This is a genomic window from Terribacillus sp. JSM ZJ617 (genome assembly GCF_044383785.1).
Classification (GTDB): domain Bacteria; phylum Bacillota; class Bacilli; order Bacillales; family Amphibacillaceae; genus Terribacillus.
Genome location: NZ_JBISEQ010000007.1, coordinates 1 through 57,671 on the forward strand (window position 1 = coordinate 1; position 57,671 = coordinate 57,671).

Annotated in this window: 55 protein-coding genes and 1 pseudogene (1 of these 56 running past the window's edge); 44 read left to right on the forward strand and 12 right to left on the reverse strand. The window is 40.8% G+C overall.

The annotated features are described in order from the left end of the window. The first annotated feature begins 435 nt into the window (after positions 1-435). Entirely contained in the window at positions 436-1,338 is a 903-nt protein-coding gene (locus ACH6C1_RS17545; protein WP_374079411.1) for a 3-hydroxyacyl-CoA dehydrogenase, read from the forward strand. A gap of 47 nt (positions 1,339-1,385) precedes the next feature. Here the strand turns inward: ACH6C1_RS17545 and ACH6C1_RS17550 are convergent, their stop codons facing one another. Further along, complete coding sequence (locus tag ACH6C1_RS17550) at positions 1,386-2,285, reverse strand: LysR family transcriptional regulator (RefSeq protein ID WP_095218812.1); 900 nt, start codon at positions 2,283-2,285, stop codon at positions 1,386-1,388. Between the two features lie 549 nt (positions 2,286-2,834). Here ACH6C1_RS17550 and ACH6C1_RS17555 point away from each other — a divergent pair. From ACH6C1_RS17555 to ACH6C1_RS17585, 7 genes are all read left to right on the forward strand, one after another. Next, a complete protein-coding gene (locus ACH6C1_RS17555) occupies positions 2,835-3,389 on the forward strand; it encodes a TetR/AcrR family transcriptional regulator (protein WP_374079414.1) in 555 nt (184 codons plus the stop codon). Positions 3,390-3,483: 94 nt separating this feature from the next. Continuing rightward, a complete protein-coding gene (locus ACH6C1_RS17560; protein WP_374079417.1) occupies positions 3,484-4,608 on the forward strand; it encodes an MFS transporter in 1,125 nt (374 codons plus the stop codon). 390 nt (positions 4,609-4,998) lie between these two features. After that, on the forward strand, positions 4,999-5,676 hold the full coding sequence (locus ACH6C1_RS17565; RefSeq protein WP_374079420.1) for an N-acetylmannosamine-6-phosphate 2-epimerase: 678 nt from the start codon (positions 4,999-5,001) through the stop codon (positions 5,674-5,676). Between the two features lie 283 nt (positions 5,677-5,959). Further along, positions 5,960-6,943, forward strand: coding sequence for a tRNA dihydrouridine synthase (locus tag ACH6C1_RS17570; RefSeq protein WP_095218808.1), 984 nt, complete (start codon positions 5,960-5,962; stop codon positions 6,941-6,943). 1,076 nt (positions 6,944-8,019) lie between these two features. After that, the gene (locus tag ACH6C1_RS17575; protein WP_095271011.1) at positions 8,020-8,367 is read left to right on the forward strand and encodes an SdpI family protein; all 348 of its coding nucleotides are present in this window, start codon (positions 8,020-8,022) and stop codon (positions 8,365-8,367) included. Positions 8,368-8,517: 150 nt separating this feature from the next. After that, positions 8,518-9,180 (forward strand): hypothetical protein, encoded by a 663-nt coding sequence (locus ACH6C1_RS17580; RefSeq protein ID WP_374079424.1) that lies wholly within the window; start codon positions 8,518-8,520, stop codon positions 9,178-9,180. A gap of 79 nt (positions 9,181-9,259) precedes the next feature. Beyond that, positions 9,260-9,490, forward strand: coding sequence for a YczI family protein (locus tag ACH6C1_RS17585; protein WP_095271024.1), 231 nt, complete (start codon positions 9,260-9,262; stop codon positions 9,488-9,490). 246 nt (positions 9,491-9,736) lie between these two features. Here the strand turns inward: ACH6C1_RS17585 and ACH6C1_RS17590 are convergent, their stop codons facing one another. Together ACH6C1_RS17590 and ACH6C1_RS17595 are read right to left on the reverse strand one after the other, a co-directional pair. Further along, positions 9,737-11,047 (reverse strand): MATE family efflux transporter, encoded by a 1,311-nt coding sequence (locus ACH6C1_RS17590; protein ID WP_374079427.1) that lies wholly within the window; start codon positions 11,045-11,047, stop codon positions 9,737-9,739. A 262-nt stretch (positions 11,048-11,309) separates the two neighbouring features. Next, entirely contained in the window at positions 11,310-11,543 is a 234-nt protein-coding gene (locus ACH6C1_RS17595) for a hypothetical protein (RefSeq protein WP_374079429.1), read from the reverse strand. Between the two features lie 627 nt (positions 11,544-12,170). On the opposite strand from ACH6C1_RS17595, the gene ACH6C1_RS17600 reads away from it, so the two are divergent. Together ACH6C1_RS17600 and rlmD are read left to right on the forward strand one after the other, a co-directional pair. Next, positions 12,171-13,697, forward strand: coding sequence for an AbgT family transporter (locus ACH6C1_RS17600; RefSeq protein WP_095218799.1), 1,527 nt, complete (start codon positions 12,171-12,173; stop codon positions 13,695-13,697). Positions 13,698-13,898: 201 nt separating this feature from the next. Next, positions 13,899-15,302, forward strand: coding sequence for a 23S rRNA (uracil(1939)-C(5))-methyltransferase RlmD (gene rlmD, locus ACH6C1_RS17605; RefSeq protein ID WP_374079431.1), 1,404 nt, complete (start codon positions 13,899-13,901; stop codon positions 15,300-15,302). Between the two features lie 46 nt (positions 15,303-15,348). On the opposite strand, the gene ACH6C1_RS17610 is transcribed toward rlmD, so the two are convergent. Next, entirely contained in the window at positions 15,349-16,239 is an 891-nt protein-coding gene (locus ACH6C1_RS17610; protein WP_374079434.1) for a glycine betaine ABC transporter substrate-binding protein, read from the reverse strand. A gap of 494 nt (positions 16,240-16,733) precedes the next feature. Here ACH6C1_RS17610 and ACH6C1_RS17615 point away from each other — a divergent pair, with 494 nt between their 5' ends. Genes ACH6C1_RS17615 through ACH6C1_RS17625 form a run of 3 tightly spaced genes read left to right on the forward strand, consistent with a single transcriptional unit; the run spans position 16,734 to position 19,515 of the window. Beyond that, positions 16,734-17,345, forward strand: coding sequence for a hypothetical protein (locus tag ACH6C1_RS17615; RefSeq protein ID WP_374079437.1), 612 nt, complete (start codon positions 16,734-16,736; stop codon positions 17,343-17,345). A gap of 7 nt (positions 17,346-17,352) precedes the next feature. Beyond that, the gene (locus ACH6C1_RS17620) at positions 17,353-19,182 is read left to right on the forward strand and encodes a DUF6792 domain-containing protein (protein WP_374079439.1); all 1,830 of its coding nucleotides are present in this window, start codon (positions 17,353-17,355) and stop codon (positions 19,180-19,182) included. Further along, positions 19,183-19,515, forward strand: a complete 333-nt coding sequence (locus ACH6C1_RS17625) for a hypothetical protein (protein ID WP_374079442.1) — start codon at positions 19,183-19,185, stop codon at positions 19,513-19,515. It begins immediately after the preceding gene. Positions 19,516-19,565: 50 nt separating this feature from the next. On the opposite strand, the gene ACH6C1_RS17630 is transcribed toward ACH6C1_RS17625, so the two are convergent. Continuing rightward, on the reverse strand, positions 19,566-20,447 hold the full coding sequence (locus ACH6C1_RS17630) for a WD40/YVTN/BNR-like repeat-containing protein (protein WP_374079444.1): 882 nt from the start codon (positions 20,445-20,447) through the stop codon (positions 19,566-19,568). Between the two features lie 170 nt (positions 20,448-20,617). On the opposite strand from ACH6C1_RS17630, the gene ACH6C1_RS17635 reads away from it, so the two are divergent. Further along, positions 20,618-21,658 carry an SDR family oxidoreductase gene (locus ACH6C1_RS17635; RefSeq protein WP_374079447.1) on the forward strand — a complete coding sequence of 347 codons (1,041 nt, stop codon included), beginning with the start codon at positions 20,618-20,620 and terminating at the stop codon, positions 21,656-21,658. A 174-nt stretch (positions 21,659-21,832) separates the two neighbouring features. Further along, a complete protein-coding gene (sstT, locus tag ACH6C1_RS17640) occupies positions 21,833-23,083 on the forward strand; it encodes a serine/threonine transporter SstT (RefSeq protein WP_374079450.1) in 1,251 nt (416 codons plus the stop codon). 783 nt (positions 23,084-23,866) lie between these two features. Here sstT and ACH6C1_RS17645 read toward each other — a convergent pair. Continuing rightward, positions 23,867-24,754: a LysR family transcriptional regulator gene (locus tag ACH6C1_RS17645; protein ID WP_374079453.1), complete on the reverse strand. Its 888-nt coding sequence runs from the start codon at positions 24,752-24,754 to the stop codon at positions 23,867-23,869. 135 nt (positions 24,755-24,889) lie between these two features. On the opposite strand from ACH6C1_RS17645, the gene fumC reads away from it, so the two are divergent. Continuing rightward, on the forward strand, positions 24,890-26,278 hold the full coding sequence (fumC, locus tag ACH6C1_RS17650) for a class II fumarate hydratase (RefSeq protein WP_374079455.1): 1,389 nt from the start codon (positions 24,890-24,892) through the stop codon (positions 26,276-26,278). 59 nt (positions 26,279-26,337) lie between these two features. Here fumC and ACH6C1_RS17655 read toward each other — a convergent pair whose 3' ends face one another. Continuing rightward, positions 26,338-26,682, reverse strand: a complete 345-nt coding sequence (locus ACH6C1_RS17655; protein WP_374079458.1) for an ABC transporter — start codon at positions 26,680-26,682, stop codon at positions 26,338-26,340. Between the two features lie 13 nt (positions 26,683-26,695). After that, positions 26,696-27,403 (reverse strand): GntR family transcriptional regulator, encoded by a 708-nt coding sequence (locus tag ACH6C1_RS17660; RefSeq protein WP_374079460.1) that lies wholly within the window; start codon positions 27,401-27,403, stop codon positions 26,696-26,698. A gap of 167 nt (positions 27,404-27,570) precedes the next feature. Between ACH6C1_RS17660 and ACH6C1_RS17665 the strand changes: the two genes are divergently transcribed. Both ACH6C1_RS17665 and bglA read left to right on the forward strand, forming a co-directional pair. Continuing rightward, entirely contained in the window at positions 27,571-29,469 is a 1,899-nt protein-coding gene (locus ACH6C1_RS17665) for a beta-glucoside-specific PTS transporter subunit IIABC (protein WP_095218786.1), read from the forward strand. Between the two features lie 12 nt (positions 29,470-29,481). Beyond that, positions 29,482-30,921, forward strand: a complete 1,440-nt coding sequence (gene bglA, locus ACH6C1_RS17670; protein ID WP_374079463.1) for a 6-phospho-beta-glucosidase BglA — start codon at positions 29,482-29,484, stop codon at positions 30,919-30,921. A gap of 74 nt (positions 30,922-30,995) precedes the next feature. Here bglA and ACH6C1_RS17675 read toward each other — a convergent pair whose 3' ends face one another. Continuing rightward, entirely contained in the window at positions 30,996-32,498 is a 1,503-nt protein-coding gene (locus ACH6C1_RS17675; RefSeq protein WP_374079465.1) for a glycine betaine uptake BCCT transporter, read from the reverse strand. 421 nt (positions 32,499-32,919) lie between these two features. Here ACH6C1_RS17675 and ACH6C1_RS17680 point away from each other — a divergent pair, with 421 nt between their 5' ends. The 6 genes from ACH6C1_RS17680 (at position 32,920) to ACH6C1_RS17705 (ending at position 39,581) form a co-directional block, all read left to right on the forward strand. After that, positions 32,920-33,474 (forward strand): TetR/AcrR family transcriptional regulator, encoded by a 555-nt coding sequence (locus ACH6C1_RS17680; protein WP_095218783.1) that lies wholly within the window; start codon positions 32,920-32,922, stop codon positions 33,472-33,474. Between the two features lie 494 nt (positions 33,475-33,968). Beyond that, positions 33,969-36,029 carry a BglG family transcription antiterminator gene (locus ACH6C1_RS17685; protein ID WP_374079468.1) on the forward strand — a complete coding sequence of 687 codons (2,061 nt, stop codon included), beginning with the start codon at positions 33,969-33,971 and terminating at the stop codon, positions 36,027-36,029. A 17-nt stretch (positions 36,030-36,046) separates the two neighbouring features. Then, the gene (locus ACH6C1_RS17690; protein ID WP_095230717.1) at positions 36,047-36,331 is read left to right on the forward strand and encodes a PTS sugar transporter subunit IIB; all 285 of its coding nucleotides are present in this window, start codon (positions 36,047-36,049) and stop codon (positions 36,329-36,331) included. Positions 36,332-36,352: 21 nt separating this feature from the next. Next, the gene (locus ACH6C1_RS17695) at positions 36,353-37,729 is read left to right on the forward strand and encodes a PTS ascorbate transporter subunit IIC (RefSeq protein WP_095218780.1); all 1,377 of its coding nucleotides are present in this window, start codon (positions 36,353-36,355) and stop codon (positions 37,727-37,729) included. A 29-nt stretch (positions 37,730-37,758) separates the two neighbouring features. Next, a complete protein-coding gene (locus tag ACH6C1_RS17700; RefSeq protein WP_374079472.1) occupies positions 37,759-38,607 on the forward strand; it encodes a transketolase in 849 nt (282 codons plus the stop codon). Then, positions 38,604-39,581, forward strand: coding sequence for a transketolase family protein (locus ACH6C1_RS17705; RefSeq protein ID WP_374079475.1), 978 nt, complete (start codon positions 38,604-38,606; stop codon positions 39,579-39,581). Before ACH6C1_RS17700 ends, ACH6C1_RS17705 begins: the two co-directional genes overlap by 4 nt. A 53-nt stretch (positions 39,582-39,634) precedes the next feature. Here ACH6C1_RS17705 and ACH6C1_RS17710 read toward each other — a convergent pair whose 3' ends face one another. Next, complete coding sequence (locus ACH6C1_RS17710; protein WP_374079477.1) at positions 39,635-40,408, reverse strand: class I SAM-dependent methyltransferase; 774 nt, start codon at positions 40,406-40,408, stop codon at positions 39,635-39,637. A 32-nt stretch (positions 40,409-40,440) separates the two neighbouring features. Here ACH6C1_RS17710 and ACH6C1_RS17715 point away from each other — a divergent pair, with 32 nt between their 5' ends. From ACH6C1_RS17715 to ACH6C1_RS17725, 3 genes are read left to right on the forward strand one after another with little or no spacing between them, the layout of a single operon-like run. After that, positions 40,441-41,385, forward strand: a complete 945-nt coding sequence (locus tag ACH6C1_RS17715) for an alpha/beta fold hydrolase (protein WP_374079479.1) — start codon at positions 40,441-40,443, stop codon at positions 41,383-41,385. Further along, positions 41,382-41,519 carry a GNAT family protein gene (locus ACH6C1_RS17720; RefSeq protein WP_176466403.1) on the forward strand — a complete coding sequence of 46 codons (138 nt, stop codon included), beginning with the start codon at positions 41,382-41,384 and terminating at the stop codon, positions 41,517-41,519. The genes ACH6C1_RS17715 and ACH6C1_RS17720 overlap by 4 nt, the downstream gene beginning before the upstream one ends. A 56-nt stretch (positions 41,520-41,575) precedes the next feature. Next, the gene (locus tag ACH6C1_RS17725) at positions 41,576-42,097 is read left to right on the forward strand and encodes a GNAT family N-acetyltransferase (RefSeq protein WP_374079482.1); all 522 of its coding nucleotides are present in this window, start codon (positions 41,576-41,578) and stop codon (positions 42,095-42,097) included. Here the strand turns inward: ACH6C1_RS17725 and ACH6C1_RS17730 are convergent. Next, complete coding sequence (locus ACH6C1_RS17730; protein ID WP_374079485.1) at positions 42,085-42,483, reverse strand: hypothetical protein; 399 nt, start codon at positions 42,481-42,483, stop codon at positions 42,085-42,087. The two genes, ACH6C1_RS17725 and ACH6C1_RS17730, sit on opposite strands and share 13 nt — an antisense overlap. Positions 42,484-42,540: 57 nt before the next feature. Between ACH6C1_RS17730 and ACH6C1_RS17735 the strand changes: the two genes are divergently transcribed. The 13 genes from ACH6C1_RS17735 to ACH6C1_RS17795 all read left to right on the forward strand — a co-directional run bounded on the left by ACH6C1_RS17735 (position 42,541) and on the right by ACH6C1_RS17795 (position 54,234). Beyond that, positions 42,541-43,296 (forward strand): AAA family ATPase, encoded by a 756-nt coding sequence (locus ACH6C1_RS17735; RefSeq protein ID WP_374079488.1) that lies wholly within the window; start codon positions 42,541-42,543, stop codon positions 43,294-43,296. A gap of 14 nt (positions 43,297-43,310) precedes the next feature. Continuing rightward, entirely contained in the window at positions 43,311-43,694 is a 384-nt protein-coding gene (locus ACH6C1_RS17740) for a VOC family protein (RefSeq protein ID WP_374079490.1), read from the forward strand. A 39-nt stretch (positions 43,695-43,733) separates the two neighbouring features. Beyond that, the gene (locus ACH6C1_RS17745; RefSeq protein ID WP_374079492.1) at positions 43,734-44,330 is read left to right on the forward strand and encodes a YdeI/OmpD-associated family protein; all 597 of its coding nucleotides are present in this window, start codon (positions 43,734-43,736) and stop codon (positions 44,328-44,330) included. A 58-nt stretch (positions 44,331-44,388) separates the two neighbouring features. Beyond that, positions 44,389-44,829, forward strand: a complete 441-nt coding sequence (locus ACH6C1_RS17750; RefSeq protein WP_374079495.1) for a GNAT family N-acetyltransferase — start codon at positions 44,389-44,391, stop codon at positions 44,827-44,829. A 12-nt stretch (positions 44,830-44,841) separates the two neighbouring features. Next, a complete protein-coding gene (locus ACH6C1_RS17755; protein WP_374079498.1) occupies positions 44,842-45,540 on the forward strand; it encodes a type 1 glutamine amidotransferase in 699 nt (232 codons plus the stop codon). Next, positions 45,530-45,850, forward strand: a complete 321-nt coding sequence (locus ACH6C1_RS17760; RefSeq protein ID WP_374079500.1) for a hypothetical protein — start codon at positions 45,530-45,532, stop codon at positions 45,848-45,850. Before ACH6C1_RS17755 ends, ACH6C1_RS17760 begins: the two co-directional genes overlap by 11 nt. Positions 45,851-46,039: 189 nt before the next feature. Beyond that, entirely contained in the window at positions 46,040-47,404 is a 1,365-nt protein-coding gene (locus ACH6C1_RS17765; protein ID WP_095271105.1) for an extracellular solute-binding protein, read from the forward strand. 72 nt (positions 47,405-47,476) lie between these two features. After that, the gene (locus ACH6C1_RS17770) at positions 47,477-48,334 is read left to right on the forward strand and encodes a carbohydrate ABC transporter permease (protein ID WP_374079503.1); all 858 of its coding nucleotides are present in this window, start codon (positions 47,477-47,479) and stop codon (positions 48,332-48,334) included. Between the two features lie 16 nt (positions 48,335-48,350). Beyond that, a complete protein-coding gene (locus tag ACH6C1_RS17775; RefSeq protein ID WP_038558611.1) occupies positions 48,351-49,175 on the forward strand; it encodes a carbohydrate ABC transporter permease in 825 nt (274 codons plus the stop codon). A gap of 12 nt (positions 49,176-49,187) precedes the next feature. After that, a complete protein-coding gene (locus tag ACH6C1_RS17780) occupies positions 49,188-52,319 on the forward strand; it encodes an alpha-mannosidase (RefSeq protein WP_374079506.1) in 3,132 nt (1,043 codons plus the stop codon). Positions 52,320-52,388: 69 nt separating this feature from the next. Beyond that, positions 52,389-52,832 (forward strand): NUDIX domain-containing protein, encoded by a 444-nt coding sequence (locus ACH6C1_RS17785; RefSeq protein ID WP_374079508.1) that lies wholly within the window; start codon positions 52,389-52,391, stop codon positions 52,830-52,832. 96 nt (positions 52,833-52,928) lie between these two features. Then, complete coding sequence (locus ACH6C1_RS17790; RefSeq protein ID WP_374079510.1) at positions 52,929-53,345, forward strand: helix-turn-helix domain-containing protein; 417 nt, start codon at positions 52,929-52,931, stop codon at positions 53,343-53,345. 142 nt (positions 53,346-53,487) lie between these two features. Continuing rightward, entirely contained in the window at positions 53,488-54,234 is a 747-nt protein-coding gene (locus ACH6C1_RS17795) for a class I SAM-dependent methyltransferase (protein WP_095218764.1), read from the forward strand. Here the strand turns inward: ACH6C1_RS17795 and pabB are convergent. Further along, the gene (gene pabB, locus ACH6C1_RS17800) at positions 54,231-55,964 is read right to left on the reverse strand and encodes an aminodeoxychorismate synthase component I (RefSeq protein ID WP_374079512.1); all 1,734 of its coding nucleotides are present in this window, start codon (positions 55,962-55,964) and stop codon (positions 54,231-54,233) included. The two genes, ACH6C1_RS17795 and pabB, sit on opposite strands and share 4 nt — an antisense overlap. A gap of 137 nt (positions 55,965-56,101) precedes the next feature. Between pabB and ACH6C1_RS17805 the strand changes: the two genes are divergently transcribed. The 4 genes and pseudogenes from ACH6C1_RS17805 to ACH6C1_RS17820 all read left to right on the forward strand — a co-directional run. Next, positions 56,102-56,284: a hypothetical protein gene (locus tag ACH6C1_RS17805; protein ID WP_095271119.1), complete on the forward strand. Its 183-nt coding sequence runs from the start codon at positions 56,102-56,104 to the stop codon at positions 56,282-56,284. A gap of 254 nt (positions 56,285-56,538) precedes the next feature. Then, the gene (locus ACH6C1_RS17810; RefSeq protein WP_095218760.1) at positions 56,539-57,009 is read left to right on the forward strand and encodes a GNAT family N-acetyltransferase; all 471 of its coding nucleotides are present in this window, start codon (positions 56,539-56,541) and stop codon (positions 57,007-57,009) included. A gap of 19 nt (positions 57,010-57,028) precedes the next feature. After that, on the forward strand, positions 57,029-57,520 hold the full coding sequence (locus tag ACH6C1_RS17815; protein WP_374079516.1) for a GNAT family N-acetyltransferase: 492 nt from the start codon (positions 57,029-57,031) through the stop codon (positions 57,518-57,520). Further along, positions 57,517-57,671 (forward strand): annotated as a pseudogene (locus ACH6C1_RS17820) (GNAT family N-acetyltransferase) (its annotated part continues 349 nt past the right edge of the window); the annotation flags it as partial. The gene ACH6C1_RS17815 and the pseudogene ACH6C1_RS17820, both read left to right, overlap by 4 nt.

The following is a 57,671-nucleotide window of genomic DNA, read 5'->3' on the forward strand; positions in this document are numbered from 1 at the left end:
GATAAAAAAAGCAGACGAAAATCAATAAAAGATGAACGTCTGCGAATACCCCCGAATCCCGCACTCTAGACTGGGCACATTGAGTGTGTGGCGGAGATTGAGTTGAAGGTGTCTAACTAAAAAAACGTTTCCCAGTTAAAAATAAACTTTTCCTAATAAGACCTAGATTTCGGTAAGATATACAATTCCGATTTCTGGGTCTTTTTCATGTGCAGCACGTGTTCTTACTCATTTTTCTCTAGTTTTCCTTTCCTCAACAAATTCGGAAATCCGGAGATCTATATTATCACACTATCTTCAAACTGTGATATTTAGATTAAATAAAAATTAAGTAAGATTAAATTTTATTAACTTTATTTTATATTAAATGTATTTTACAATAAAGATGTAGTAATTAATTGTTTAATTTATCGTACAAAGGGATGGTAAAGAATCATGGAATTCAAACATATTACAATAGCGGGCAGTGGGGTTTTAGGAAGTCAAATCGCTTTTCAAACTGCATTTAATGGTTTTCATGTAACAGTATACGATATTAATGATGTAGCATTACAATCAGCTAAAGACAAAATAAACATATTGAAAGGGCGTTATCAAGAGGATTTACAGGCTAGTAAAGAGCAAGTAGATTCTGCATCTGACCGCATCTCTTACTATAGCGACCTGGCAAAGGCAGTTGCTGATGCAGATTTGCTGATAGAAGCAATACCAGAGATAGTGACGATTAAAACAGAGTTTTATGAGAAGCTAAATCAAGTTGCACCAGATAAGACTGTTTTTGCATCAAACTCATCAACATTGATGCCAAGTCAGTTTGCTGGAGCGACAGGACGTCCTGAAAAATTCCTGGCACTTCATTTTGCTAATGAAATTTGGATTAATAATACAGCCGAAATTATGAAGCATCCAGGCACAGATATGAATGTGTTTGACCAAGTAGTTGAGTTTGCGAAAGCAATTGGAATGGTAGCATTGCCTCTTCATAAAGAGCAGCCAGGATATATTTTGAATTCATTGCTTGTTCCTCTTCTAGATGCAGCAGAGCTATTGCTATCAAGAGAGGTTGCAGATGTGGAGACGATCGATAAAACATGGATGATTGCTACAGGAGCTCCGAAAGGTCCATTTGCAATATTGGATGTTGTCGGAATCAAAACATCTTATAATATTGTGAAGGCTAAAGCGGACGCAACAGGAAATTCAGAATTTAAGCAACTCGCAGATTTACTGAAAACAGAGTATGTTGATAAAGGAAAACTTGGAGTTGCTACAGGAGAAGGCTTCTATAAATATCCTAATCCTCGATTTATGGACCCTGATTTCTTGGGGAATCAATAAAAAAGTAAATCCTCCTGTCATAATGGCAGGAGGATTCTTTTTAAAGTCTATTTTAAGTCTTGCAAAAGATGCTCGGTAAACTGGTCTACCATTTCCGGACATTTTTCATTTTTTCTCGTCACTCGCCATAAATAATTGGAAAGGGTAAAGTACTCATTAATCGAAATCGTCACCACTTCATCTCTTAAATGTGCCGGCAATGCTTGGATAATATAATCATTCGTTATCGTGATAGCATTCCTTTGCAGCACCATTTGTAAAAGGACATCTCCATTATTTGTCGTTAATGCAATCCTATTTCTCAAGTTATCTGGAAACAAATCTTCAGCTATTTTCTTTAAGTAAGGGTCATTGTACAATACGATTGATTCATTCATTTCGTTTATGATTTGGTCAAGGGAGATTTTATTGTTGAATCGTAGTAAGGAGCTCTTATTAACGGCAAGCACCACTTCAACCCTTTTAATCGGTTCCCATTCCAATGCAACATCATGATTGTTTGACCCTAGTGAAACAAACCCCATATCTGCATGGCCATTTTTTACTTGTTCCAGCACAGCAGCCGTATCTTCCTCCACTACTTGCACATTTACATAAGGATAGCTTTCTCGGAATTCGAGGGTATTGTTAATGATTTGGGACACTAATCCAGGAATTGTAGCAATGACAATATTACCATACTGGTTGTTTTTTGATACTGCAATATCATTTTTAAGCCTGTCGATTGTTTTCAAGACAGAAACAGCATACTGGATGACCTTTTTTCCTTCAGCGGTTGGAACTACTCCTTTGCGTGAGCGTGTGAAAAGCAGTACGTCTAATTCAGTTTCTAACTGGGTTATGGAGAGACTGATTGCTGGGACAGTCATCATGTTCTTTTTAGCAACCTCAGTAAAGGAGCCTAACTCTCCGACATCTACTAAATATTGAAGCTGGGTTATATTCATGTTTTGTCACCTTAAATAGTTTTAAGTTAGTTTTAGTTTGTAAAAGTTATTTTATCAAAAAAGAGGGGAGATATGATATGTAAATAAAGATAAAAGTATAGTGGGCGAGGAATTTAAAGGAGGTTTAATAGGAGCAATAAGGTATGCTCAAAAGCAACATCGGTCAGCGGTTTCTAAAAAAGAAAGCTTTTATACATAAGTGCTAATTTTGGGTAATCGTTTCCTTAGTCCTCATTTACATTCTCACGGAAGGGAAACTAAAAAGCAAAGAGGACGAAATTATTGATTAATGAGACTTGCTACAGTGCGGGTCTTTTTTCATTTCAATTATAAATCTTAATATTACAAAGTGCTTATCATAATTTTTATCTACTATGTCTAACTAAAATAAACTCTTCCCAGTAAAAATAAACTTTTCCTAATAAGACCTGGATTTCGGTAAAATAAACAATTCCGATTTCCGGGTCTTTTTTTCGCTGCAGTTTCTTGCGATAAGAGAAACGGTATGATAATTTTATAATGAACGTTCAATATAAAAGAGGGTGTCATATGAGAAAGTCACAGAAAAAAGAAGCTATATTGAATACGGCAGAAAAGTTATTTTATCAGAATGGTTTTCATGCAATTGGTGTTAAATCAATATTGGATCAAGCTGGAGTCGCACCGATGACTATGTATTATCATTTCGAATCAAAGGAAGAATTAATTAAAGAAGTATTAGCCCGAAGAGAACATCAATATTTTGAATTAGTAGGAGATAAGCTTAACAAAGGTGATGGTATTCATACTTACGTAAAGTCGTTGATTCAAGCTCATATAAACTGGTTAGAAGCAGAAGGTACAAATGGTTGTTTGTTTTTAAGAGCAAAGCAGGAATATGAAGGTGTAAACGAGGGAATTGCCTCCTTAAGCAGAGAGCATAAAAAAACACTTGTTAACAAAATTGAAAATGATATGAAGGCATTTGATGTTCCAAAATCCTTGGGTATGCAAATCATGATTATTTTAGAGGGTTTAACATCCATGACCCAAATACAGGAATTAGATGAAATAAAAGAAGCAGCAGAACGTTTAATGAAAGGTATGCAGGTTTCTGATAAATGAATTTGAATAGGAAGATCAATGTAGTGCATTGTTTCCTATTTTTTTTACACAATTATTATAATGAACGTTATATATAAAATAAGAGGTGATAGATATGTTTGAAAATAAATTGATTGTTGTTGGGTTACCAATGATTGCTGTGACATATGGTTTATCTCGATTCAGTTATGGGCTGATGCTTCCATATATTAATGAAACAATGAATATGGCACAATCCACTAGCGGGGTCATTTCGTCTTTGTCTTATATCGCATACTGTATAGCAATCGTTTTGGCAATGGTATTTTCGAACAGAGTATCACCGAGGTCTATTCTTATTGTTGCAGGATTCTCATCCACTATTGGTTTGGGGATTATATCTGTATCGGGTAATCCTGGAGTATTAGGTTTAGGTATATTTCTGGCCGGGCTAAGTACAGGTTTTTCTTCACCACCGTACGCTGATATTATTGATGAAAACGTAGAAATAAAATTACAGAATCAGACTAATTCATGGATAAACTCTGGTACGAGTATTGGAACAGCTTTAACTGGAGTTATTGCAATTATAATGACAGATAGTTGGAGAGAAACGTACTTAATATTTATGGTCATTGCCATAGTAGTATTATTCGCTAATTACAAAGTGCTGCCTAAAAAACAAAATCAAACTTTAAATAAAAACGTAAAATCAGGTTTCTCAAAAGAAGAGTGGAGAAGAGCCATACCATTAATTCTGGCATCTCTATTGTTAGGAATCTCCTGTTCGGCCTATTGGACATTTTCAAGAGATTTTATGTTACAGAATGAGAGTGTTCCTGATTACCTCGGAGAGTGGCTATGGGTGATTATTGGAGTTGCAGGGTTATTAGGAGGAACTGCAGGTGCATGTATCAATAAGTTTGGTTTAATGCCTGCATACAGGATTTCTGTGATAGCACTTTCAACCTCGTCTCTGCTATTAGGGACATTTACAGATTACATTATGATAGGGTTTCTATCACCAGCCCTTTTTGGTAGCTCATATATTTTTATGACCGGTGTGTTAATAGTATGGGGAATTTCCGTGTTTAAGTCCAACCCATCATTTGGACTAGGTATACCCTTTTTAATACTGGCACTTGGTCAAGCAATAGGATCAATTTTCTCCGGGGTCATTGCAGATCTATTAAGCTATAATGTTCTATTTATAGGTGCTTCTATAATTGGGTATCTAGCTTTAATATTTAAAAGAACATGAAGTTAGATTTGAAATTGCACCCTCTGTTATGGGTGTGTCAGTTGAATAGTTTAATCAATTAGAATATCTACTGAACTAACATGTAGTGTGAGATCCTTTTCTTCTATATATCTTCATCCTACTATGTCTAATTAAAAATAAACTCCTCCTAGTGAAAATAACTTCAGACCTGAATTTTGGTAAATAAACAATTTCGATATCCGGGTCTTTTTTGTGCAAAGACTTTGTCTTTCCTAGCTTGATTTTATCCTGTCTAGTAATAGTTTATTATGGATATTGAGAGTAAAGAGAAAGTGGTGCTAACATGGTCTTGTATAAAATAGCTTAATTATCTATTTAGTGCCGAGCTGTATTGTAATTACTATATTCACAATCAGGAGGAAAGACAAAATGCTAAACGAAGTTAAACACAATTTAATCGTATCCTGTCAGGCTTTACCAGAAGAACCCCTACATAGTTCATATATCATGTCAAAAATGGCATTAGCTGCAAAGCAAGGAGGCGCAAAAGGCATAAGGGCAAATTCTAAAGAGGATATTATAGAAATAAAAAAGGAAGTGAGCCTTCCTGTTGTTGGAATAATTAAACGTGATTATAAAGATTCCTCGGTATACATCACACCTACATATCAAGAGATTGATGAACTGCTAGAAAGTGGATGTGAAATGATTGCTATGGATGCTACAGAAAGAAGAAGGCCTAAGAACATTGAATTAGGGGAATTAGTACGATATGTTCGAGAAAAAGATTCTTCGGTACAATTGATGGCTGACATTGCTACTTTAGAGGATGCTATACAAGCTGATCAGCTTGGTTTTGATTGTGTTTCGACTACTTTGTATGGCTATACGGAGGAAACAAAGAATAACAAACTTTACGACAACGATTTTGAATTCTTAAAAAGAGTACTTGATAATGTTAGTATTCCGGTAATTGCTGAGGGTAATGTCATAACACCAGAAATGGCAAAACGATGCTTACAATTAGGGGCATATTCTGTTGTGGTCGGTGGTGCGATTACTAGGCCGCAGCAGATTACTGAACGCTTTGTAGATATAATAAATTGAAAAGATACATATTTAAATTCCTTCGTGTAAAGATATACATTTGATATACAGACCTGGATTTCGGTAAAATAATTATCTCCGATCTCCAGGTCTTTTTTATGTGTACCTAGTTCGATATTCAGTTTTCTTTGCACTTTTTACTGGTTAATAGTAAAATAAAATGTTGTATTTTTTACTATGTTTTGATATGTATTGCTTGAGCGTGTTTAAAGTAAAAGAAACAGAGCATCTTTGCTCCTTGAATAAATATTAGATTTGTAACTATAATGAGAGGGTTTTATATATGAAAGATAATTTCTGGCGTGATTTACCACGACCATTTTTTGTATTGGCTCCGATGGAAGATGTGACGGATGTTGTGTTCCGTCATGTAGTGAGTGAAGCTGGCAGACCTGATGTGTTCTTTACTGAGTTTACAAACTCGGAGAGCTATTGTCATCCAGATGGAATAGATAGTGTGCGTGGCCGTTTGACGTTCACGGAGGATGAACAGCCGATGGTGGCTCATATATGGGGAGATAAGCCTGAGAATTTTCGCCAAATGAGTATTGGTATGGCGGAGTTAGGGTTTAAGGGACTAGATATCAATATGGGCTGCCCTGTACCTAATGTTGCAGGAAATGGAAAGGGAAGCGGCCTTATTTGTCGTCCTGAAGTTGCTGCAGAGCTGGTACAAGCTGCAAAAGCAGGTGGATTGCCCGTAAGTGTGAAGACAAGACTTGGATATACGGATATAGATGAATGGCGCGACTGGCTGACACATGTATTGAAGCAAGACATTGCTAATCTTTCCATCCATCTGCGTACAAGAGCGGAAATGAGCAAGGTAGATGCACATTGGGAATTGATTCCGGAAATCAAGAAACTTCGTGATGAGATAGCTCCTGATACACTTCTAACGATCAATGGGGATATTCCAGACCGTGAAACTGGCTTAAAACTGGCTGAACAATACGGAGTTGACGGGATCATGATTGGGCGCGGGATTTTTACAAATCCGTTTGCCTTTGAAAAGGAACCGAAAGAACATAGCAGTAAGGAATTGCTTAATCTTTTGAGACTGCATCTGGATCTCCATGATGAATATTCAAAAGCAGAAGCCCGTGCGTACAAGCCTCTTCCACGCTTTTTCAAGATATATCTTCGAGGATTCCGAGGTGCAAGTGAATTGAGAAATCAATGCATGAACACGAAGTCAACGGATGAAGTTCGCGCATTGCTTGATGATTTTGAGAGAAAGTATCTTGTTGAGGTGGAAGAGCAGTAGAAGTGTATTAGGTAGAAATGAAGTGGAAGCAAAACAAGTTTTAGTATAGAATTGGCTGGTATAAAAGCGGTATTGAACCGATTATGCCAGCCAATTTTTATATTATATGATTTTAATAATCTATTGAATGGTCTCTCCTAGTTGAATTTATGAAGACGAGCATATCCACTTACGTTTTAAATTAGCTTAAACAAATGATGCAAAACCAAATCTAAATACAGCAATGAATATCATAAAAGGGATAACAACAATAGCAACGATTGAATTAATAATTATAAGTAGTAGTTTAACTCTTTTTTCATTTATAAATATCGAAAAAGTAAGTCCGATGATTGGATTTAATATACAAAATACGACAAGGAAATTCATGATTGAATTTGCGAACAATGCACCTTGTGATATATAAGTAGCATATGTATAAAGGGTTAGCAGTGCTATTATGGTTAATATTAGGCAAAAGATAGAGAGAAATGGGTTAAGGGACCTCAAAGCATTCACATCCTTTAGTGAATTAAGTTCATTTTTTGCTATAAGATTGGAATGTTACTGGTGTTTAAAATAAAGAGACTGGATAATGAGTGTGAAATAAGCATATAAAGAGTCTCAATATATAGGTTAGATTATATGATTAATCAGCTTTTATTATCCTTTAACTTTTCAATCAGCAGCGCCGAAGTAATTACAATAACCCAAATATCTACTAAAACCAGCGAACTAAAAAATGCGTCAGCAAGTGAATGATTATTGCTTAATCTATAAATTAACGAACCCAATGAAAATAATGCAAAATAAACAAGCATATAGAACACTCTTCCAGATGTTAACCACACTATGAGACCAATTAGAATAACTCCTATGATAACCCAGTCTATAGCAGATATTACTATTACCTCCATCAAATGAATAATCACTATTTCTTTACAAATTACAAGGTACACTACAATATATATACAAAATATACCATTTTTTCTGACGTGGTTAAAACTTTCTTCTAATGTACAAGAATCTATCATACTTTTAGCGCTAATGTCTTTTGAATTTATTTTGTATTTCTAATAAGAGTAGGTGTCTTATACATGTTAATTCTTATATGTGGTATTGGTCACTTGATGGCGTGTCTTATTCTCAAAACATCTGAATCAGGCAGCTCTAACAGGATAGTAGGCTATCGAACAAAGCGATCAATGAAGAATGAAGCTTTGTGGAAATTAGGGCAATCTTATGCTGCTAAATTGCTAGTGTTGGCAGGAGTGATGCATATAGTCATTGGAGGGATAGTGTTATTGTTTTTTCGCTATGAAAATGAGTTTTATTTGTTTGTTGAATTACTGTGGGTAATTATTTCTTTATTTATGATATATGGATTAACTGAATGGAAATTGAAGCGAAAAGAGGAAGAAATAATTACTGAAAGAGAGCGATGATGCTGATTTTTTAATTGTGTCCGTACTTGAGTTGCTCATGAAAACAAAGAGAATACCTAACATTAACAGATATTTGAATCTGTTACGATATTGTTTTCGTAGGCATATAAAATATCTATTTTTAATATTACATAGGTTGGAGGTGTACTGGTGATAAAAAGTAAAAAAATGTTGTGGATTGCTCTTTCCCTATTTATTATTTCTACAGCAATTGGTTTTCCTTTTCCACATGCAATTCCGTATGGAGAGACCATTATATCAGTCTTTAATTTTCCGATTCGTACTGTAAATGGTTTGAATTTTATGGGTGTATTTTCATTTGCTTTATTTATTGCAAGTTTATTTTTCCTTACCAGATCGTTGAAGAAGTATCATAAGCGTGCAGTCTTAATTGCAATTATTTTAGTTGTTCTTTTGCCTCAAATGCTCATTAGTTCTTATCAAAAAACAATTGCAACCGGAATTTATGCTGTTTTTTACGACAGAGAAGCTAGTTATTGTGAATTTGAAATGGTTGGCGAATCAACATTAGGTGGAGAATGTGAACTTTCTTTTGAGAATTACAGCACGGATGATCTCCAATATACACTTGAGTTTCAGGAGAGCTACCCTTTTGAAGATGAAGTTCCTATGGTCTCACTCATGAATCATAATAAAGTTCCATATGAGGTCAGCATAGAGGGAAAAGAGAAAAAAGTAGTGAAAATCAAAACAAACATAGATGTTTCGAACATAGAAAACCATGTTGAAGGGGGAAGTGCATCAGATATAAATATTATTATTAGGTCCGGTGATAAAATAAGGAAACTGTGATTTAGAGAAGAGTGAATCTATATAAAAACTAATAAGGGAATGCTACAATTAATTGGAATTTTAAGTTAGGAGTGAGTATTTGTTAACTGTACTTCGTATTATTTTAGCAATAATTGTAGTGACATTCGGAATTTATGGATTGGTCACAGGTAATCATGAGCTATCTCCTTATATGTTTTTCTTTTTAGGTCTAATGATGATGGTTATAGGGATTTCTGAATTTAAGGTAAAACGGCAGGGGAATGCTGTTTTGTGTATTCTAGTGTCTATAATTGTCCTTTTTGTTTCCATTTTTTACTGGTTAGAATAAGTGTAATCCACTAATATAAGATCTGAATGAGGATCATTGAGTGATAGTTAAAGATTCTTATTCGGAGGTCAGCAAGGAGTGGGCTATAACAGTGGTGAAGATGCTGAAGCGCATTTCCATACTGTATGGCGTGATAAGTTAGCTGATTACGGCGGAGCGTTTTCAGAATAACGGTTAGAATAAGTACTAAAAAAGCGTTAGTCCTGTTATCCAGGTATAACGCTTTTCTTCAATATATATCATGAATTAAATTTTTTCATCAGCAAACAATTGCTTCTTATCCCATTTCCCCCATTTATAATAAGAAAAAGAAAAGATACTGCTTAGAATAAAACTAATTCCCATTCCTAGCGCGATTCCGTTTTCCCCAATGAAAGCTGAGCAGATATACGTCAGCGGGTAGCGAAGCAGCCAGAAGGATAAGATGTTCAAAATCAGTACTTGGTACATCGCTCCTGAGCTTCGGACGATGCCGTTCAAGATAAAATTAAGCCCGATAAATGGATAGAAGAAAGCAATGATTTTTAAGTAATCGGTGCCGAATGAAACGGCTGATTCCTCATCGATAAACAAACTGGTTAAAGGTTCTGCGAGTAAAAAGACAAGAATGGCAATCACAAGCATAATAGCTAGATTAAACAGTGCGCCGTACTTCGCGATTTCTTTTACCCGGTCCCAGCGTCCGATACCAATATTCTGGCCGGCCATACTGTTGACGGCTGTCCCTAATGCCATGGCAGGCAAGGTGATCAAGCTATCAATTCTTTGCGAAGCTCCAAATCCGGCGACGACCGATCCGCCGAAAGAGTTGACGACACTCATTATTGCTGTCACACCAGCATAGATGACCATCATTTGCAGACCGGATGGAATGCCAAGCTTCAAAATAAGCAATACTTGCTCCTTCTTTGGTAAGAAAGGAATAGATAGCGGAGCAAGCCCATTGCGAAGTGTGTACCACAAACCTAAGAGGAAAGCGACTGCTTGCGATAAGACCGTGGCATACGCTGCGCCTTCGATACCCAAGCCAAAACCAGAAATGAATAATGGATCCAGAATCGTGTTCAAAATAACGGCGACTAAAACAAACTTCAATGGTGTTTTACTATCCCCTAAAGCTCTTAAGACAGTACCAATAAAGTTGTAGCCCATTAAAAACAAAATACCGATAAAGTTAACCTGTAAATAAGTTCTGGCTTCATCCACCATGTCAGCAGGTGTATGGAGCATGATGACAATTTGCCTGGAGAAAAGCAATCCGATAATACCAACAAATATGGATAACAATCCGAGTACAACAACGAAGGCATTTAAGTAAGCTTTTAATCCTTGATTGTCGCCTCTTCCTCTTTGTTGAGACAAAACTGTCAGAGTAGTATTATTGATCCCAATAATAAATGCAAGTATCGTTAGTAAAACGGTAGAGGAGACGGTTACTGCACCAAGCGCATTTGCGCCTAGGAGATTACCGACCCATAGACTGTCAATGAATTGATATGAAACCTGCAATAAGTTCGTAAGCATAATAGGTCCGGCAAAAGTAAAGAGCTGCTTCATTATCCGTCCCTCTGTAAAATCCTGTTGCACCAAGGTTATTGACACTTCCTATCTTTACGTATGTATGAATACCTATGTGAGAATCATACTGTTCTGCATTTATCCTTATCGTATTCGACTAACCATAACATAAACGCTAAATTAGGTTATAACATAGAACAGAGAACCGTACAAATCCGGGGTTATCTTGATTTGTGCGGTTTCTTAATAGTAGTTCATATACTCGTTATGGAGAATATCAATGTTGAAAATTTATGCTTATTTAGGATAAAGACTTACTCTGTTTTCTTAGCGTTAAGATATTTAATATAGACCTTATACTAGAGTTTAAGAGAAGGATGATAAAAGTAACATATTGAATCGGATTAGTCGTGCCTGATTCTCGAATAAAGATCATATAGAGCAGCATTGCTATACAGACAGTAGCAAAAGTAAGATTTATTACCAAAGAAAAGATTAGGCGTTTTCTTGCAGATCTTGCTTTTGTTGCTTCCATAGCTGACCTCCTAATGTTCTTTATTAAGGTGAACTTTATAATTGCTTGTCTCTTCCTGTTCTAATCTGGATTTTTTAATGGCTAATCAAGTATAAATAAATCATACTATATTTTTCCAAAGTAATATAAGCGAATTCCTCTTCGGAAATGAAATTAAAAGAGCCATTCTAACCAATCAATACATTAGTAATAGCTTGCACCATGAGCCTGTATAACGCACCTAATTCGGGAAATCCTAACTTTGAACAATTTTATGAGAAGAGGAGGGAGATCCCATGGTTAAAGATTCCTATGCACCTCGCGAGAAAAAGAATGGCGAAGGTAAGAAGCCTGATGAACAAAGAAGAGGAAAAGCGAGATCAAATACTCGCGGTGGAAGAAATTAATAGTAAGATTGGATTGAAATATCTAATTGGCGTTTCTTTTTAACTAAATGATTATTCCTTATATAGACCCGGTATATGTGAGATATTCTTTCATTATACTGGGTCTTTTACATGTGAATTCGCGGTATCAAGAACTGGATTTTTTGCCTATTTCAATCACCATAACTCTTGTCTATACTTAGGTTGTTATTTTTATACAATTGTTTGAATTTTTAAACTAAGTCAAACAGGAGGTATAGGGATGGAGCAGTCGCACAAAAATGGCTTTATCATGCGATCTTTGAATGGCATTGAACGAGTCGGCAACAAGCTTCCTCATCCGGTTACGTTATTTTTCATCTTTGCTGCAGTAGTGGTTGTGTTATCGGCTATTTTTTCTGCAATCGGTGTCAGTGTAGAAGACCCTCTCAATGAAGGAGAAACAATCGCTGTCAAAAATCTGCTGAACTCTGAAGGGATTTTATATCTGTTCGAAAGTGCTGTAACAAACTTCACTAACTTTGCTCCGCTTGGAACAGTTTTGGTGACGATGCTTGGTATCGGAATTGCAGAACGCTCGGGATTAATCAGTGCCGCTCTTCGCGGGCTTGTTACTTCGGTTCCCCGCACACTGATGACGGCAGCATTAGTTTTCGGTGGGGTCATGTCGAGTATGGCAGCGGATGCTGGCTATGTTGTATTGACACCATTAGGAGCTGTCTTGTTCGCGGGCTTAGGACGTCATCCACTGGCGGGTCTCGCAGCAGCTTTTGCCGGAGTATCCGGTGGTTACAGTGCGAATTTGCTGCTAACTTCACTTGATCCGCTCCTTGGCGGTATGACGCAGGATGCCGCAGCAATCATCAGCCCTGAATATGCGGAAGGCATCAACTATGCGATGAACTTTTACTTTATGTTTGCTTCCGTTTTCCTGCTCACAATTTTAGGTACATGGGTAACTGATAAGATCGTAGAACCGCGGCTTGGCACGTATAAAGGCAATGTTAATGAAGAAGTTAATTACCTTAAGCCGGAAGAGAAGAAGGGGTTATGGGGAGCACTTATTGCCTTCCTCTTAACTATTGTTGCTATTGTGTTACTTGTTATTCCTTCTTGGGGGCCATTAAGAGCGGGTGAAGCTAATATTATCGATGCACCGTTCTTGAATACGCTCGTCCCAGTCATCCTGATTGTATTTTTTATTCCCGGTCTTGTATATGGGCTCATTACAAAAGAAATCAGAAACGATAAAGACGTCGCCAATCAACTCTCGGAAACGATGGCAACGATGGGATCCTACATTGTGCTAGCATTTGCCGCAGCTCAATTCGTTTCTTATTTCAACGAGTCAAACCTTGGTACCGTTCTAGCGGTTAGAGGTGCTGCTTTCATTGACTCCACCGGTTTTACAGGTATTCCGCTAATACTGACCTTCATCATTGTTTCAGGTTTTATCAATTTGTTTATCGGCAGTGCCTCTGCTAAATGGGCTATCATGGCACCAGTGTTCGTCCCAATGATGATGCTCTCGGGCTATTCACCTGAATTTACCCAACTCGTGTACAGAATAGCCGATTCAACCACTAATGTTATCTCCCCTTTAATGCCATATTTCGCAATCGTCATCGCCTTTGCACAAAAGTACGATAAAAAGGTTGGAATCGGTACATTGATTTCGACTATGCTTCCTTACTCAATTGCCTTTACCATCGGCTGGGTATTGATGCTGCTAATTTGGATGTTGACTGGGCAGCCGATCGGACCAGGTACGCCAATTGAATATCCTTGATCAATGAATAGCAGGAGCCCGATTCCTTGAATGGAATCGGGTCTTTTTCTATTTGTAATTATTCAGATATATTTTGAGGAAAAAACTTTATCTGGCATCCTGCTGCAAAACATGTTAAAAAAGTATAGGAATCATTTCAGAAAATTACCTTTCATTCATTTGATAGATTAATAGATTCCTCAATAGAAGGGAGGAAGAATTATGAAGAAAACAACGAGAGTAATCCTAGATCCAGAAATCATGGACACAGAAATTAGCTCGCTAGATAATAAAGGGTCTGGTCAGGCAGTTGTATGGATGGATAAAGGACAGGACAAGCTGCGGAAAGTGAAACTGACTGTACCGAAGACATTACCAGGCGAAAAAGTGCGAGCCACTGTAGCTTGGCCGCATGCGAAAAGATCCAAAGCCGCTTTAGAGGAAGTTTTGGAGGCACATCCAGAACGGGTTGCAGCAGCCTGTCCTCATTTTGACTTATGTGGCGGGTGCGCATGGCAGCACTGGCAGTATGAAGGACAGTTAACGCATAAAACAGCTCATGTTAAAGAAGCTTTGTTAGGACAAGGCTTTGATCCAGAGCTTGTGAAAGATACTATTGGTATGGAGAATCCTTGGCAGTATCGCAATAAAATGGATTTTGCTTTTGCACCGGATGGTTCAATGGGCTTGCATGAACAGGGGAATTTCCGTAAGATCATCCCGCTTGAGACATGTTTGATTATGGAAGAAGACATGAAGGAAGTTGCTATGGAAGTTGCCAGCTGGGTGAAGGACCATGCATTAAGTGGGTATAACAAAGATACGCATGAGGGTCTGCTTCGGCATTTGATGGTAAGACAATCATTTGTTACCGGGGAAATCATGCTGGCACTGTTTGCGACACAAGTGCCAGAGACAGGTTTGGCTCAGGCTACCGAACAGCTCAAGAAACGAATTGAACAAAAATATCCGAAGGTAAAAAGTCTTTTATGGTTTGTAAATACAGATTGGGCCGATAGCATCCAAGCAGAGGACATGCATTTATTGGCCGGACGTGATTTCATTTATGATGAAATCGGAGGCTATCGATATCGTCTTTGGTTTGATACCTTCTTCCAGGTCAATCCGGTACAGGCACAGAAGCTTATCGACACAGCTCTAGAAATGGCACAGCCGAAAAAAACAGAAACGATGCTGGAGCTGTTTTGCGGAGTAGGAACCTTTTCACTTCCTTTTGCCAGCAAAGTTGAGAAACTTGCCGGCATCGAAATTGTGGAAAGTTCCATCGAATCAGCCAAACGAAATGCAGCAGACAACGGCATTTCCAACACCTACTTCCTAGCCGATAATGCCAGATTTGGAATGGATAAAGTTCTAGAGAAATTTGGCACGCCAGACTTGCTGCTGTTAGACCCTCCTCGGTCTGGAGCAGGCGGGAAAGTAATGAGAAAAATCGGCCGATCCAAACCAAAACGGATCGTTTATGTATCCTGTAATCCAGAAACATTTGCAGTTGATATTAAGGAACTAAATGAATTTGGTTATACCTTAGAGGAAGTTCAGCCGGTAGATTTATTTCCGCATACTGTGCATGTAGAGTGTGTTGCTGTACTAACTTTAGATTAACAAAGAAAGACAGATCACATAGAGCGAGTGATCTGCCTTTTTTTCGTTATTTTGCTGGTAAATCTTCAATGGAATCAATGTCCATATAGGATGGTACAACAATACCATTTTTTGCACCTTCCAAATTTGCACCTAAATCAATAATATCTTCCTTATGCTGTTCAAAGAATGGTCCATGTGTTACTGGTAACCAAGGAGCTACTGATGCATCCCCTTCTCCTTGGGCAATTGATTGGAATAAAACAGCTGGATCGACAGGAGTGACGGTTACCTCAAATCCTTGCTGTTCCAATACTTGCTTTATAACTTCACCCGAAGCCCGTTCTGAATCCCAAGGAGTAGATACTAATTCAAACTCTTTTCCCTGGACCTTATCTACGCCTTCCGTCCATTCCTTGACCTCATCTTGATTTGCGTCAATCCATTTAGTTGCAGCTTCCTCAAATTCCATATTTTGAGCGTCATTCATCACAGCTTCCATGTCTTCTATTTCCCAGTTAAAACGATCAAGAACTTCATAAGCTTCCGGAAAATCTTCTTGTAAACCTGTTCGGACTATTGTATGTATGCCTTCATCTCTACCCATAGTACCTTTTGGATCTTCTAAGTATTTTAAATCGTATGAAGCAAACATCCAGTGCGGATTCCAGCCAACTATTACAATGGGCTCTTCATTATCAATGGCCTCACCTAACTCGGTTAACATTCCTGCAGTTGAGCTCTCAAAAAGTTCCCATTCATTTAAGTTCTCATAACCCTCTACCGTATCTTCAGCAAGCCCCATTGCACCAGCTCCTGGTTCAATACCTGTAATTGTATAATCTAATTCTTCGCCTAAATCTGCAGTTTCGCTGTTACTCTCAGAGCTGCCGCAGCCTGTTAAAACAAAAACAAAAGACAAGACTGATATAATACCGATTATTCTTTTTTTAATCAAAAATTCTTCCCCCTTCTCTTTATAAGCACAAGTATTATGTTAACTCATACAGAAAATACAGTAAATTCTATAAAAACTGTATAAATTGGTGTTTACTGCTGTAGGGCGGCGTCAGGTGGATTAAGCTGTATTATCCATTTAAATACACAGTTATGGTCCGTTTTAAGGTGCTATCTGAATGAAATGGCTTACAAAGAGTGAAAGGGGAGTTTCTTGGATTTTGCCCTGATTAATGATGAATCCTACCACGTGATAACTTGGTTGGCTAAGTTGAAATGTGTAATTGGATACTGATTACTGGTATTTTATCCTGCGACAAAAGTTTGGTTTTTGGAAATTTCATCTAAATTACTGGGAATGAATGGATCGCTTTTGTATAATTTTTAACGACTATAGTAATAATCCATTAAGATCATCTACAGAGGTGAGTGACCATGAAGGTTAAATTTATTGTTGCTTTATTTATGACGATTTTTGTACTAGGAGGTTGTAACATGAATAATGATAACGAATCAAAATCTTCTTCAGCAAATGAAGCTAAAGAATTTCCAGAAGTAACAGCATTTGAAGATGAATTTACGCGTAGTTTTCTGGAATCCACTGAAACAACAAGAGAAGGATATTACTCTTTTGTTTCTAAGAGTAATAGTTTTAAGATGGATTTTCCTCAAGATATGATTATTAATGAAGAAAGTCATACTGTTGAACCGGATGATCGTGGAGAGTATATCTATATGGAATACAATCCAGAAGGTTCAAAGGATTTATATGCAGTAAGAACAATTCAATATACAAACTTCATGACAGATGAGGCGAATAGCAAAAAACAAATTTCAAATAGCTTAGACTTAGAACTGGAATTTAACGAGATTTCTTTGAATAATGATCAGAAATTACAAGTGGCGGATTTTGAATATGATGAAGAGATTTCTGGAATAGCAGCGCTTATCTCAAATAGTAAAAATCAAGAACTTCAAATAATTGCTGACATTCAATGTGGAGAAGCTACTCAGTCTGATACTTGTGCTTCAGAAAAGGAAAAGGAAAAAGAGAAGATAATTGAATGGTTGGAAACTATAGAGTTCATCAATACTGAAGGACGGTGATGACTTTATGGGTAATAAAATAATTATAACTCCAAGTCTTCAAGCACGTCTCCTTGATTTAGAATATCAAAACTTAGATTCAACAAAATTTGAAGAACAATTCAAACAGATATATTTAGAGGAAACAGGGCAGTTATTAGAAGGAGAGATTCAGTCTTATAATTCTAATAAGTCAACAGATAGTGCTATTAGTGAATCTGGTTACAATGGTACAGCTGTATATATTGACACGGGAGATAGTCAAGAATTATTTATAGTATCACAGGGATCCCAAGATACAGTAGATTGGCTTTACAATATCAAGGCTATGTTTGCTGGCCGTTCTATAAGCCAAGCACTTGCTACAGATAAGTTTGTCGATGAAGCCAAGGAGAAATTTCGAATTGATGAAAGTGTGGAAGTTACTGGCTTCTCACACTCACTCGCTCATAATAACAATACTGTAGCTCTCCTCAATTACGATACATTTGATCAAGTGTACAGTATAAATGGAGCTCAAACTAATTACTATCAACAGTATTTTGCTGATCGAAACTTCCAGTTAGAAGTAAGGAAGAATTTTTCTATTTCCTCCTCTAAGGAGTTGTATGAGATTCCTCCACAGGATCTACACGATTTTGCTATGGATTTTTACGGAGACAAAGCTAAAAATATTCATCAAACAATATCTGAGGACGATCCTCTATATGCTGTGAGTGTTGTGCGCGGCTTCTTTACACTAGGAAGTATTACTATGGTTGATACAAATCCGGATGTTCCTGGACTTCGGGAGCTGATTGCCGATATACCTGATAATATTATTAAAGATTTTCAGGAGCTGGCAATTGATTTCGCGGTTGCGTCTAACGAAGGAGGGACAAACGAAGGTGTAAAAGAACTGATAGGTATTGATGTCGGGGCATTTAAAGATAAAGAGGGGATGGAACTGGCAGGCCATATCATAGCAAATTATGACACTATGGTCCGTGCCTTAAATGAAAAGCTGCCACCTCTTCTAGATAGAGTCCAAACAGTAACTGCTAATTCAAATGAAATTTTCGGCAGCTTAGAGGAAGCTGGTTATATAACGGAGAGGCAAAAAGAAGTAACCATTGATCATTTGACCAAGATAGAGAAATCATTGATTGATATTGAGAATATCCTTAAAGACAACGTTAATCTCAGAGATAAACTCAACAATCCTTTTTTAGGAGCTGGTAATGAAATTGTTACTATTCTAAGATTAGCCAGTAACTTGGTTGAGATTTATATGAGTTATATGGAAATTGAAAAGACAGGTATTCTGAAGCGATTAGAGTCCATTAAGGATAGTCATGGTCTGCAGGAGATGCTTTCATCTATGTCAGATGGATTGAAGAGTTACATAGGTGCAGACATGATCTACACATCAACATCAACCAAGGGCGAACCCATCAAAGTAAATATCTCCGCAGCACTTCGAATGTATCAGAAATCCATCCCCATCCTAGAAGCAAAATCAACCAAGATCAGTAATTTCGAAAAGGCAATAAAACATGAATTAGATGAGTCGTACAAGGACGAGAAGAGAAAAGTTCAGGATGAAATCAATCAAATGGAATCCAGTCCTAGCAGCTATCGATTCTTATTAAGTAAACATGGGTATTACCCGACTTTCAATAAAGAGATAAAATTAATCAGGGTTCATGAGATATTTTATCCGTTAGAGAATAAAGATTTTGAAGAACAGCTGGAAGAGTTGAAGAAGTCGGTAGAGTCAGGCAAGTTATATATAGAAAAGTATCGAAAGGCTATTGAGGATTTATTTGAGGAAGAAGAAAACGTATCTCAGTTATTCGACCTATCGAGGAGGATTTGAATGCCTCAATTTACATTCACTGTTACAGAACAACTGATTCCGAATCAAGATTATACCGATAAGAAAAAGCAATTGCGTGTACATGTAGATAATATGAGAGCAGATGATGACGAGTTTTATGCATTGGTAAACAATATCGTTGTTGGTGAAGATCAGAAAGGAAAAATTATTGATGCAATGAAGAAAGAGACTACCGCCCGCAAGGATCGGGATGAGTCTATTTATACTGACGTGATTTCAAAGATTAATAAAGCTGTTAATTCATTTAATGAGCAAGTTGCTGATATGAAGAAGCAGAGATTATCAGTTACTTATGAAGATAAAACTGAATAAATGAAAAGGCTTTGACTCCTTATAAGAGATCAAAGCCTTCTTTTCTACCTTTAATAGTACGAATCATTCTCACGCCAATTCTCTTCTTCCTCGTCTGTCATCACGTCGTCAGGATCTATTAATCCGGTCATTTCAAAGCTTTCTCCGTTATCATCAGAAACAAGCGTTGCTTTCACATTTCCACCGTAATAATCTCCATTGGTGCCTTGTCCCATCTGCATGACGATCTGGTCTCCATCAAACTCCGCCGATTCCATTACCGAAAAGACATCCTTGTATATGCCTGGCAAGACAACCTCGAACTTATCCCAATTCGATCCGCCGTCGGTTGTACGATAGTATTCTGTAGGACCTGTTGAACCAAAGCTCATGAAACCAAGGTCCATAGAGACGAAGGTTCCACTTTGCACAATCCGTTCACTTGGCGCGCTGCCGACTAGATTCCATGTCTTTCCGCCATCAGTTGTTTGGTAAACTTGATTGCCTTCGGCTGACATGGTTCTGCCGCCTGACAGAATGACAAAACCATCCTGCTCGCTCGTAAATCCGATGATTCGCAACCGGATACCTTCGATTGCACCAGGCAGTTCCGCTGTCTCCCACGTCTTGCCTTGATTAGTTGATGACAAGATGGCAGTTTGCTTAAATCCTCCAACAATAAAGGCGAGTCTGTCTTGAGATAATACATAACTTTGATCAATCAGTTCCGTTTTGGAGCCTTGATATTCCCCAGAAAAGAGCTCGTCGACTTCGACAGGAACTTCCATCCAATCCTGGCCATTATTCATAGTTATATGCAAGCCTGATTGGTCGATTGTATAAGATATGATAGCAGCGGTAGGTGTTGGTTTTTCTTCAGGTTTCGGAGCCTCTTCTTCCTGACAGCCAACTAACAGAAATAAACAGAGACAAATACCTACAATATAACGCATATTTCTACATCCTTTCTGTCATTCTATTTTATGGTAAATCGGAGTGAGAGCACAACCGATGCTTCTTGATTTTAACAACTATCATGACAATGTTTTCCCTTGTGATGAGTATGTAATGGGGAAAAGCTTCATACTAAATTGCAGACGAAGCTCAAGGAGGATGGACGGAAATGAATCAAGAAGAACTTGGAGTAGAACATACAACAAAACTAAGAAAATTAAAAGATCAAGTCATCGTCATAACCGGCGCATCCAGCGGTATCGGACTAGTAACAGCCAGGATGGCAGCTGCCGAAGGAGCGAAAGTAGTACTTGCCGCAAGAAACGAAGCAGCGCTGAAAGAGTTAACAGAAGAACTACGGCAAGCTGGTCATGAAGCTGTTTATGTACGAGCGGACGTTGGTATTGAAGAGGATGTGAACATGATTGCAGAAACGGCGCTAAAGTCTTTTGGCCGGTTCGACACGTGGGTGAACAATGCGGGTGTGGGTATTTACGGTAAGGCAATGGAGGTAAGTAATGCAGATATGAAACGACTGTTTGCCACAAATTATTGGAGTGTTGTTTATGGCTCCAAGCAAGCAGTACGTCATTTCTCGGAACGGGGAAATACTGGGGCACTGATTAATGTTGGTAGTTCATCTGGAGATAAAGGCACTCCCTATCTATCTTCTTATGCGACTTCAAAGTTCGCTGTACGCGGATGGACGGAAAGCTTGCGAATGGAGCTTGAAAAAGAAAAAGTCCCCGTTTCGATTACACTAATCCATCCAGCAAGAGTCGATACTCCTTATAGTGAGCATGCCAGAAGCTATCTCAAGCATCATCCAGTTCATAAAGGCATGATCTATCCTCCAGAAGCAGTAGCTGAAGCTATTTGTTATGCCGCTGCGAATCCGAAAAGGGATATCTATGTTGGCTCGCAGGCAAAGGTGATGCAATTTCTAGGAATGAATTTTCCAAGCTTCACAGATAAAGCATGGGAGCTTGTTTTACCTCGGACGCAGTACGATAAGAACAGGCTATCAAATTTACCGGAAGAAAGTAATCTGTATCATGCTGGATACGGTATGCATGAGCGTGGTGCGAATCTCGGATGGAAACGAAAACGGAGTATATTTGTTAAAGCAGTGAAACATCCTGTTCTAACACAAGTTCTGATAGCGGGGTTAAGTGCATGGTTATTCCTAAGAAGGAATCGAGATAATTAGAAGGACATATATATTAAGATAAAGTTAATTTGGAATAAATGTAAATTTAACAATTAATCTTGTAATCCCGCAGAAATACCACTATAATTGTTCTTATTAAAAAGACAGTTGTCCTTTTAGGGTGGACTGCTACTATTTCTCCCTTAGTACAGCATAAGAAGTGAGGGGATTATCATGAGAAATGCTTTAAAACTGTGGAATCGGTTAAGCTTGGTGCAGCAGATTATTATTGGTCTTATTATCGGTATTATTTTAGGAGTAACGATTCCAGATGCTGCGCAGCCTGTCACAATTCTAGGTACGTTATTCGTTGGTGCTTTAAAAGCCATTGCACCGGTGCTTGTGTTGTTCTTGGTTATGGCAGCAATCGCGCAGCACAAAAAAGGACAGCAGACAAATATGAAGTCGATCATCGTTCTTTATCTTGTCGGCACTCTTGCAGCTGCAGTCGTGGCTGTAGTAGCAAGCTACATTTTCCCGATCAGCTTATCACTTGCAGATCGTCCTGAAGATGTAGCGGCAGCTCCTGGTGGCATTGCCGAAGTACTGCAGACATTATTGCTGAATATCGTGGACAATCCGGTCAATGCAATCGTGAACGCAAACTATATCGGTATCCTAGCCTGGGCTATACTGTTCGGATTGGCATTGCGGAATACATCAGATACAACGAAGTCTGTCATTTCCAACTTCTCGGATGCCATTTCGAAAGTAGTTACATGGGTGATCAAGCTTGCGCCACTTGGAATCTTAGGCCTTGTTTTCACATCCATTTCGGAAAATGGTCTATCGTCCTTATCAAGCTACGGTCAATTATTGGCCCTGCTGCTTGGCTGCATGTTTTTCGTGGCACTCGTTGTCAATCCGCTTATTGTCTACGTGTTGATCAGACAGAACCCATATCCACTTGTATTTGCTTGTTTAAAGGAGAGCGGTGTAACAGCATTCTTTACTCGCAGTTCGGCAGCAAATATACCAGTTAATATGAAGCTGAGCGAAAAGCTTGGCTTGAACAAAGATAGCTACTCTGTATCCATTCCGCTCGGTGCAACAATCAATATGGCTGGTGCAGCAGTTACCATATCTGTTTTGACTCTTGCAGCTGTTCATACGATGAATATTGAAGTCGACATCGTGTCTGCTATCCTTTTAAGTGTTTTAGCAGCTATTAGCGCATGCGGTGCTTCTGGCGTGGCAGGGGGATCATTACTTTTGATCCCGCTCGCAAGCAGCCTGTTCGGTATCCCGGCTGACGTTGCGATGCAAGTAGTAGGTGTAGGCTTCATCATTGGTGTCGTGCAAGACTCTGCTGAAACAGCACTTAATTCCTCTACAGATGTCTTGTTCACTGCTGCTGCTGAGTTCAAGGAAAGAAGAAAAGCAGGAGAGAAGATTAAGATCAACGTTAATAATAAAACTGCTTAAAACTAAAACTGCATCTTTGATAAGATGCAGTTTTTTTCATGTGGAGAAAAGATGCAAGATGGTTCTTTTGTTATAATTAGTTAAATTATGTAAGTATACTAGAATAGTGGAGACGAGACATGGTTCATATAAGAAAAGTAAAGAAGTCTGAAGAAGCACTGCTTCATAACCTTATGCAATTTTATATTTACGAATTTAGTAAATACATCCCGGAAATTAAACTTGAAAGCAACTTTAAGTATAAGCCCTTTGACCTGAGTCAGAACTGGGAAGACGAAACACATTTTGCTTACTTTTTCTGTCTGAAAACTGAAGTGATCTGATTTGCACTCATAGAAAGTAATAAGAAGATAAATACGGTGCTAGAGTTCTTCGTCCTAGCTAGTTATCAAGGGAAGGGATTTGGAAAAGCAGCTGCTAGAAATATTTTTAAAGCATTTGACGGATACTGGAATGTCTCTCAAATTGAAAAGAATCAACCAGCTTTAGCTTTTTGACGGAAAACGATTTCCGATATTACGAATGGAGGCATGGAGGAAGTCTATGAAAATAGGACGTATGTTCAGAAGTTCCATACTAGTTCTATCGTGTGACGGCTTCTGGGGAAAGATGTAATATACAATCTTTTTATCGGCATTGAAGGTGTAAGTTTAGCTTTGTAGGAAAATCAGAACCGCATGTCAAATATCTTTGAAGGAGTAATAATGTGGTTAAGCATAAAGATAGTTATACTAATTGATTGAGAGAAGAAGCATGCGAAATTGCACATGCTTCTTCTTTTATTTAAATATCTGTTAGATGAAAATGCTCCACAATATATTGCTTGAACTTCTCCGCAATAGGCGATAAAAACTTCCCTTCCATACTAGCGATGCCGATTGTCCGTTCACACTTTGGTGAGCTTATACGAACCTTAGCGATTTTCGTTCGATCCAAGCTTTTAACGTCAGGAAGGATGGAAATGCCCATCCCAGCTCCGACGAAACCGGCAATCGTCGTTACCTCTTCACCCTCAAACATAATCTTAGGAACAAGGCCCACTTGCTCGAAGATACTATCAATTGTTACGCGCAATGCATAGCCTTCCTCCATAAGGATAAAAGGTTCCTCGGCGATTTCTTGTAATGTGATCGATTCTCGATTGGCTAGGGGATGGTCTTTTGGGAAGAACAAGAAGAGCTCCTCTTGCCATAATGGAGTCCAGGCCATTTTGGAATCCTCAGGGAAGGATGCGAGCAGACATAGATCCAGGTCGCCAGATTGTAAGTTTTCCAACAGCCAATTGGAATGGTTCTGTTTTAAATGAAATCTAACGTGCGGATATTCTTCTTTAAATGCACCTATTATATTTGGAACTATTGTTGTGCCGAGTGTGTGCAGAAATCCAAGTGAAATTTCTCCCTTATCCGGGTCAAGCAAAGATTGGATTTCGTCTTTTCCTTCCTGGAATTCCTTTAAGATGAGGTCAACTCGCTTTAATAGAAGTTCTCCATACTTATTCAATTTAATTGTTCTGCCTTGACGGTCAAAAAGCGGTGTGCCAATTTGACTTTCCAGTCGAGCAATCGAGCGGGAAAGAGCTGGCTGGGTAATGGACAGAATCTGCGCAGCTCTTGTAACGTGCTGTTCACGTGCGAGTGTCTGGAAATATTCGAGTTGTTCCCATTCCATGCTGTTTAGCCTCCATTTATTATGTATTACATAGAGTAATTAAAAACATATTTATTATGCATTATACATTATACATAGCGAGTGTTACGATTTTATAGGAGAAATAAAGATACAGGAAATCTGAGGAGGATTACCATGGATTATAGGATCGAAAAAGATACTCTTGGGGAAGTAAAAGTACCAGCGGATAAATTCTGGGGTGCACAGACGCAGCGAAGCAAAGAGAATTTCAAAATAGGATCAGAAAGAATGCCGGAGCGTGTCGTGAAGGCTTTCGCTATATTGAAGCGCAGTACGGCTATTGCCAACCAGCGTCTGGGAAATCTGGCTAAAGAAAAAGCAGACGCTATCGTGACGGTCTGTGATGATATTCTTACTGGTAAGTATGATGATAATTTCCCGCTTGTTGTATGGCAGACAGGAAGCGGTACACAAAGTAATATGAACATGAATGAAGTGGTGGCAAACCTTGCTACTGCTTTGCTGAAAGAAAAAGGTTCGGAAGCGGTAGTACATCCGAATGATGATGTTAACCGCAGCCAAAGCTCAAATGATACATTCCCGACGGCGATGCATGTTGCAGGCGTGCTGGCTGTTTATGAACAGCTGCTTCCTGCGGTAGAACAGCTGCGTGACACGCTAAATAAAAAAGCGGAAACATTCCATAACATCGTGAAAATCGGACGTACACATCTTCAGGATGCTACGCCTTTGACGCTCGGTCAGGAAATCAGCGGCTGGGTGCATATGCTGGATCGTTCAAAGGAAATGGTTACCGAAGCGACTGAGAAACTTCGTGCTTTGGCAATCGGAGGAACAGCTGTTGGGACAGGCATCAACGCACATCCACAGTTTGGTGACACAGTTGCTGAGGAAATTACCAAATTCACAGAACAAGAATTCATTAGCTCACCCAATAAATTTCATGCTTTAACAAGCCATGATGAAATGACATATGCTCATGGTGCATTGAAAGCACTAGCTGCTGACTTGATGAAAATTGCGAATGATGTACGCTGGCTGGCGAGCGGACCTCGCTGTGGCATCGGCGAAATCATTATTCCTGCAAACGAGCCAGGCAGTTCTATCATGCCAGGAAAAGTTAATCCGACTCAATGTGAAGCATTGACTATGGTAGCAGTCCAAGTCATGGGGAATGATGCGACAATCGGATTTGCCGCAAGTCAGGGTAACTTTGAACTTAATGTATTTAAACCAGTTATCATCTATAACTTCCTGCAGTCTGCTCAGCTTTTAAGCGACAGTATGGTATCTTTCCATGATAACTGTGCAGTAGGTATTGAGCCGGATGAGCAAACCATCCAGGATAACTTAAAGAATTCTTTGATGCTGGTAACTGCTTTGAACCCGCACATCGGATACGAAAATGCGGCGAAAATAGCTAAACTGGCACATAAAGAAGGACTGACACTGAAAGAAGCCGCAGTGAAACTCGATCTGCTGACAGAAGAACAGTTTGATGAGATGGTGAAGCCGGAGGATATGGTTAAACCGAATATTTAATATGAAAATGCAAAAAGCAACCAAGTCGTTTTTTCCGACTTGGTTGCTTTTCTATGAAGTTAAGGGAGCTCTGCTAAGCGAAGCATGTACTGAATTTCCTTCCAAGCGCTATAGCTGTAGTTGTCACCAAACCATTGTATATGCTGTGTTATATTCTCCCATTGCACAAGAAGCATAGGGTGTATTTCTGTCGTATCTGCTATGTTGTACACAATTCCCAGGAAGTCGAGCGCTTCATTTAATAGAGAGGTTTCTTTAATTGTAAGGAGCACATTGATGACATCCGGAATAGATACAAACGCATCTGAGGAAGAGAGTCCTTTCGTTAACTCTGCATAACAATCACTAAAATACCATTCATTCTTCTCTAGCTTTGTCTCCCAATTTGCAAATATCTTAATCAATTCATTTCGCATCCTACAAAGAATACCCCGTCGACTGGAAAAAGAACTGCGACTGCTCGTAATTATACGATATTCGAGAGAAGTCAAACGGAAGACCATTGTTCAAATAGAAGATTGTTTCTACGAATAGTTTTGGATCACCTACAAGAAGTCCAAGATGCGATGCTTCATCTTCATTCAGCTTCTGGATGTGCACGTACATATCGGAGAAGCCGATTTTGGCACCTAAGGCATTGCTAATGTAATCGAAGATGGATCCGGTGGCGATTTCGTTATTCAGATAGGTGACAATATCCTTGTTGTAATAGGACTCTTCAAGACAAAGTATTTGTCCGTTGATATAACGTATCCGTTTAACGTAATAGACGTCATCTTCCGAATCGATTTTCAGGTTGAAGGCGACTTCTGCTGATGGTTTCCGGATATCGAGCTCCAGCACTTTTGCTGTAATGTCGAATCCGCTCAGCTCGTCACTGAAGCCTTGGTTCGAGAAGCTGATGTAGCCTTTTCGGTTGCGGCGCCGTACGAAGATGCCGCTGCCGCGCACTTGGTAGACAAGCCCTTTTCGTTCGAGCAGGCTGAGTGCTTTGATGACAGTGCTTTTGCTTGTTTTATATTGGGACATCAGGGTTTCCAGCACAGGCAGCTTGGTACCCTGCGGGAGGTCTTTCTTTTCGATATCCTGTTGGATCTCATTGGCGATTTGCTGATATTTAAGCATAGCTACATTCCTTATTTGTTTGGATAGAGCGATTTTAGCACATTAAATCTTTAACGAAAACCCTACTCTTTTAAAATGCTCTATTAATTTTATTAGTTTATACTTGATAAATTATACCGGTATAATTATAATGTAAGCGTATACTAAAAGAAAAAGAGGTGTTCCAAGTGGCTGAAAAAGTAAGGGATTATCCAAAACTTGCTGGGGATATACTGGAGGCTGTCGGTGGGGAAGAGAATATTGTAAACGCTACCCGCTGTGCGACACGGTTGCGTTTAGTGCTGAAACGTTCGAAGCCTTCTGCTAAACAAGAGGTTAATAGTTTGCCAGGTGTCATTACAGTAGTAGAAAACGGTGGTCAGTTCCAAGTCGTTATCGGTCAGCATGTCGGCGAGGTATATGATGAATTTGCCAAACTCGTAAATGTTGATACTGCTGAAGCAGGTAACGAGAACAAAGGCTCAATCCTTAACCGAATTATTGCAACAATGTCAGCTGTATTCGCACCATTCATCTATGTGCTTGCGGCGGCTGGTATTCTGCAAGGTGCACTTATTCTAATCAACTTGGTTTTCCCAAACTTCGAAACAACTAGTACGTACCAAGTATTTAGCTTTATTTCGTGGGCTCCATTTACGTTCCTGCCTATTTTCATTGCTATTACGGCGTCTAAGCATTTCAAGACAAATACGTATATAGCTGTTGCTGCTTGTGCAGCGCTTGTCAGTCCTGATTGGGCTACGATGGCTGCAAGCATTGCGGACGGAAATAGCATGAACTTCCTTGGGTTGCCTTTGACAGAAACGACTTATACATCATCTGTCTTGCCGCCACTGTTCCTAGTTTGGATCCTTTCTTACTTGGAGCGCTTCTTGAACAAGCACATGAACGAAGTAATCCGTCCATTGTTCGTGCCATTGATTTCTATCATAGTCATGGTTCCGCTGACACTTGTAGCAATAGGTCCATTGACTTCTCTTGGAGCAAATGGAATTGCGAACGGATACAATTTCTTAGCTGAATACGCACCATGGCTTGCAGGAGCGATCATTGGCTCCCTATGGCAGGTTATCGTTATCTTCGGTGTTCACTGGGGTATTACGCCGATGGTACTGGCTAACTTCGAGCAATATGGTCGTGATTCTTTCCAGGCTTATCAAACGATTGCGGTAATCGCACAGGTTGGTGCGGTTGTCGGTGTTATTTTAAAAGCGAAAAGTAAAGAAGTTAAAAAAGTCGGTGTTTCCGCAGGTATTACCGGTATATTCGGTATAACAGAACCAGCAATCTATGGTGTGACACTGCGATTCAAGAAACCATTTATTATTGGTTGTATATCTGGTGCAATTGGTGCAATTGTAGCAAGTTTCTTCAATCCATATTATTTCGCTTATGCTGGACTTCCAGGACCATTAACTATTGTGAATGGTATCAATGGAGACTACCCTACAAGTTTCATAGGTATTGTTATCGGCGCCGCTATCGCTATTGTGCTGCCAATCATCTTGATTCAGATTTTTGGTTTCGGTGAAGATACTGCAGCACAAGCTGACAGCAGTGTGGCAGTAGATCAGAAAGATAGCAACGCAGAAGCGTCTGCAGCAGAAAACAATGAAGAAGTAGTTCACGCACCGCTAAGCGGTAAATTGCTGGCGTTGGAAGAAGTGCCAGATGAAGTGTTCAGTTCAGGAGCAATGGGGAAAGGGCTGGCAATTGAGCCAAGTGAAAATAAAGTTTATGCGCCATTTGACGGAACCATTGTCATGCTCGCACCGACAAAGCATGCAATAGGATTACGCTCTAAGTCTGGTGCAGAAGTATTGATCCACGTAGGTCTTGATACAGTTAAGCTTAATGGCTCACCGTTCACACTGCATGTGAAAGAAGGAGACCGCGTGAAGCAAGGGGATGTATTGAGCGAGTTTGACAGCGAAGCGATTGAAGCTGCAGGTGTGCAAACGATCACGCCTATCATTCTTACCAATCCAGCTAATTATAAAGAAATCATCATTGACGAAACAGAGACAACGACGCAAGGCAATGACTTGCTGACGGTTGTGAAATAGGAGGAGATAGAGATGAATACATTACCGAAGGACTTCTTATGGGGCGGCGCTCTTGCCGCCCACCAATTCGAGGGTGGCTGGAACCAGGATGGCAAAGGCCCAAGTGTTATTGATGTATTAACTTCTGGTGCACATGGTGTGCCGCGGGAACTTACAGAAACGGTGGAACCGGATAAGTTTTATCCAAACCATGAAGCTATCGATTTCTACAATCGCTACAAAGAGGATGTTGCCTTATTCGCAGAGATGGGTCTTAAGTGCTTGCGTACATCCATTGGATGGACACGCATCTTCCCGAAAGGCGATGAAGCGGAGCCAAACGAAGCGGGCTTGAAGTTCTACGATGATCTTTTTGATGAACTATTAAAGCATGGCATTGAACCAGTCATTACGCTATCCCATTTCGAAATGCCATTACATTTGGCGCGTGAATTCGGCGGATTCCGCAGCAGAGAGGTTGTCCGCCACTTTGTCCGGTTCGCAGAAGTCTGCTTCGACCGTTATAAAGACAAGGTTAAATACTGGATGACTTTCAACGAAATCAATAACAAAATGGATACCGATAATCCATTATTCCTTTGGACGAACTCTGGTGTCACAGTGAAAGAGGGCGAAAATGCCCGTGAAGTGATGTACCAGGCTGGTCACCACGAGCTAATTGCAAGTGCACTAGCTGTCAGCAAAGGAAAGGAAATCAACCCTGAATTCCAAATTGGCGCCATGGTATCACACGTGCCGATTTATCCGTATTCCTCCAATCCAAACGATGTGATGCTGGCAGAAGAGCTGATGCGTGAGCGTTACTTCTTCCCGGATGTACATGTTCGCGGCTACTACCCAAGCTATGTGCTAAAAGAATTCGAACGAGAAGGCTATAACATCGTATTTGAAGATGGCGATGAAGAGATTCTTCGCAATGGTACGGTTGATTACCTTGGATTCAGTTATTACATGAGTACGACTATCAAAAGTGATAAAGAGACGGAACAAGACAGAAATATGACAAATGGCGGGTTGGCACAAAGTGTAGAGAACCCATATATCAAAGCAAGTGACTGGGGATGGTCCATTGACCCAACTGGTTTACGTTACACATTGAACCGTTTCTACGACCGTTATCAGATTCCATTGTTTATCGTCGAGAATGGCTTCGGCGCAATTGATAACGTGGAAGAAGACGGATCCATCCACGATCCACAGCGGATTGATTACTTGCGCTCCCATATCGAGGAGCTAATAAAAGCAGTTAAATACGATGGCGTTGACCTGTTAGGCTATACGCCGTGGGGAATTATCGACATCGTATCCTTCACAACTGGTGAAATGAAGAAACGCTATGGCATGATTCATGTGGATCGTGATAATGAAGGAAACGGCAGCATGAAACGGTCGAAGAAGGATTCGTTTGAGTGGTATAAGCAAGTGATTGCTTCGAATGGGGAAGAGCTGTAAAAAAAATAGACCTCTGGGAAGGTGTCTCCACCTTCAGAGGTCTATTTTTTGTTAGTAACTTTTTGTAGTGCTATTTATTTATGTCTTGATTTACTTTTTTCTTTCTTCCAATCCTCATTCATGGCCTTCCAGAGTGACCAAACCATAAACAGGAGTATAAAGGCGAAAGGAAATGCAGAAACAATGGACGCAGTCTGTAACGCGTTAAGTCCGCCAGTTGCCAGCAGTACAGAAGCAATTGCTGCTTGGATAATCCCCCAAGTCAATTTAATTTTATTGGATGGATTGAGGCTTCCGCCTGATGTTTGCATACCAAGCACAAACGTTGCAGAGTCAGCAGAAGTAATAAAGAATGTGCCGATTAAGAACAATGCAACGACTGATAGTAACGTAGACATCGGTAATCCTTCGAATACACCAAATAATGATTGTTCTTGCGCAAGATCAGTAAGTCCTGTATTGATACCATGAATTTCTTGGAACAGACCAGTACCGCCAAAGACAACAAACCAGAATGCACAGAAGATAGCTGGGATAAATAAAACGCCTATTACAAATTCACGAATGGTTCTTCCTTTAGAGACACGTGCAATGAATGTACCTACGAAAGGTGACCATGCAATAAACCAAGCCCAATAGAAAATGGTCCAGCTCTGAACCCAACTATTAATATCACTATCAAATGATCCTGTCTGGAAACTAAGTGCAGGCAGAGACTCCGCATACGATCCCATAGTAGATATAAACGTGTTAAGAATAAATTGTGTAGGACCTAGGAATAAAGTAAGTAAAAGCAGTAATACTGCCAACACAATATTAGCGTTACTCAGCCATTTTATTCCTTTACCTATGCCCGACCAAGCAGATGCCATGAACAGAATGGTAACAATGATAATAATAACAAACTGCGTGCTGAAATTATTTTTTATATCAGTAATGAATGCCAATCCGCCGGCGATTTGGGAAGCTCCTAATCCAAGGGAAGTAGCAACACCAAAGATAGTGGCAAAAACAGCAATAATATCAATCAGTTTACCAATCCATCCATTTGTTCTGTCTCCTATCAAGGGCTGGAATGTGGAACTAATAAGTCCAGGAGCACCTCTGCGGAACTTGAAGTATGCAATGGCTAAACCAATGACTGTATAAACGCCCCATGTCTGTAATCCCCAGTGGAATACAGAATAGCGAAGTGCATTCTTAGCCGCTTCGATAGTTTCCGGATCTGCTTCGGGTGGTGCTGCAAAGTGCGCAAGCGGCTCTGCTGTTCCCCAGAACACAAGTCCTATACCCATACCAGCACTGAACAACATAGCAAACCATGTAATACGTTTGAATTCTGGCTTTTCTCCTTCTTTTCCTAAACGCAAAGACCCAAAACGACTAAAAATCAGGTAGATGGAAAAGATCAGAAAGATAGCAACTGAAAGAATATAAAACCAACCAAATTTTGAGGTCAAAAAGGATTGCGCCTCAGTAGTTATATAATCCATATTCTCTGGTGCTATTACGCCCCAAAGAACAAAAATAGCGCAAAGGATTAAAGATATCCAAAAAACATTGCCTACTTTATTCATAATTCTATTCCCCTTTCAAAAATTCTTATAATCTCATCAATAGCTGTTTTTATAAGGAGTGAATTTATCTTAGTGATTCTAAATTCTACTCTTTCTAAGACAGCGGCCAGGATCATAAGAATTCTAACAACTTATCCGAACTGTATAGAACGACCTTTCTATTTTTAACATAAGTTTAATATTCAATCAACCGATAAAGCTTCTTCAGCGCCGTAAAAACCCCTTGATAATATAATTTTAACGAAATATTAAATAAGCAATAAAGCCCTCCGTTATCACTCATTATCTTGTTAATTTAAATCGTAAGGTACAAGACGGGAAAAGATTTTACAGGAGGCAGTAGAAAATTGTTTGACTTGTAATTACTGTAGGTTGTAATTTGTAATTTAGGTCTATCTAATTTAAAGGAGCCGTTAAGCATATGAGTCGATCTACAAAAAAAGATATGTTACTGCAAGTAGCGGAGCGATTGTTTTATGAGCATGGATTTCGCGGTGTAGGTCTTAAGCAAATCATCCGGGAGGCAAATGTTGCTACAATGACGCTTTATAACCATTTTCCTTCCAAAAATAAATTAGTTGAAGAAGTACTGAAGCGACGAGAAGAACGCTATTGGTCTTATCTGGATTCTTATATAGAGAAAGGTTCGAGTTCTCCTTTCATTCTAGCTGTAGAAGCGCACTGTCGCTGGTTAAAGGAACATTCCTATAAAGGGGATATGTTTTTGAGGGCAATAGAAGATTATACAGGGATAGACGATGAAATTGAAAACATAGCTAGAGAACATAAAATAAGATTGCTGCATTATTTTCAACAGCTAGCACAAGAAAATTGGGATAATAATCCACTTGATTTAGCCAATCAGCTGACGCTGCTTCTTGAAGGAACCACTTCTATGACCACCTTGATTGGTGCGGATAAAGCAGCGGACTACTCCATTGCGATGGCAAAAGTACTTTTTCAGCACACGTCATGATTTTTATTTTTATTAGAGCCTGATATATACATCTAAATTATTACGTTAAGTGAGATAGAAGGTATAATGCAGTTTTTCATCAAGTCATCTTTCACCTTTAAAGATTACACACAAACAGTACCCTGATTTGTGCTGGTCAATAAATGATATATCTGAACTGAAGAAGTTGAGCAGTGGTAAGACTAACCTAGTGAATAGAACATAATGAAACACCCTTCATGTACTGCAGAGTGATAATTGAAGGGTATTTTTTATGGGGAAAAACAGCTATCCAAAGACGTTTTTGACTGTTGCAAAGATAACTTAATCGGTCTGTATATCCGGATTACAGATCAGGAAGACATTGGGTGGTAATATCCAGTAAATGTATTTCTAAGCAACTAGCGTGTTTCATGTTATCCCAATCTTGTAACGAAGGCCATACAACTTTTGTACCCAATCACTAGTCAAAATGTAAGCGCTTTAATATAAAATGAAATCAGGAGGTGAATCCAATGATGCTAGACAAGCGGCCATCCATCTTGCTTGAGCAGCTTATCCGTTCACAGCACATTACATTGCAACAGCTCATGGATCTCACTCAATTATCCAAAAGGCAGCTGACTTATGACTTGGAGAAGCTGAATGACTGGCTTACAGCAGAGCAGTTGCCGCAGATCCTATATAAAGGTACGCAGCTCATTCGTGTACCTCAGGAGGTGGTGCAGTGTTACCAAAAGAAGCAGCTGATTCAAAATGGTCAGCAGCTTGTATTAGGCGAAGAAGATCGTCTGCTTTTACTTTACCTGTATTTGTTCATAAGGGAGGAGCCTGTATCATCTTACCATTTAACACATGTGCTCCAAGTTAGCAAAAATACAGTAGTTGCAGATATCAAACGTGCCAATAAGCGGATTAATCCATTCTTAGTAGAAATTCGTTATACAAGACAGAATGGCTATCATCTTAGGGGATCCGAAGCGGATAAAAGAATTTTGGTTCAAAATCATCTGGCGAAGATGCTGCAAAATCCCGCTTTTCCGACTATAGTGAAACATCTCACAGCACATTTAAAAAATGTGACAGCAAAAGATGTGCAAGATTTATTGCAGACGATGGAAAAGGATTTCGGACTTCAGTTCGTTGAGGAAAGGCTGGATCATTTCACCTATTTTTTAGTGCTGTATGCCTGCCGACTTCGTGAAGGAAAAACAGTCCGTTTCCATGAAGACGAAATTCTCAATATGAAACAGGATGCCATGTGGGGTGTGACACTATCTGTTTTTGAAAAGCTTCAACTACCACTTGATGAAAATGAAGTATGTTATTTCAGCATCCACTTGCTTGCTCTATCACTAGGTCAAATACAGCAGGAAAGCAATACGCGAGATCTGCTGTATAGATTGTGCGAACAATTGGTCTTGGATTTCGAGAACAAGGCTGCTGTCGTTTTCGAACGAAGGGCTAATGTCGTACGCACCCTCTATCAGCATATGAGGCCAGCTTACTATCGAATGAAATATCGGATTCCGATACACAACCCGCTTTTACAACAGATTAAAAATGAACATCAAGAATTGTATCTGATTGTACAAGAGCTGTTACAACCGGTGGGAGACCTGCTCAATATTGTTATTCCGGAAGAAGAGATAGGATTTATTACGATTCATTTCGGCGCGTTATTAGAAAAGCCGACACAGCAAATGCCAAGGAAGAAAAGAGCTCTAGTCGTCTGTCCGAGCGGTATAAGTTCTTCCTTGATGGTGAAATACATGCTCGAATCATTATTTTCAGAGATTGTGGTCGAGGATACATGCTCACTCCGACAATTCGAACAGAAGACTGCAATGGATTATGATGTTATCTTCTCAACAATTGATTTGCAGTCCAGTATCCCGTGTTTTCACGTTAAACCGATCATGTCGCCTACTGAAAAAAGTGCTTTAGTCAATGGAGTGTATGAAACATTATTCGGTATTCAATATGATGGCGTATCAGTAAGAGAGCTTCTTCAGGAAATCAGCCGATACGCCAGCATCCATGATGAGAAACAATTAGAAAACATGCTGAGGACATTCCAGTTCCATCGCAAAACAGATCGCAGAAAGGAGAATCAACCAGTGTTACAAGACTTGTTACATGAAGATACTGTTCAACTAGCTGAAAGTTTACCAAGCTGGCAAGATGCAATTGCCTGCGTTGCCAAGCCTCTGCTGCAAAATGAGTCTATCTCGCCATCTTATGTAGAGGCAATGATAGAAAATATAGAAAAACTAGGGCCTTATGTAGTGATAGGACCGGATGTTGCCATCCCGCATGCCAGACCGGAATCCGGTGTGCATGCAGTAGGAATGAGCTTTCTTAGATTAAAGGAGCCTGTCTATTTTTCCACAAATCATACCAAAGGAGTTAGATTATTATTTTGTATTGCGGCAATCGATAACAAAACCCATTTAAGGGCACTGTCGCAGCTGACCAAACTGCTCAGCGATAAAGAAAATGTTGCAACACTGATTGAATCTGATAGTAAGGAAGAAATACTTGCACTATTTAAAAGTTATTCAACTATAGCCTGAAAATTGGAGGAGTAATTATGAAGATATTAGCAGTTTGCGGGTCAGGACTAGGAAGCAGCTTTATGTTGGAGATGAATGTTCAGCAGATTCTATCAGAGTTAGGTGTCACTGGTGTAGAGGTGAGTCATTCAGATTTGAGCTCGGCAACTCCTGATGATGCGGATTTGTTTATTGCTGCCAAGGATATTGCTGATGGGATGCATCACTTAGGTGAAGTAATCGTGATTGACAGCATCATCGATATGGACGGAATCAAAGCAAAGCTGCAAGAGGTTCTTCAACAGAAGGGCATCATTTCCTAAAGAACAAAGGAGGAGAATACAATGGTCGAAAGATTTCTGAAGCTGGTCATCGATATTCTTAGCACGCCGGCGGTATTGGTGGCATTGATTTCCTTGGTGGGGCTAATCATCCTGAAGAAGCCGCTGAGCGAGATTATTAAAGGGACGACGAAAACATTCCTTGGTTTCTTGGTAATCTCTGCTGGTGCGAATATCATTGTTGGTTCACTTGACCCGTTCGGGCAAATGTTCCAGCATGCTTTCAATGTAAATGGTGTAGTACCGAACAATGAAGCTATCGTAGCGATGGCACTGACGGAATATGGAAGTACAACTGCATTTATTATGTTCTTTGGTATGTTAGCCAATATTCTGATCGCGCGTTTTACTAGATTGAAATTCATCTTCCTTACAGGTCACCACACGCTGTATATGGCTTGTATGCTCGCTGTAATCCTTGCAGTATCAGGATTGAAGGGTGTTCCGCTTATCATTGTCGGTTCCTTGGCTCTTGGGTTGATCATGGCTGCTTTTCCGGCAATTTGCCAGCCGTTCATGCGGAAAATCACAGGTAACGACAATGTGGGATTCGGTCATTTCTCAAGCTTAGGTTATGCACTTTCCGGAGTGGTAGGCAAAGTAGTTGGGAAGGGATCCAGATCTACAGAAGATATTAAGTTTCCGAAAGGATTGGGGTTCCTGCGAGATAGTTCGGTTACGATCTCGCTTACGATGGTTGTGCTTTATGTCATCATTGCACTATTTGCTGGTCCAGGATATGTAGAGGGGGAATTGAGCGGAGGTACTCACTATATCGTCTTCTCTATAATCCAAGGCGTAACGTTTGCAGCAGGTGTATTCGTCATCCTGACAGGAGTGCGTCTAGTGCTAGCTGAAATCGTCCCTGCTTTCAAAGGTATTTCTACAAAACTTGTTCCGAATTCTAAACCAGCTCTGGATTGTCCAGTTGTTTTCCCTTATGCACCGAATGCAGTTCTTATCGGATTCTTCTGCAGCTTCCTTGGAGGAATTGTTGGCATGGTGGCACTCGGGCTTGCTGGAGCTGTTATCATCTTACCGGGCGTTGTACCGCACTTCTTTACAGGTGCTACAGCTGGTGTTTTCGGAAACGCAACTGGCGGTGTAAGAGGAGCAACCATTGGAGCTTTCGCAAATGGATTGTTGATTACTTTCCTTCCGGTATTTTTGATGCCGGTACTAGGAGATTTAGGATTCGCTAGTACGACTTTCTCAGATGCAGACTTTGCGGCTTCAGGCATCGTACTTGGACAGGTGGCGAAAATGTTCGGTGCAGCAGGTGTTACCGTAACGGTTGTTGGTCTTGTTGTGTTGGCTGTTGTCTTCGGATTGTTTAAACGCAATAAAAAGACAAATGACTCCAATCAGATTGGTGCCTAATAGATGCTGAACAGGAAGGAAGAAGATAAATGATGGATTTAGAGAAGGTAGAGAGGTTCCGGGATGAAATTAGATTGAAGACACTTCAAGAGCTTCATCATTTGGGGTTCGGTCACTATGGAGGAAGCTTATCTATCATTGAAACATTAGCAGTACTTTACGGAGATGTGATGCAAGTTAATCCGACTGATCCAATGTGGGAAGATCGAGACTATTTCATTTTATCAAAGGGACACGGTGGCCCAGGGCTTTATGCAGCGCTTGCAGTAAAGGGATATTTTCCTGAAGAGATGCTGTATACACTAAATCAAAATGGTACAAAGCTGCCTTCTCATCCAGACAAAAACCTGACGCCAGGTGTGGACATGACGACAGGTTCGCTCGGTCAAGGTATATCAGCTGCTGTAGGTGTTGCGCTGTCTCATAAGCTCTCCGAACGGAAGAACAAGACATTTTGTATCGTAGGTGACGGAGAACTGAATGAAGGCCAATGCTGGGAAGCTTTTCAATTCGCTGCCCATCATAAACTGCACAATTTATTCGTTTTCGTTGATGATAATAAGAAGCAATTGGATGGTCTGACGAAGGATATCATTGACCCTATCGATTTTGCTGCAAAGATGGATGCCTTTGGTTTTTATACTTGCAAAGTGGACGGAAGTGACGTAGCAGACATCTATCAAGCAATCTTGCAAGGTATGAATCAAAAGGAAAAACCAGTAGCCATCATCTTGGATACTATCAAAGGGCAGGGAGTACGTTATTTGGAGGAGTTGGCTGATAATCACCACATCAGACCGAACGAATCAGATACAGCGGCAATTGAACAGGCAATTCATGAGCTGGAAACGAAACTGAAGCAGGAGGTGGGAGGATGATTACGACTGTTTATGAAAAGGAAAAACGAGAGATGCGCCAAGTCTATGCTGAAACCATTCTGGAACTGGCAAAAGCAAACCCGGAAGTGATAGCTCTGGAAGCGGACTTGATGAGTGCTATCACAACGAATAAAATCAAAGCAGAGATACCAAATCAGCTCATCAACAGCGGTATTATGGAAGCCAACATGATGGGAGTTGCGGCTGGTTTATCTCTTACAGGGAAAATTCCTTATGTGCACACTTTCGGCCAGTTCGCTACGAGAAGGACATTTGATCAGCTATTCGTTTCAGGAGGATATGCCAAGACAAATATCAAAATCCTCGGGTCAGATGCAGGAATTACGGCAGAGCATAACGGCGGTACCCATATGACATTTGAAGATATTGGGCTTATGAGGCTGGTTCCGCAAGCGCATGTTTATGAAGCTAGTGATTCTACTATGCTTGGGTACTTGCTGAGACGTATTGAAAAAGAGCACGGCATCCACTATATCCGTACAATTCGGAAGAATGCAGTCAAGCTTTACGAGGAAAACGAAACCTTTGAAGACGGAAAAGGGAAGCTATTGCGTGACGGATGTGATGTCACTATCATAGCAACCGGTATTATGGTTGCAGAAGCTTTACAGGCTGCAGATATTCTCGAGCGGCAAGGGATCCACGCGGCTGTCATTGATATGTATTCTATCAAACCAATTGATGCAGAATTGATCACAGAATATGCCCAAAAGACAAAAGCAATTGTAACAGCAGAAAATCATAATGTAATCGGCGGGTTAGGTAGTGCCGTCTCGGAAGTATTAGCTGAGAATCACCCTGTACCGATGTATAGAATAGGAGTACGTGAACAGTTTGGGCAAGTGGGGAAAGTAGATTATTTAAAGACTTATTATAAGCTCACAAATACAGATATCGTTGAAGCTGTACAAAGGCTTATAGAGAAGCAACTGGATGTCACTCACTGCGAATGAAGAAGTTTATAATAGTATGTAAGATAAAGGCTGTCGTTATAAAGCGATAGCCTTTATCTTTTGACTGCCTTCCAAATCGTCCACCTATCACTTTCCACAATATCCCTTTCCTCTGTGATACAATCGTCTATATACAAAACCAACTTCTCCAGTTCAGCATCCTCTAAAGCATGCAGGATGCTTCTCCCCAGTCTGGCACGAATATCTGCCAGCAGTTTTTCTTTCGACACATGTATTTGACGAACTTCCCATAATGTATGTTTCTCTATATCATGAAAGCCGCAATCTTCTAGATTTTTCATAACTTGAGCGGATGTATGTCTTCTGCTGATTTCCATCTCTGCGAGTTCTGGAAAACACGAGAAGAAATACCCTCTTATATGCTCGGGATTTCCTGGCAGCAGGCAATCTTCTGGTGTGCGGTCCTGAATAAGCAATACTCCACCGGGGCGCAATAAACGATATGCTTCTGAGAAACAAGGCTGTATGTCCTGTAAGTGATGAATCAATGCGCGTTCCAGAATCAGGTCGCAGCTCGCTGATTCCAACCCAGTTACTTGAGCGTCACCCTTGTGGAAACTAATTCCTTCCCGCCCGTGACAATACTCTGCTGCTGCCTCGAGCATGACTTCTGATGAATCTACTCCTATCACAGATGGGATGCCCATTTCCGCAAGTGCTTTCGTGTAAATACCGCCGCCGCAGCCGATATCGAGAGCCTGTTCAATAGGATGATTTTCGATGAGGGAGGTATAAGTTCTAATCCATGTGGCGTTTGCATTTCTTTGGGTATAACTCCATGTATTCTTTGTATGATGAAAATCCATAGTTACTATCCTTTCTGATTGGAAGTGAAAAAATGGCTTTACAGTTGGTGGATCTAAATGGAGCACAGCAGGGTGTCATTATGAAGCATAATAAGGATAAAGCTGCTCCTATCTTGTTATTTCTGCACGGAGGTCCTGGATTTCCTGCTTATCCGTTAATAAGGGCACATGGAGTGCAACTGGAACAAGAGTTTACTGTTTGCTACTGGGATCAGCGCGGTACCGGTTCCTCCTACAAAGCAGCTGAGGGCGGAAAATTGCTTACGTTGGAACAACTACTTGCAGATACCTTGGAATTAATTGCATTCCTAAGGAAGACCTATGACAAAGAGAAGATATATGTACTTGGGCATTCATGGGGCAGTATTTTAGGAACAATGGCTGCGCAAAAAGTGCCAGAACAGCTTCATGCCTATATAGGAGTAGGGCAAATTGGTATTCAGTTTGAATCGGAAAAAGAAGCATATGACTTCCTCGTCTCGGAAGCTGATCGCCGCTCAGATGAAAGAGCTAAACGTAAATTAGCTCGGAAAAAATTTGATAAAAGTTACTACCAAAACCGTGCCTATGGAGCAGTTCGATTCAAGTATACGAATAAGTACGCTGTTGGTTTTACCCGAGATGGTTACAATAGCAGCCGCCTGATCCGGGAAGTGATGGTCTGTCCAGAATATAGATGGATAGATAAATTCAATATATTCGCAGGCAGCGGACTCTCGTATCAAAGGCTTGCAAAGGAGATAAGCACAATCAATCTAATTCGTACTGTTCCTGAGCTGGAAGTGCCGGTGTTCTTCCTTCATGGGCAGTATGACTATCAAACTACTTATCAGCAGGCTTACAACTTCTATACATCACTTAAAGCACCAGTTAAACAGTTTCATACTTTTTCAGAAAGTGCACACAGCCCGTTTCTCGAGGAACCGAAGAAGTTTATCAATCTTTTAAAAACGATACGGGAGACTGTTGCATCGTGACAAAACAAAAATCAGAAGTTCGTCCGCTTAAAAGTACCGATGTCGCCCTTCTGGTCAAATGGCTGTCAGATCCTGAAGTACTTGTATTTTATGAAGGCGGGGTTCCGCAAAGTAAAGCCATTGCAAAAGCGTGAGTGGCATGAAGGGAGCTATCGGGATTGCTTGTTAATGGAATGGAAAGGAGATACATATGAGAATAAAGTTACGTGAGCTTATGGAGGAGGACTGGGAAGCTGTCCATGCGTATGCTTCACTGGAACAGGCTTGTCGTTATCAGCCTTGGGGGCCGAACACGGAAGCTGAATCGAAACAGTTTGTAGAGGAAGTGTTGCAGGATGCTGAGGAAGAGCCGCGGAAGCGATATGTATATGCAATCATCTTCGAGGAGAAAATGATTGGTTCTGCAGAATTGCGTATCAATAGCACACAAAACCAAGAAGGGGAAATCGGCTATATCATCCATCCCGATTTCTGGAACAAAGGCTTTGCAACAGAAGCTGCTAAAGCTGTTCTTTCTATTGGATTTCGTGGATTTGGTCTGCATCGTATCTATGCTACCTGTGATCCGAATAACCTGGCTTCTGCAACCGTATTGGAGAAAATCGGCATGCAGAAGGAAGGTTTTATCCGGGAACATATTCGCATGAAATCAAGCTGGCGGGATTCCTTCCTTTACAGCATGCTAGAACAAGAACACCCTCAAGAATGGTAGCCATACGTGTACGTAAATAGAAAATAAAGGACTGCAAGCAGAGCTGCCAGCGGTATGGTGACGCCCAGGATATTGGAGCGTTTCCAGGGACCTTTTGGATCTTTATAACCTTTATACAACAGATATATTAATAAACCGATCATCGGTACAAATAGTAAATGACGGATATCAGCGACCCATTCATTATTCACGATCCAATTCACGTTAGGTGTCGTTGCTCCTTCATAAGCGTTATCAATGCGCTCCTTAACAATAACAAACAGAGCACCGAGTACTAGATAGTAAATAATAAATAAGCTTTTAATAGGTTTGTTTAAATAGCGGGTAGATAGGATGACCGCAAAAAATAAGACAAGCAGTATAGCTAACAGAATATATTCCTGCATGATATATATTCTCCTTTCTCTTGTTAAACTGACTTACATGAAGTTAGGATTGATAATGTGAAATTAACTTCGACCAATCAATTTGTGAGACAAATGAGTCTGAAGGAAGAATCCTCAGCGTTCCTTAATCATTTCCCATTTTCACTGCCAGTCATTCAAAAGTTAGGCAAACTTTCTTTCCATCCCAATGTTACGTACTTCATTGGAGAAAATGGCATGGGCAAGTCGACCTTACTTGAAGCAATTGCAGTAGGACTCGGGTTTAATCCCGAGGGAGGTTCAAGGAATTTTTCCTTCTCAAGCTATGAATCACATTCCGATTTGCATGAACATATTCGAATCGTCCGGGGAGGAAGCAGGCCGCGGGATGGATACTTTTTCCGCGCAGAGACTTTCTATAATGTAGCAACTAATATTGAGGAAATGGATCGGGAGGGGTACAGGCGAAAAATCATTGATTCCTACGGCGGGACATCCTTGCATGAACAGTCCCATGGAGAGGCGTTCTTCGCAGCCTTTATGGAGCGTTTCGCCGGCAATGGATTATATATTCTTGATGAGCCAGAGGCAGCTTTATCCCCGATCCGCCAGCTGTCGATGCTTGCTCGGATTGATGAACTGGTGGAAGATGGATCGCAGTTCATCATCTCGACACATGCTCCGCTGCTGATGGCTTACCCGGGCGCGAAGATTCTACAGCTGGATGCGGAAGGAATGGAAGAAGTCCAACTGGAGGATACACAGCATTATAGCATCATGAAGCAATTTTTCGAAGATAGAGGCAGGCTTTTGCATCATTTATTTAAAAAATGAATGGGGGAGAAATTGTGTTCGAATTGACAATCCGTTTTGCTGTTACCGATATTGAGAAAGCCAGGAGCTGGTATACGACCTTTCTTCAGAAAGATCCGGACTTCATTCCGCATGCAGGATTTCTAGAATGGGAAGTAGTGTCAGGCTGCTGGCTGCAGTTAGCCGAAACAGCGGAAATTGAATATCGAAACGGACCACTCCGTCTAGGTGTAAGGAACTTGGAAGCAGCAAGAGAGAGAGTTATCGAACAGTTGGACATACAGGATTTTGACATTCATATGCGTTCAGGTGTACCAGTCAAGTGGGGAACCTTTCCTGATCCTTGGGGAAATCAGCTCGGATATTATGAATATCTTGATAAGGAAGAAGAACAGAACAGGATAAATCAGTTAAAATAGTTAGATAGAAGAATAGCATGTGATAAGGAGAGTTCCCGAATGACAAATAGTGAAACGAATCCTAAGGTTGACGAGTTCTTAAGCAAGGCTAAACAGTGGAAGGAAGAATTCATAAGCCTGAGAAATATTGTTCTTGACTGTGAGCTAACCGAAGATTTCAAGTGGAAGCATCCTTGTTACACGCTTGAGGGTAAAAACATCGTTTTAATCCATGGATTCAAAGACTATTGCGCGCTTTTGTTTCACAAAGGTGCTTTGTTAAAAGATGCCCACGGGGTACTGATTCAGCAAACGGAGAATGTACAAGCGGCACGCCAAATAAGGTTCACCAATGTACAAGAAATAGCTGAAATGGAAACCGTCATAAAATCCTATATATATCTGGCGATAGAAGTTGAAAAAGCCGGTCTGCAAGTAGATTTAAAAGAGCACGCTGAATACATAATTCCAGAAGAACTTCATAATAAATTCGATGAAATCCCTGCCTTGAAAACCGCTTTTGAAGCACTGACACCGGGACGGCAAAGAGCATATATATTTTACTTTTCTCAAGCTAAACAATCCAAAACGCGAGAGGCAAGGATTGATAAATATATGCAGCATATTCTCGATGGAAAAGGGTTGAATGATAAATAATGTAACGGCAGCAGAAATTAGTGGCATATAGTTAGTTATACAAATCAGAGGTGAAGACATGGAAATTACCAGAGCAACAATACAGGAAGTAAAACAAACAGCAAAATTATTCGATCAATACCGGCAGTTCTATAAGCAAGCTCACGATTTAAGTGGTGCAGAGGCGTACATAACAGAAAGGCTGGAGAAGGATGATTCCGTCATATTCCTCGCAAAGGATGGAGATGATTATGTCGGTTTCACTCAGCTATATCCTACTTTTTCTTCTATCGGGATGAAACGCACATGGATACTGAATGACTTATATGTAGCGAAAAGTGCTAGAAAACAAGGTGTAGGAGAAAAATTGCTTGATGCAGCGGAGGCTTTCGCAAGGGAAACTGGTGCGGGAAGTATCGCACTAAGTACAGCTCCTGATAACGAGAAGGCGCAGCGTCTTTATGAGCGGAAAGGATACGAGCGAGACCAGCAGTTCTATCATTATGAGTTGAATCTGTAGAGGAGGTTGTTGATGATTATCGATGTTCTGCAGCATGTTCCATTTGAGGATCTTGCTGCTATAAGTGATTGGGGAGAAGCGCGCGGACATAGCTTTCGCGTTCATCATCTCTACGAAAAAGTTGATCTTCCCCATGCAGCGAATATCACCTTGCTCATCATTCTGGGCGGGCCGATGAGTGCCAATGATGCAGATCAATGGGTAAAGGAGGAGCGTGAACTGATCCGTCAGCTAATTGATCAGCAAAAGCCTGTATTCGGTATCTGTCTCGGTGCACAGCAAATTGCGAAGGCTTTAGGAGCGACTGTATTCCAAGGTGAACAAAAGGAAGTTGGCTGGTATCCAATTCAGACCGTTTCTACGCACTTTTCTTTCATTCCAGACGAGATGACTGTCTTCCATTGGCATGGTGAACAATTCTCCTTACCAGACGGTGCGATACGGCTTTTTGGAAATGAAATCTGTGAAAATCAAGGCTTTGTGTATCACGATCATATAATAGGTTTACAATTCCATTTCGAGACGACTAGAGAAAGTATGGAGAAATTGATATTGCATGACCGGGATTATCTTGATGATAGTCTATATGTCCAGAGTGAGCAGGCAATGAAGACAGCAAATTTTCCGTTAAAAAATAAAGAAGTATTGTATCAGCTGCTGGATCATTTGGTGGATGCTGTGAGAGAGGATCGGAAAACAAGTGGATTGTAGCTGCGAGAAAACGAACGATATTCTTTTTGAAGCGGACTTTGCTGATCCAGTCTGGTGTGCGGTTTGCAAGGAAAATCTGGATCTTGATGAATTTCCAATATCAAATGAGTTGAAACAGATGATCGGAAATTGGGCGAAGAAATATGGGCATTGGTTAGATTGGGATAAGGAATTATTAAAGATAGATGCAGTAAGGACTGAAAAAGAATTTAATAAGGAAGGAAGGTTATTGTCTATCAAATTGCAGCATGAACTGCCTAATGTCACTATCTGCTATAAAAAATCTTATTTAAGCTCTTTTTATACATGAAAGCTGCCAGCTAATAAAGCTGACAGCTTTTTTGATTCAACTAGTTATATTGAATTACTCGTATAAATTCGGTATAAGGGATTTCCTTAAACATATAATCGGTTATGAGCACTGTTCATGCCTCTATTTTCTACTCTAAAAATGTATACGCTTACAAATTTAGTCAGAAATCAGAAGGGGGAATTCTGTATGCGAAAAAGAGTCAAAGGCTTTGGATTAATTCTGCTTATTTTTGTTCTTGCTTTGATGACGGCATGCTCCAGCAGTGGTGAAACAGAAAGCGGAAAGAAAGAATTGACTGTCGTTTATCGATCACCTGGATCAGTAGATTCACTAAAGAATTTTTTTGACTCAGGTGTGTTGGATGAATTTGAAAAAGAACATCCGGATATCGATGTGAAGATAACGCCAATTACAGCGAGTGAGGGAGACTATTTCTCTAAAGTTGCACTGCAGATGAAGTCAGCAGAAACCGCTCCGGATGTTGTATCGGAGGATACATTCATGCTTAATTCTGATGCGAATGCCGGCTATCTTGATCCTTTGGATGATCGTATTGCAGATTGGGAGGAATGGGATAACATTATTGAAAATCTAAAATCAGGTGTGACAGCGGAAGATGGCAAGGTGTATGGGGTGCCGTCGACTTCTGACTCTCGCGGGCTTTGGTACAGCAAAGAGCTGTTCCAGGAAGCGGGCCTTCCTGTACCTTGGGAACCGAAAAATTGGGAAGAAGTACTGGATGCAGCGATAACAATTAAAGAGAAGACAGATGGAGTGACACCGCTATTTATGCAAGTTGGCAAGGCCAATGGCGAGGCAGTTTCGATGCAGACACTCGAGATGCTGCTATATGGAACTGGTGATACTCTCTACGACGACTCCGATAAAAAGTGGGTTGTGGATAGTCCAGGTTTACTGGATTCGTTCCGCTTTATTTCACAGGTGTACGATGTAGAAAAAGTTGGTCCAGATTTCTCTGTCGTCATGAGCGGTCAATCAGGAAACGTGGCTTTCCAGCAGTTATTCCCGCAAAAGAAACTGGCAATAGCACTGGATGGCAGCTGGAACGCACGGAACTGGGCTGAGAACGGAGCGGCTCCGATTGAAAATGTTGAGGAGAAAATAGGGTTTGCACCTATGCCGACCCAGAATGGGCAGGAACCAGGAGCAATTACAATGAGTGGAGGCTGGGCATGGGCAATTCCATCCAAAGCAGATATGAAGGAAGAATCATGGGAATTCATTCAATTCCTGATGGAAAAGGATAACAGCATCAATCGCTCCCTGACAGATGGTAACTTGAATACTCGTACAGATGCTGTTGAAGTAGAAGAGTATGTGAACCGTCCATTTGCCAAAGAATCGCAAGCGTACTTGGAAAATGCACAATTCAGACCAGCGAATGATAAGTATCCAGCAGTTTCCACGCAGCTGCAGACAGTAGTCGAAGCAATCGCAACTGGAAAACTGACTCCTGAAGATGCTGTGCAGCAATATAAAGCTGGAGTAGAACGAGTGGTAGGCAAAGAAAACACGAAGGTGGCTGAATAGGAAACCATCCCATCAAGGGCGCTGGATTACCCAGTTCCCTTTGATTGGGCGGGAGAAAGGTGACGAATATGTATGCATAGAAAAGCGATACTTTTTTTGTCTCCGTCTTGGATTCTTCTTTTATTATTTTTCATAACACCGATGTTACTGACTTTCGGTTTTGCTTTTACGAATTTGTCACTTACAGGAACCGATGCAGCCAACATTCAATTTATCGGATTCCAAAATTTCACTAATATGTTTCAAGACCCAGAATTTCGAATTAGTGTGTTCCGGACGCTTATTTTCTTACTTTTCTCTGCCGTAGTCGGACAGGTTGTATTAGGATTGATCCTTGCATTGTTAATGAAGGAGAAGCGACGCGGTTTTCGCCGATTTATTGGTGTGATCGTAATTGCCGGCTGGGTGACGCCGGAGATTGTCGTAGCTTTTTGCTGGGTAGCTTTCCTGAGTGATGCGGGTACGTTCAATGCAATTCTGCAGGTGATTGGGTTTGAACCAATCACCTGGTTATTCACTTTCCCGATGGTAAGTGTCATTATCGCAAACATCTGGCATGGTACTGCTTTTTCGATGATGGTTTTCCAAGCGGCACTGGACGATGTGCCAAAATCAGTACAAGAAGCTGCGGTCATAGATGGAGCGTCCCGCTGGCAGATATTCTTCCGCGTTACACTTCCAATTGTTAAAGGCTCGATAGTGACTAATATGATGCTCGTTACGCTGCAGACACTTGGCGTTTTCACGTTGATTTACACGATGACAGGCGGGGGACCAGGTAATGCTACACAGATTCTTCCAATATTCATGTACAACCAAGCATTCGTAAACTACCAATTCGGATATGGCACAGCCATTTCGCTAGTTCTACTCGTAATCGGTACGGTTGCCAGTCTGCTGTACATGCGTTTTATGAAAGTAAAACTATAAGGAGGAGGGATGCAGAATGAAGGTATCGAAAAAAGAATTAGTAATCCACTATCTGGCGCTCATCTTCTTAGCTATCTGCTTCTTACTGCCTTTTTTGTGGCTCGTATTCGCTTCCTTCGATCAGCAGGCAACCCAAGCAATCAAGCTGCCGGAGAAATGGACGCTCGATAACTTTACGGCTATTCTGTCAGACCCAAGTAATATCCGTTCTTTTGCAATCGGTTTGTTTATATCGCTTGGGCAGGCAACGATTGTTGTAATTGTTGCTGGATTGGCTGCTTATCCGCTTTCTCGATATAGGCTGCGATATAAGCGGTCATTCCTGCTTACCATCTTGTTCATGACGTCTTTGCCGATCACGGCAGTTATGGTTCCGGTCTATCAGCTGTTCCTATTCCTGAACATCCAAGATTCTATTATTTTCACGACGATCTTCCTTGCTGCGTCAGGATTGCCATATGCCATCTGGATGATGAAGAATTTTATGGATGCGGTACCGATTGAACTGGAGGAATCGGCATGGGTGGATGGTGCATCGGTGCTGACGAGTATGCGTAAAGTAGTTGGGCCGTTAATGCTGCCAGGAATCTTTACGATTGCAATTTTCACATTTACAGGCAGCTGGGGAAATTTCTTTGTTCCTTATATTTTGCTGCAGACACAGGAGAAGCTTCCAGCGTCTGTGACACTATACCAGTTTTTCGGAAACTACGGCATTATCGAATACGGCAAATTAGCAGCGTTCTCCATGCTGTACACAATGCCATCTATCATTCTTTATATCTTTGCTCAAAAATACATGTCCAAGGGCTTCAGTCTCGGAGGAGCATCCAAGGGCTAAGGGAGTGTAAGTATGTTGGGTTTGAAAGAACGTCAGCTAGAAAGAAGAATAGAAGAGTTGGAGAAATACCGCTATCGGGATCGACATGATTTGCAGCATTTTCTAGCATTGGAGGATCAGGATAAGAAGGTCGCACCTGAAGTACCAGGTCTGGAAGCTTTTAAAGAGAAGCTGCATGTTGGGGACCATTGGAAAGGCCGAGATCGCTATCTATGGCTGGCAAAGGAAATCGTTCTTCCTGAGGAATGGGCAGGGAAACAGGTAGTTGGTGTATTCGATTTTGGCAAGACCGGCGGCGGAGGAAATTCAGGCTTTGAGTCACAATGCTATGTGAACAATGTAATGTATCAGGCGGTAGACTCCAATCACCAGGAACTGTTCTTTGAGGATGAGTGGTATGGTGATTCTATTCGTTTGGCATTTCGTCTCTGGTCAGGATTAGAAGGAGGTGGAGAAAGGGTAGACCAGGAGCATCAAATAAAGCGCGCTGAAGTAGCCCTTTTGGATGAACAAACCGATGATTTTTATTATACGACCTTTGCCATTCTTGAAACAATACGTGTACTAGACGAGAATGCCGCGGAGCGGGTCCAGTTATTATCGCTGTTAGACCAGACTATCCGGTTAATTGATTGGAGCTCCCCAGGAAGTGATATATTCTATCATTCTATTTATGAGGCAAACGACTATCTCCAAAGAGAATTGGATAATCTGGACAGCGATTCTCCAATCACAATTCGTTGTATCGGTCACACTCATATTGATGTAGCTTGGCTGTGGCGTTTGAAACATACGAGAGAAAAAGCAGGCCGCTCCTTCTCGACTGTTTTACGTCTGATGGAAAAATATCCTGACTATAAGTTTCTGCAAACACAGCCGCAGCTCTATAGCTATGTAAAACAAGACTTCCCGGAACTGTACGCTCAGATTAAGGAGAGAATTGATGGTGGTCAGTGGGAAGTGGACGGTGCGATGTGGCTGGAGGCTGATTGTAATTTACCTTCTGGTGAATCATTGGTGCGTCAGATCTTACAGGGTGCCAAGTTCATCCAGGAGGAATTCGGAAAAGATGTGAACTACCTCTGGCTGCCAGATGTGTTCGGATATTCATGGGCATTGCCTCAGATTCTCAGCAAGGCAGGGATCAATACATTCTTAACGTCAAAGATTAGCTGGAACCAATTCAATCGGATGCCAAATGACACATTTACATGGCGAGGGCTGGATGGAAGTGAAGTGCTGACACAATTTATCACGACACCTGATCCATCACCAAGGGAAAATACATGGTTCGCTACGTATAACGGTCAAATCCTGCCTGATACAGTAACAGGAACTTGGGATAACTATAAAAACAAAGCACTTACGAAGGAGCTGCTTCTTTCCTATGGATACGGAGATGGCGGAGGCGGCGTGAACAGGACCATGCTTGAAATGAGGAGAAGACTGGATCGTATGCCAGGGCTGCCTAACGTCAAAACAGGCGATGTTAAAAGTTATTTCGAATCACTCCATGATCAGACCCAGAATACATCAGAGTTCATGCCAGTTTGGGATGGAGAACTTTACTTGGAATATCACCGCGGTACGTATACGAGTCAAGCCTACAATAAGAAAATGAACCGCAGGATGGAACTGAAGCTGCGTGAGACAGAATTCCTGCATGTATGGAAAGCAATTCAGGCAGATGACTTTTTGAAGTATCCATCTTCTACTTTAGAAGAGGTATGGCGGACATTATTGCGTAATCAATTCCACGATATTATTCCGGGATCTTCAATTCGGGAAGTATATGAAGATAGTGAGAAGGAATACGAGGATGGATATGCAAAGCTGCAAGCGCTGCAGAAGGTTGCAGCAGACGATTTGATTACAGATGAAAAGCATACATGGAGCATTGTGAATTCTTCATCGTGGCAATTGGATGGTATTGTCAAGATAGAGACAGAGGATGACGGTGTATGGGAGGATGAAAACGGCAGCCCTTTGGCAGCTCAAAAACACAAAGGCGGCTGGCTGGTCGAAGTACCGGCTGTACCGGGAACAGGAAGTAAGCAGGTTCATTTAAAGACCGACAAAAAAGATTCAGAACAGGATAATGCGTGGTTCCAGTTGAAGAACCGGGAGCTTGTAACTCCATTTTATGAAGCTAGGTTTAATGAATACGGTCAACTCCAGTCTCTATATGACAGGAAAGCAAAGCGTCATGTAATAGCTGAGTCGGAGAATGCAAATGTGTTTCAGGTGTTTGAGGATAAGCCACTGGATTACGATGCTTGGGATATCGATTTATTTTATCAGGAGAAAAAGAAGGAAGTCACAAACCTGCTCGATTTTACTCTGAAAGAAGCAGGTCCACTGCAGCTGGTGATAGAAGCGTGCTGGCAGTACGGTAATTCGACTATTCATCAAGACATTATCTTCTATCGCAATCGGAAAGTAATTGATTTTAAAACAGAAGTAGATTGGCATGAGCGTCAGCAATTATTAAAAGTAGCCTTTCCTGTCCAAATTCGGGCTACAGAAGCAACTTATGATATCCAATACGGCAATGTCAAACGACCGACACATTGGAATACTTCGTGGGATATAGCCAGGTTCGAATCTGTTGCGCATCAATGGGTCGATTTCTCGGAGCAAAATTACGGTGTCAGTCTGCTTAATGATTGCAAGTACGGACATGACATCAAAGATCATACAATACGTCTGTCTTTGATCAAATCCGCAATTGCACCGGATATCGAACAAGACCAAGGTCACCACGTATTTTCGTATTCCCTTTACCCACATGAAAAAGGATGGGTGGAGGCAAATACGGTACAAGAGGCATGGAAGCTGAATCAGCCGTTCCAAGTATACAGCGGAGTAAATGACAAAGACGGAGCAAAACTATTTTCTATAGATAATCCGCATGTGCAACTGGATGCAATTAAGAAAGCAGAAGATAATGAAGATATCATCATCCGTTTGCATGAATATACCGGTGGTACACAGCAGGTGACGATACAGCCAGAGTTCAACTATACCTTCTGGGAAGAATGTGATTTGAGGGAAAGAAAAGTAGACCAAAGCCCTCAGGAAGGAAATATAGAATTATCCTTCACTCCATATGAAATAAAGACAATTCGTATATCCAAATTATGAGAAAAGCCCCTTTGTGGGCTTTTCTTTTTTACTGTATACTTTCGATTACAAAAGCAAAGGAGGATACATATGCGTGCGTTCGGTAAAAAAGAGCAAGGAAAAAACTATGTAGAGAGACGGGCTGTATACGGGATTCTGCACGGGGGCTTATCCGGAAAAATAGGCGTGATTCGTAAAAGAAACGATCAATTATTTATGTTGCCTGGAGGTGGAATAGAGAACGGTGAGAATGAATTAGAATGTCTGGAAAGAGAGGTCGTGGAGGAAACTGGCTACACGATAAACGAGCCAGCATTTCTATGTCAAGGAACACAATACTTCCAGTCCAGAGATGCTAGTCACTATATACAAAATATAGGGAGTTTCTACAGCTGTACACTAGGAGTTAAAGAGAAAGAACCAATGGAAGAGGATCATGAATTGATTTGGCTGACTCCTGAAGAAGCAGCGAGCAGCTTATCTCATCAGCACCAAGCCTGGGCAGTCCGGCAATGTATCGGATTACTAGATTAAATCGCGATCAGCTTATATGTGCTTTGGATTCTAACTTTCCTATAGTATACTTTAGGAAAGTGTTTCCAATTATACATAAAGCAAGGGGGACTGGATTTGTCTGAACAAGAAATGCAGTATACGGCAAAGGATTTGGCTGCCTCATTGGATGTGACAACCTCGACGCTTCGAAGATGGGCGATTGCATTGGAAAGTGCTCATTATCCGTTTCAGCGGAACGAAAAAGGACAGCGGATATATACAAAACAGGATATCACTACATTTGAAGAGTTAAAGAAATTACTTGGAGAAAAAATGACTTTTGCGGATGCAATTCAGAAGCTGACCGGGCATAACAAGTCTATGGAGAAAAAGCCAGAAACAGAGAAAATAATGAACGTAACTGCGGAGGAACTGGAGAAGCTTGTCTCACGTGCAGTGAAAAAAGCAGTGAAGAAAGAACATGAAAAGCTGTTCAAACAGATGAAAAAGCAGATGAAAAAAGAGCTGGAGAAACTAAAAGAGAAAAATTAATTAGGTCCCTATGATATTTTATTACCTTAAAGAAGATATGCCTCAATCTAAATGATACAAAATTCCGAAAAATAAGTCTAGTATTATTTTTAATTGATGCCAAAATGAAGTTGTATTCGATTATAGATTAGGAGGCGTTATTATGAAGCAGAATATTTATGACAATGAAGTATTTTTTGAGAATTACAAGGCTCTGCGAGAAGATCCGGTGAATTACAATGAACTTCTGGAACAGCCTGAGATAAAACGAATGCTGCCTGACTTAAATGGCAAGCATGTTTTGGATATTGGCTGTGGCATGGGGGACTTGGCCAGGTATTGTGCGGAACATGGAGCTGAGCGTGTCACTGCTATTGATCCATCCAGCAAAATGCTGCAGGAAGCAAAACTCAGAAATGGTCATCCAGCAATTGATTTTGTTCAAACAGCATTAGAGGATGCAGTGCTGAAAAAAGAGAGTTACGACATTGCTGTCAGTTCACTAGTAATGCATTATGTGGCAGACTACGATGCAGTTATCCAGTCTATCCATGCATCATTGAAAGAAGACGGTATCCTTTTGTTCTCCACCGAGCATCCAATTGTAACTGCCAGAAAAGAAGGCGACAAATGGATTACAGATGAAGAAGGGAACCGGATTCATTTCGCGGTGGATAACTACCAGGAGCAAGGCAGACGTGAAGTTAAATGGTATGTAAATGGAGTAGTTTACTACCATCGGTCGTTCGCTGCGCTATGCAACGGACTTATACGGAATGGTTTCAGTCTCCAAGAAGTAACAGAGCCAATGCCAAGTGAAGCGGCAATTGCTCAGCTGCCGCGGATAGACCATGAGCTGCGCCGACCATCATTCATTATTTTGAAGGCGAGAAAAACAGCCCGTCCTTAATGGACGGGCTCCATTTCTACCCAGCCTCGAACGCTGTTGATCAGCCAGATGCGAGAAGCAGTTTGGAGGTCAGCCTTCGTCAATACAGCTTCTTGAATCGTCTCTTTTTCCAATAATTCTTGTCGCAGTGTGCCAGGCAGCAGGCCGCTGGAAACAGGAGGCGTCAGCAGCTTGCCATCCTGCTCGATGACAAGATTGCCAATCGTGAATTCAGTCAGCTCGCCAGCATCATTCCAAAGCAGCGTATCAAACACACCTGACTTCTCTATCTTATAATCTTCGTATACTTTGCGATAAGTCGTCTTGTGATAATAATATCGGCTTCTATTGTCAATTGGTGTGGCAGCCAAAGTGAATTTCTGTTTATTTTTAATCGATGCTGGCATTTCACTATAAAAGAGCTCAAGCTGTCCGCTCTGATTAGCTAAAAGACGTATCCGGTGAGATTGTCCAGGGTGCTCGTTTTGGTGTTGATACAGAAGCTTGCGGACAGCCGCTTCTTTAATCGGGATGCTGAAATAATCTGCAGACTGCAGCAGACGGCGTATATGTCTATCCTCCAATAGGAAAACACCACTTGAATACGCAATCGTTTCCAACAGCTCGAAATCAGGAAGCTGCTCCTGCAGTACAGATGATTTGGCGATTGCTTCCTCATACTCACCCTTAGAAGTGGAATCCCAAGTGATACCTCCGCCGACACTGTAGGTAGCCTGCTTTTCTGCCTTGTCGACAATTGCAGTACGGATTGGCACATTGAAGACAGCTTCGCCGCCTGGTTCAATATAGCCGATGGCACCGCAGTAAACCTCGCGCGGTTCAGATTCGAGGTCCGTAATTACTTTCATTGTGCTCGCTTTAGGAGCTCCTGTGATCGATCCGCATGGAAAGAGGGCCCGCATGATATCGATAATTGTTGTGCCTGGGACTGTTTCTGCTTCTATAGTTGAAGTCATCTGGTAAACTGTCGGGTATTTTTCAATTGTATATAACGCTGGAACATGCACAGTACCAAGCTTGGCAACCCTGCTGATATCATTGCGCAGCAAATCGACAATCATGACATTCTCCGCACGGTCTTTGACAGATGCAGCTAAGGTTTCCAGCTGTTCAAGGTCCTGCGTGTATGTAAGTCCACGCTTGATCGTACCTTTCATCGGTTTTGTAATAATACGTTCTCCATCCCAGTGGAAAAATAATTCAGGAGAAGCGGATAAAATAGCATTATCTTCCCACGCCAAATAGGCAGTATAATCGGCACGCTGTGCTCGCTGCATTTGGCGGAAAAGAGTAGCAGAATCACCAGCAAAGGCTGTGCGCAGACGCATTGTATAATTCGTCTGATATGTATTGCCAGCAGCAATTTCCTCTTTAATAGTCTGGATAGCTTGGTCATATGTTGTTTTTGAGATTGCTGGCTGCCAGTTCAGCTTAATTGGTGCTTCACTAATTGATTCTGGCTGCTCTTTACTAAAGGTCTTGAAAATACCAAATTGTAAAAGGGGCAGCTTTGATCCAGCAGCAGTGACATAGCTTGGATCGAATGCTCCAGCAGCTTCATAGGAAAGGTAGCCGGCAGCATAATATCCCTTTTCTGTATATACTTGCACCTGCTCCAGGCAGGGAATGACTTCATCTATTGTGTATGCGGTCAGCAGTGTATGCTGCTCTGTGAAACGCCGATGCTGTGTTTGTCCATTTGCATCAGCAAAATTGAAATAAGCGTACATAGAATATCTCCTTTCTTGCTTTCCTAGTATCTCATATGGTGGATAAGCGGAATAGCTTATCGGAATAGAGTAATTATTGAAACTATTTCCATATTATCTCGTAATAGTAGGTACAATATTTTAGGAGGAGTTGTACGTTGCGGACGATCCAAGTGTTGAAGGAACTAGGCTTTTGGGTGTTTGCTTGCATCTATTTGATCGGGATCCGTCCCAATCTCGACGGATATGTACTCTTGATACCGGATCTGCTTATTTGTGCGGCTATTGTACTTTCACTAACTGCATATGTACTTCGCTTCGGGCGGAAGAAAGGGTATTAGTAAGAGGGTAACAAGGGATGAAACCATACTATACGGATGCCATTATATTGCTCACCTTCATCGTGTTTATGACAAGTATAGATTTAAGTCATATGAAATGGTTGGGGTAGGGAGTTTTGATTGTATACAGTGTATGGGCTTTCTTGATGGGATTTAAGACTGTAGCCATCTTGAAACAATCAAAATCAGAGAACTGATAGCCTGAAAGAGCTCTAATCTTAGTTGATCGCATTATTTCAGATGGAGGTAAGAGAATGCATATCATATTACATAAAGCAACAGAGGCAGATGCGGAGCTGATTCATGAATACCAGGTCGCAGCTTTTCAGCCGCTACTTGATAAGTATCAGGACTTGGACTCAAATCCTGCCAATGAGCCGTTATCACGTACAATTGAACGCATTAACAGAACAGACGGAGGATTTTACAAGATACTGACAGAGGGACAACTTACGGGCGCCATTTGCCTTTTTTCGAAAGAACCTTATGTTTATTGGATCAGTCCAATCTTCATTCATCCTTCTCACCAGGGGAAGGGAATCGCTCAGCAGGTTCTAAAGCTGGCAGAAAACATGTTTTCGGATGCTAGGATTTGGCGATTGGCCACCTTGCGGGAAGAAAAGGGCAACTGTCATTTGTATGAAAAAATAGGATATAAACTGACTGGCAAGATACAAACGTTGAATGAGCGGGCTACATTGGTTTATTACGAAAAGCGGATATAAAGTTTTGCGACGGGTGATTATGCGTAAAGACATTATGTCTGCCGAATGGATGCAGACGGATCTCCATCCATTTGATGAGCGGGGCAAAACAGCGTTAGCTGCTTTATTTTACAAGGGGTTTAGGGATACGATAGATGAAGAATACGATAGCAAGAATGCCTATTTAGGTGAAATACAGGATGTGTTGGATGGGAAGTACGGTCTATTCCTGCCTTCCTGTTCTTATTTCTCACAAACTTCTGAGGGGATAAACGGTGTTACGATGGTAACGCTCTTCCGTTCTGTTCCTTTGCTTGCTTATGTAGTCACTGCTCCGGAATGGCAGGGAAAGGGCGTTGCCACTAGTTTGATACAGTCTAGTGAGCAGGCCTTAGTTCGGCTAGGCTATGAAGCTCTTTATCTAGTTGTAACCAAGCAGAATTATCGCGCCAGATCACTTTATCGGACATTAGGATTCCGCGAAGCGGGGGAAGACTGGGATGCGGTGTCAGGAAGGGAGAAGCAGAAATGATTGCAGTAAGATTAGTCAAAGAACAGGATGCAGCAGATCTCTTATCTCTGGAGCTGCGAAATAAGGAATTCTTCCAGCTTTATACGGGGAAGCGTGAAGAGCACTTTTATACACTGGATGGTCAAAAGGAGCGTATTGATCGGGCAATTGC

What these genes read in the sequence shown, in the direction of transcription:
- ACH6C1_RS17545 (WP_374079411.1), top strand. Translation starts at nt 436, where the DNA reads ATGGAATTCAAACATATTACAATAGCGGGCAGTGGGGTTTTAGGAAGT.
- ACH6C1_RS17550 (WP_095218812.1), bottom strand. Translation starts at nt 2,285, where the DNA reads ATGAATATAACCCAGCTTCAATATTTAGTAGATGTCGGAGAGTTAGGC.
- ACH6C1_RS17555 (WP_374079414.1), top strand. Translation starts at nt 2,835, where the DNA reads ATGAGAAAGTCACAGAAAAAAGAAGCTATATTGAATACGGCAGAAAAG.
- ACH6C1_RS17560 (WP_374079417.1), top strand. Translation starts at nt 3,484, where the DNA reads ATGTTTGAAAATAAATTGATTGTTGTTGGGTTACCAATGATTGCTGTG.
- ACH6C1_RS17565 (WP_374079420.1), top strand. Translation starts at nt 4,999, where the DNA reads ATGCTAAACGAAGTTAAACACAATTTAATCGTATCCTGTCAGGCTTTA.
- ACH6C1_RS17570 (WP_095218808.1), top strand. Translation starts at nt 5,960, where the DNA reads ATGAAAGATAATTTCTGGCGTGATTTACCACGACCATTTTTTGTATTG.
- ACH6C1_RS17575 (WP_095271011.1), top strand. Translation starts at nt 8,020, where the DNA reads ATGTTAATTCTTATATGTGGTATTGGTCACTTGATGGCGTGTCTTATT.
- ACH6C1_RS17590 (WP_374079427.1), bottom strand. Translation starts at nt 11,047, where the DNA reads ATGAAGCAGCTCTTTACTTTTGCCGGACCTATTATGCTTACGAACTTA.
- ACH6C1_RS17595 (WP_374079429.1), bottom strand. Translation starts at nt 11,543, where the DNA reads ATGGAAGCAACAAAAGCAAGATCTGCAAGAAAACGCCTAATCTTTTCT.
- ACH6C1_RS17600 (WP_095218799.1), top strand. Translation starts at nt 12,171, where the DNA reads ATGGAGCAGTCGCACAAAAATGGCTTTATCATGCGATCTTTGAATGGC.
- rlmD (WP_374079431.1), top strand. Translation starts at nt 13,899, where the DNA reads ATGAAGAAAACAACGAGAGTAATCCTAGATCCAGAAATCATGGACACA.
- ACH6C1_RS17615 (WP_374079437.1), top strand. Translation starts at nt 16,734, where the DNA reads ATGAATAATGATAACGAATCAAAATCTTCTTCAGCAAATGAAGCTAAA.
- ACH6C1_RS17620 (WP_374079439.1), top strand. Translation starts at nt 17,353, where the DNA reads ATGGGTAATAAAATAATTATAACTCCAAGTCTTCAAGCACGTCTCCTT.
- ACH6C1_RS17625 (WP_374079442.1), top strand. Translation starts at nt 19,183, where the DNA reads ATGCCTCAATTTACATTCACTGTTACAGAACAACTGATTCCGAATCAA.
- ACH6C1_RS17630 (WP_374079444.1), bottom strand. Translation starts at nt 20,447, where the DNA reads ATGCGTTATATTGTAGGTATTTGTCTCTGTTTATTTCTGTTAGTTGGC.
- ACH6C1_RS17635 (WP_374079447.1), top strand. Translation starts at nt 20,618, where the DNA reads ATGAATCAAGAAGAACTTGGAGTAGAACATACAACAAAACTAAGAAAA.
- sstT (WP_374079450.1), top strand. Translation starts at nt 21,833, where the DNA reads ATGAGAAATGCTTTAAAACTGTGGAATCGGTTAAGCTTGGTGCAGCAG.
- ACH6C1_RS17645 (WP_374079453.1), bottom strand. Translation starts at nt 24,754, where the DNA reads ATGGAATGGGAACAACTCGAATATTTCCAGACACTCGCACGTGAACAG.
- fumC (WP_374079455.1), top strand. Translation starts at nt 24,890, where the DNA reads ATGGATTATAGGATCGAAAAAGATACTCTTGGGGAAGTAAAAGTACCA.
- ACH6C1_RS17660 (WP_374079460.1), bottom strand. Translation starts at nt 27,403, where the DNA reads ATGCTTAAATATCAGCAAATCGCCAATGAGATCCAACAGGATATCGAA.
- bglA (WP_374079463.1), top strand. Translation starts at nt 29,482, where the DNA reads ATGAATACATTACCGAAGGACTTCTTATGGGGCGGCGCTCTTGCCGCC.
- ACH6C1_RS17675 (WP_374079465.1), bottom strand. Translation starts at nt 32,498, where the DNA reads ATGAATAAAGTAGGCAATGTTTTTTGGATATCTTTAATCCTTTGCGCT.
- ACH6C1_RS17680 (WP_095218783.1), top strand. Translation starts at nt 32,920, where the DNA reads ATGAGTCGATCTACAAAAAAAGATATGTTACTGCAAGTAGCGGAGCGA.
- ACH6C1_RS17685 (WP_374079468.1), top strand. Translation starts at nt 33,969, where the DNA reads ATGATGCTAGACAAGCGGCCATCCATCTTGCTTGAGCAGCTTATCCGT.
- ACH6C1_RS17690 (WP_095230717.1), top strand. Translation starts at nt 36,047, where the DNA reads ATGAAGATATTAGCAGTTTGCGGGTCAGGACTAGGAAGCAGCTTTATG.
- ACH6C1_RS17695 (WP_095218780.1), top strand. Translation starts at nt 36,353, where the DNA reads ATGGTCGAAAGATTTCTGAAGCTGGTCATCGATATTCTTAGCACGCCG.
- ACH6C1_RS17700 (WP_374079472.1), top strand. Translation starts at nt 37,759, where the DNA reads ATGATGGATTTAGAGAAGGTAGAGAGGTTCCGGGATGAAATTAGATTG.
- ACH6C1_RS17705 (WP_374079475.1), top strand. Translation starts at nt 38,604, where the DNA reads ATGATTACGACTGTTTATGAAAAGGAAAAACGAGAGATGCGCCAAGTC.
- ACH6C1_RS17710 (WP_374079477.1), bottom strand. Translation starts at nt 40,408, where the DNA reads ATGGATTTTCATCATACAAAGAATACATGGAGTTATACCCAAAGAAAT.
- ACH6C1_RS17715 (WP_374079479.1), top strand. Translation starts at nt 40,441, where the DNA reads ATGGCTTTACAGTTGGTGGATCTAAATGGAGCACAGCAGGGTGTCATT.
- ACH6C1_RS17725 (WP_374079482.1), top strand. Translation starts at nt 41,576, where the DNA reads ATGAGAATAAAGTTACGTGAGCTTATGGAGGAGGACTGGGAAGCTGTC.
- ACH6C1_RS17730 (WP_374079485.1), bottom strand. Translation starts at nt 42,483, where the DNA reads ATGCAGGAATATATTCTGTTAGCTATACTGCTTGTCTTATTTTTTGCG.
- ACH6C1_RS17745 (WP_374079492.1), top strand. Translation starts at nt 43,734, where the DNA reads ATGACAAATAGTGAAACGAATCCTAAGGTTGACGAGTTCTTAAGCAAG.
- ACH6C1_RS17750 (WP_374079495.1), top strand. Translation starts at nt 44,389, where the DNA reads ATGGAAATTACCAGAGCAACAATACAGGAAGTAAAACAAACAGCAAAA.
- ACH6C1_RS17755 (WP_374079498.1), top strand. Translation starts at nt 44,842, where the DNA reads ATGATTATCGATGTTCTGCAGCATGTTCCATTTGAGGATCTTGCTGCT.
- ACH6C1_RS17765 (WP_095271105.1), top strand. Translation starts at nt 46,040, where the DNA reads ATGCGAAAAAGAGTCAAAGGCTTTGGATTAATTCTGCTTATTTTTGTT.
- ACH6C1_RS17770 (WP_374079503.1), top strand. Translation starts at nt 47,477, where the DNA reads ATGCATAGAAAAGCGATACTTTTTTTGTCTCCGTCTTGGATTCTTCTT.
- ACH6C1_RS17775 (WP_038558611.1), top strand. Translation starts at nt 48,351, where the DNA reads ATGAAGGTATCGAAAAAAGAATTAGTAATCCACTATCTGGCGCTCATC.
- ACH6C1_RS17780 (WP_374079506.1), top strand. Translation starts at nt 49,188, where the DNA reads ATGTTGGGTTTGAAAGAACGTCAGCTAGAAAGAAGAATAGAAGAGTTG.
- ACH6C1_RS17785 (WP_374079508.1), top strand. Translation starts at nt 52,389, where the DNA reads ATGCGTGCGTTCGGTAAAAAAGAGCAAGGAAAAAACTATGTAGAGAGA.
- ACH6C1_RS17795 (WP_095218764.1), top strand. Translation starts at nt 53,488, where the DNA reads ATGAAGCAGAATATTTATGACAATGAAGTATTTTTTGAGAATTACAAG.
- pabB (WP_374079512.1), bottom strand. Translation starts at nt 55,964, where the DNA reads ATGTACGCTTATTTCAATTTTGCTGATGCAAATGGACAAACACAGCAT.
- ACH6C1_RS17810 (WP_095218760.1), top strand. Translation starts at nt 56,539, where the DNA reads ATGCATATCATATTACATAAAGCAACAGAGGCAGATGCGGAGCTGATT.
- ACH6C1_RS17815 (WP_374079516.1), top strand. Translation starts at nt 57,029, where the DNA reads ATGCGTAAAGACATTATGTCTGCCGAATGGATGCAGACGGATCTCCAT.